Below are 57,671 nucleotides of genomic sequence, written 5' to 3' on the forward strand. Positions count from 1 at the left end.
GTTGCTGCGAAAGGATTAACAAATCCTCACCTACAAACACTCGCACCGCGATTTATTCGTAAGAAAGCCTTGTTTGAACCCGTCTGGCAAACTTTAGATACGCCTGATGGTGACTTTCTTGATATTGCTTGGAGTGAAAACGTCGATCAGCAGTCAAACACTAACAAGCCTATTTTTGTTCTTTTTCACGGCTTGGAAGGCTGTTTTTACAGCCCGTATGCGAATGGTCTAATGGATGCCTTCGCGAAACAAGGTTGGCTCTCTGTGATGATGCATTTTCGTGGCTGTAGTGGAAAACCCAACAGACTCGCCCGTGCCTATCACTCCGGCGAAGTGGAAGACGCACGCTTTTTCTTAGAGCACCTCAACCAACGTTTCCCAACACAGACCAAGGTGGCGGTTGGCATTTCTTTGGGTGGAAATATGCTGGCCAACTATCTCGCTACCTACAACAGCCAGCCTTTACTCGATGCCGCAACCATTGTTTCTGCGCCACTCGACCTATCTGCCTGCTCAGAACGTATCGAGCAAGGCTTTTCCAAGTTGTACAAAAACTATTTGCTGTCATCGCTAAAGAAAAGCGCGTTACAAAAACACCATCTGTTAAAAGGCGAGTTGGGACTAAGCTATCAGAATATCAAGCGTGTCACCAAATTGTACGAGTTCGATGATCTTATCACCGCACCTTTACATGGTTTCAAAGATGCAGCCGATTATTATCACCAGTGCTCAGGGATACATCGACTCAAAGAAATCACGCTGCCGACACAGATCATCCATGCCAAGGATGACCCGTTCATGACCGAAGATGTCATCCCCAAATACGTGCTGCCCGATAACATCGACTATCGACTGTTTGAACAAGGTGGCCATGTGGGATTTGTTACAGGTAGCGCACTCAAGCCAAGATTTTGGTTAGAAGAAGCTCTGCCGGCCTACTATGAAAGTCTTGCCGCTTCGGCATAATAGCGCGCACAATTCACCGAACATAAAATTAAGAGGTCTTTATGATCGTCCCATGGCAACAAATTGCACCGGAGACACTGGAGAATCTGATACGCGAGTTTATTCTTCGCGAAGGAACAGACTACGGTGATGTCGAAGTTTCACTGCAAGACAAAGTTGACCAAATCCACTCTCAACTAGAATCAGGGGAAGCGGTTGTGGTTTATTCGGAACTGCATGAAAGTGTCGATATCCAACTAAAGAACCGTTTTTGATTTAGAGAACTGCGTACAGTCAATGTCTGCTAAAGCATGTTATAGTGGGCATTGATTCATGGAATGTAACTTACAGACAAGGTTTGTCATGTCCGCTAAACACCCTATTATTGCCGTGACTGGTTCATCTGGCGCTGGCACTACGACTACCTCGGAAGCCTTCCGCAAAATGTTCAATATGATGAACGTTAAAGCCGCGTGGGTCGAAGGGGATAGCTTTCACCGCTTTACTCGCCCTGAAATGGATGTCGAAATCCGTAAGGCTCGCGAGCAAGGTCGTCACATCAGTTACTTTGGCCCACAAGCGAACGACTTTGGTGGCCTAGCCGAGTTTTTCCGTAAATACGGACACGAAGGTAATGGTCAGGTACGTCGCTACCTCCATACGTTTGACGAGGCAGTACCTTATAATCAAATGCCCGGTACTTTTACACCTTGGCAAGACCTACCAGAAAACTCCAATGTGCTCTTTTATGAAGGGCTACACGGTGGGGTGGTAGATGGTGACGTTAACGTCGCACAACATGTCGACTTTCTGATAGGCATGGTGCCGATCGTCAACCTAGAATGGATTCAAAAGTTTGTCCGTGATACTCGCGATCGCGGTCATTCTCGTGAAGCCGTCATGGACTCAATCGTACGTTCAATGGACGACTATCTAAACTACATTACTCCACAGTTTTCCCGAACTCATATCAACTTTCAGCGTGTTCCGACCGTTGATACATCAAACCCTTTAAATGCGAAAGGGATACCGAGTTTGGATGAAAGTTTCGTCGTCATTCGACTTCGTGGTATCAAGAATGTCGATTTCCCATACCTGCTGGCTATGATTGATGGTTCGTTTATGTCACGCCACAACACCATCGTTGTACCAGGCGGAAAAATGAGTTTTGCGATGGAATTAATTGTTCGCCCTATCCTGCAACAATTGATAGAAACGGGCAAAATCGGTTAAGGCTCACAACTAGAACACGATTACTTTTCATACCGTGATCATGTGCACAGTTTTGCGTACCAAAAAGCCTGTTGTACCCGATTAAAATCAAGAAATCATGCTAGAAAAAGGATACTATTTGTAACCGACACATAAGTTGGCTTGCAGCATTTATAAAGTGCTCTTATCCTAGTAGGTCTTAATTAAGGCTTAGCTAAAACATGGAAAGCGGCAAGCGTACCCTGCAGAGGAAGTGAGATATTATGGTTCTAGGTAAACCTCAAACCGACCCAACATTAGAGTGGTTCCTTTCACATTGTCATATTCATAAGTACCCTTCAAAAAGCACGCTAATTCACGCGGGCGAGAAAGCGGAAACTTTGTACTACATTGTTAAAGGTTCTGTTGCGGTTCTTATCAAAGACGAAGAAGGTAAGGAGATGATCCTTTCTTACCTAAACCAAGGTGACTTCATCGGTGAACTTGGTCTATTCGAAGAAGACCAAGAGCGTACCGCATGGGTTCGAGCAAAATCTCCTTGTGAAGTTGCGGAAATCTCATTCAAGAAGTTCCGTCAGCTTATCCAAGTGAACCCAGATATCTTAATGCGCCTTTCAGCGCAGATGGCAAGTCGTCTACAAGTGACTAGCCAAAAAGTGGGCGACCTAGCATTCCTAGACGTAACGGGTCGTATTGCTCAAACGCTACTAAACCTAGCGAAGCAACCTGATGCAATGACTCACCCAGATGGCATGCAAATCAAGATCACTCGCCAAGAGATTGGTCAAATCGTTGGCTGTTCTCGCGAAACAGTTGGCCGTATCTTGAAGATGCTTGAAGAGCAGAACCTAATTTCTGCACACGGTAAAACAATCGTTGTTTACGGTACTCGTTAATTTCGATTGATCGCTAAATTATAAAAGCCACCAATGGAAACATTGGTGGCTTTTTGTTTTTTGAGAATCGAGAAAATTTTGGCTTGTTAAGGACTAGTTCTGTCAACACCTTTAACACTAAAGGTTTTATCAACTTACTGCCCGCTCTCGCTGCGGCTCTTTACCCGTTAGTGCTTTCGAAGATCTTGTCAGCAGACGCTGCAACAAATCCTGGGTAAAGCTCGCCATTAGACATTGGGTAACGTTTAGCGAACTCGTAGAAGCCTCCAGGGATGATTTCACTGCCTTCAGTAAACTGAACCGGCACTTTATCAGCCATCGTTGAAGATTGCTCAAGCAACACTTCTGGCGTGCCTTTTACTTCGCCACCAAACTCATTGATAGTAAAGCCGGCAGAGCGCAGATGATCATTCACACCTTTCACTTCATCAAAAGCATTTAGCTGGTTCACACTTACGGTAAAGTGGTTTGCTCCGTAGCCATGTGCCGCTAACCAAGCCGCGTACTCGCTTTCTTTAGCCAGCGTTTGGTAATCCGCATGACTAATATCCCATAGTCGGCCACCGTACAAGAACTCATGACCTGTTAGCTTATCCGCGTCTACTTGCTCGACTAGCTTGGCAACAATCGCTTGAAGTTCACTAGAACACTCATCAACTTTTAGTTCACTGATAAATACTTTTGGCTGTTTTGGATCGGGATGTTCAAAATGTTTCGCCGCGAGCTTTTTGCTTTCAAAAACGTAATCGCCACACGGCTTGTAGCCAGCATCTAGAAAAGGTTGTGCAAGAGTCGCGATACCTAACGGCTCAACATTGAAAGTACGTAGTGCAATATGGTCATTGATCAATGCTTCGTCTTCTTGCAGAAGTTGGTGTACTTTTTCAGCAGAGGGACACAAGCGTTGAATATAGTCATTCCATAACTGCTGGAATAAAACATCTGGCGTCATAACGCCTCCTTGTATAGGGGTTGTTTACGTTTTAAGGGTACTCATTATTGTTATAAAAGAGGCCACCTGACCAAAAGTGTCCAGAAAATCTGATCAGACAGCCGTCAAGCTTGACGTTCAAAAATGCCTCCCGGCTCAGGGAGGCAAAAAGGGAAATATCTAATCGAACTTCACGCTCTACAGTTCAACACCTGGGCTTAATGTTTCAGGAAGAAGTGTTTCGCCACCTTCCATCGAAGCCATTGGGTACGCACAGTAATCCGCTGCATAGTAAGCACTTGGTCTTAGGTTGCCAGAAGCACCTGGGCCACCGAACGGTGCATCACCACTTGCTCCAGTTAGCTGACGGTTACGGTTAACGATGCCTGCACGAATATGGTCAACAAAGTAGTTCCACTCGCTATCGTCTGTCGAGACTAGGCCAGCAGATAACCCAAAGCGTGTATCGTTGGCAAGTTCAACCGCTTTTTCCAGACCTTGGTAGCGTACGACCTGTAGCAGAGGACCGAAGTACTCTTCATCAGGTAGCTGTGCAATCGCAGTAACGTCAATAATGCCCGGAGTAACAAAGGCGGCTTCACCCGCTTTCGCTTCAACCAAACTGACACCACCCAGTGTTTGCAAGTTTGCCTGTGCAGCAAGGATAAAGTCTGCCGCTGCTTTAGAAATCTGCGGTCCCATGAATGGTGCAGGCTCTGCGAATGGCTGATCCACACGAATCTTATTGGTCGCTTGTACAAGCTTATTGACCAATAAATCACCCTTCTCACCAACAGGAACATATAGGCGACGAGCACATGTACAACGCTGGCCGGCACTAATGAATGCAGATTGAATAATGGTATAAACCGTTGCGTCCAGATCACCGTAATTTTCAGAGATCACCATAGGGTTGTTACCCCCCATTTCTAGAGCCAGCATTTTGCCCGGCTGACCTGCGAACTGACGGTGAAGGATGTGACCAGTATTGGCACTGCCCGTAAAGAGAACGCCATCTAGACCTTTAGAATTGGCTAGAGCGATACCTGTCTCTTTCGCGCCTTGGACAAGGTTGATAACACCTTTTGGCAAGCCAACCTGATCCCACAGCTTCATGGCAAATTCACCAGTAAATGGCGTCTGCTCAGAAGGTTTGAATACAACGGTATTACCTGCAAGCAATGCAGGTACGATGTGACCATTTGGTAGATGGCCTGGGAAGTTGTATGGTCCAAACACAGCCATCACGCCTAGTGGACGGTGACGCAAAACAATTTGGTTACCCGCAGCTTCACGCTGTGCTTCGCCAGTACGCTCATGATAAGCACGGATCGAGATTGCGATCTTGCCAGCCATTGCTGCTGCTTCAGTGCGAGTTTCCCAAATTGGCTTACCTGTTTCTTTCGCGATAATCTGTGCGATTTCTTCGCTGTTCTCTTTTACCTTTTCGGCAAAAGCAAGTACGAAGGCTTCACGCTCAGCAAAGCTTAGGTTTTTCCAGCCAACAAATGCATTGCGTGCGGCAGAAACCGCCTGTTCAACTTGCTCTGGCGTTGCACTCTCGCCCTGCCAGATTACTTCATTGTTGTATGGACTGGTTGAGTTCATTGACTCACCCTGACCTGCTACCCACTCTCCGGCAATCCAATGTGTCATAATGTGTTCCTTCAGATTCTGCGTAATATCTGGCTCTATTACTGAGCCAACATGCGAACGAATTCGCCTTCACCAACTCTCAGCGCCTGCGCCACTTCTGGAGAGAGAATAACTGTCTCTGAAGCTTGGTCATAAGCGGCTTTCGTTGCCGTCGCGCGGAAATCTTCAAACGAAGTGTTTGAGATTAAGTAGTCTTGAGAACTTGAATGTTCCGCGATCGTCACTTTGGCTCGGAAAGAGTGGCGCACCGATTCAATATTGCGCACATCACACTCTACCGTCGGGCCTCCATCGAAGATGTCGACGTAGTTACGGCAAGTAAAGCCCTCTTTCTCTAATAAGCGTAAAGCGGGTTTGGTATTTTCGTGTACTTGACCAATCACTGCCTGTGCTTCTTTGCTTAGCAAGTTGATGTAGATTGGTAGCTTAGGCATAAGGTCAGCGATAAAGCCTTTCTTACCTATACCTGTAAGGTAGTCCGCCATTGTGAAGTCAATGGAGAAGAAATGTTCTTGTAGCCATTGCCAGAATGGTGAGTTGCCTTCTGCATCTGATACGCCGCGCATTTCAGCAAATACCGTTTTCGAGAAACGGTGTGGATGCTCAGCCATCATTAAGAAACGACATTTAGACATTAAACGACCGTTGAAACCAAGACGGAAGTCAGGGCGTAAGAACAGAGTACAGATCTCACTACAACCTGTGTAGTTATTACCAAATGTCAGCAGCTTCACGACGTTGTTTACGCCTAGCTTGGCTGATGCGTGAACGATGGTGCTGATATGGTATGAGTAAAAAGGAACATCCCAACCGATTGACGCTTCAATACCGGTACAACCAGCAACTTCGCCAGTCTCACTATCAAAGCCAACCATTAGATAACCTTCGTCACCCGGTGAGGTTACGTCAGGCTTGGTAAAGCTGTACTCTGAATGAGTAATTCGGTTTTTTAACAGTTCTTCGTTAATTGGTAGAGATGTGAATCCGTGACCAGATTCCACTGCGCACGTGTGCAGCGCATCGTAGTCCGACATTGCGATAGGGCGAACAACCAGCATCGATACTCCCTCCTGATGCATGATACCTCTGCAACTAACTTGTATCGGGGCTATTTAATCCTTGATCAGTAGCAGAGGTATGGGAAGGTCAATTCAATCCTTAACCTTCCTTGATGTAATAATTATTTTGTTAGTGTAGATAGAGCTTTATCCAGTCTTGCTAGACCTTCTGCAATTTCTTCCTTGCTGATAACCAGTGAAGGTGTGAAACGCACCACGTTAGTACCAGCAACAAGAACCATTAGTCCTTCTTTGCCCGCCGCAACAAGAACATCACGAGCGCGACCTTGCCATTCATCATTCAATGCAGCACCAAGCAGCAGACCTTTGCCACGAACTTCAGAGAACATGTTGTACTTGTCGTTCAGTTTCGCTAGTCCTTCACGGAACAAAGCTTCACGCTCTGCAACACCCGCTAATGTTTCTGGTGCGCTCACCACATTCACTACGGCTTCAGCAACGGCACACGCTAATGGGTTACCGCCATATGTTGAACCATGAGTACCCACTTTGAGATGTTGAGCTAGCTCTGTCGTCGTTAGCATTGCACCGATAGGGAAACCGCCACCAAGCGACTTCGCTGTGCTCAGGATATCTGGCGTTACGCCTAGACCTTGGTATGCGTAGAAATGACCGGTACGGCCATTGCCTGTTTGTACTTCATCGAAAATAAGTAGAGCGTTGTGCTTATCACACAATTCACGAACCGTTTGAACAAATTCATCGGTTGGAGAAATGATGCCGCCTTCGCCTTGCAGTGGCTCCATCATGATTGCACACGTACGGTCTGAGATATGCTCACGTAGAGCTTCTACATCATTGTATGGTAGGTGTGTAACATCGCCTGGTTTAGGACCAAAACCGTCCGAGTATGCCGCTTGACCACCCACCGTTACCGTAAAGAATGTACGACCGTGGAAGCCTTGTTTGAAAGCGATGATTTCTGATTTTTCTGGACCAAACTTATCTGCTGCGTAACGACGAGCAAGCTTCAGAGCCGCTTCGTTGGCTTCTGCACCAGAGTTCGCGAAGAATACTTTTTCCGCAAAGCTCACCTCTGTTAGCTTTTTCGCTAAACGCAGAGCTGGCTCATTAGTCATAACATTACTTAAGTGCCAAATCTTCTGAGCTTGATCAGTCAGTGCATTGACCATCGCTGGATGACAATGACCTAAGCAGCTCACGGCAATACCACCCGCAAAGTCGATGTATTCTGTGCCTTGCTGATCCCAAACTCGAGCACCCTCGCCTTTTACTGGAATCATTTCCATTGGGTTATAACAAGGTACCATTACCTCATCAAACAAACCGCGTTCTACTTTATTTTGTTCAGTCATTGCACATTCCCTCTAGATACCGCATGCATAGCGAATATGGTGTCCTTACTTCCAATCAATGAAATAAGATTTTGTTTTGCCATTAAGCAATCACGGCATTGTATTTACATTTAATTAACCATTTCAATAGTGATTTATTCTTTTTAGCACCCGATACGGAGCCCAATACTCATCACCTCTGAGTATTTATGCATCACGCTTCGACTTTTATGAAGCAATATATTCTTATAGGTGCGATAAGCTATGGTTAATCATAGTTCGGATAAGGGGTCTAGCGTAGGCGAGGTAAAGATCTCGCATACTTTTTCACATAATATTCGCGACGGGGAATATGAAAGAAATGTTAAGAAAAGTGATCTAAGTCCGGCTTTGTTTGGACGAGATAAGGAGAAACAGAGCGTTTAAATCGGTTTTCGAGCGAGAAAGTTAGCCAAGATCTGGTGTCCCTGCTCCGTTTTAATCGACTCAGGGTGAAACTGAACTGCGTCAATCGGTAAAGACTTGTGCTGGTAACCCATGATCTCATCCATTGAGCCGTCTTCGAACTCGGTCCAAGCGGTCAACTCAAAACAGTCAGGTAACGTTCCGTTTTTCACCACCAATGAATGGTATCGAGTGACCGTCAGCGGATTGTTCAAGCCAGCAAAGACACTGCGATCGTTATGGCGAATCGGCGAGGTTTTACCATGCATCACTTGACGCGCTCGCACAACTTCACCACCAAACACTTGCGCAATCGCCTGATGCCCCAAGCAAACACCTAGAATCGGTAGTTTGGTTGAAAAGTGTTTGATCGCATCTAGAGAGATACCCGCCTCATTGGGAGTACAAGGCCCTGGAGAGATAACCAAATGAGTCGGAGCTAAGGCTTCAATTTCATCAAGGGTGATTTCATCATTGCGCACAACTTTAACCTCTGCACCCAGTTCACAGAAGTACTGGTAAAGGTTGTAAGTAAAAGAGTCGTAATTATCGATAATCAGCAGCATGACTTCAGGACTAGCGTTGACAAATTTAGTGGTTAAGGGCGGGTATTGTGCAATATGAGGAAAGAAAGGCAAGCGTTATCATAAAGGTAATTTTCTACTCAGCTAGCAATGAAGTGCAATAGACCCTACAAGTCGATACGATTTTTATGATGAGAAACGTTGCTTGATAGAAAGCAAGTAGCAACAAATGAAAAGGTTCTTCGCGGTTTCCATCCCTCTAACTTGCATTGCGATTTATCACGACACTCAAAGGCTTAGATGAGTCAATCCATGTAAAACTACAAGGTGTTTGGGAATGCTTGGTCGATTCAGTAACCCTAGTGATCAGAACTTCAGAGTAAAGCTTATAGAATGAAACTGATTCATAAAATAGAAGACCGCCACATCATAGTGCGGCGGTCTTCTTTTTAACTAAAGCTAAGGCCTATTACTTGCGACGACGCCATAGAGCTAGACCAAACAGAGACATCATAGCACCAAAGCCAAATGAACCTGCCATGTTAAGTTCCAGTACCGCAGGATCGTGGTCTGAAGAACGGAAGTGGTCTTTGTACTTAGGTAGATCACCTTTGAACTCATCGTTGTAGTCAAACAATGTCGACTCACCACCATTGATGTGCCAATCAGTCGCATCAACAAAATGCTTCTCTAGACTTGAACTGATCAATAGGTGATCCAGTGCACCAACCTCATCATTGAACGAGTAACTCCAGCTGTTTGGATGCGCTTTGGCTACCGCGTTAATGTAACCGTAGTTGTGTGAAATCAACGCACCTTCATCACCGTATTGCACTTCGCCGTTAATGTAAGTGTTACGTGCAGCTTTGATGGTCTTACCGTATTTCTCTTCACTGTAGTCAGTCAGAACCAGCATTGGATCTTCCATACCGTAAGAGTTCATATCGCCAAGAATAACTTTGTGACCATCAATTTTGCTCAGCGCATCACCAAGAGCAACAGCCGCAGCAACACGGAAGTTCTCACATGAGCCTTGCTTATCTAGGTCTTGGCCGCCCTGACCGCCTTGTTCTACTGGCGCAGCATCTTCCCAACACTTAGAACCTTTTGACTTAAGGTGGTTAATGGCAACAGTGATCTGCTCTTTGGTACCTTTGACTTTAAAGGTAGGAGCCAATGAATCACGCTGGTAGTTCTTACCATCTTCAATCACTTTACCTTTATCATCCACGACTTCTGGAGCTTGTTGGCTTGGCATGGCAATAACTCGAGATTCTTGCAGCTTGACCACTTTTGGACGGTAAATAACCCCTGTAGTAATGACATCTGTACCAATGTAATCATTTTCATCCGTCACCTTGTCGCCATTTGAATCGATAGCAACAATAGCGTAGCGATCTTTCTTCTTCTCGATACGAGCATTCAATTGATCAACCAACTGACGGATCGCACCGCTGTCGCCAAAACCGTTGTTCTCAATTTCCATTAAGCCAACAATATCAGCATCAAGACGCAAGATAGCATTCACAATTTTCGCTTGTTGAACTTCAAATTCTTCGTAGTTGTTCGCACCACGGCTATCACCATGCGGGTTGGTATTACCACCGAATGGTGAGTTGAAGTAGTTCAATACGTTGAAAGTCGCGATGCGTAGGTCGCCCTCCTTCATCTCAATGTCTTGAGTTCGAGGGTCATTACGTACAAAACTTTCACTCGTTAGAGTATTGGTTGGAATCAGACGGTAATCGCCGTAACTGTAGGTAATCACACCTTCTAGGCCGACAATCGTATCATCGATACGGATGTAATCTTCCGTCGAACCATCTTGGTCAACATCAGTACGACCGAAATCTGGGTAATATGGGATTGAGCCATTTGGCGCTTTTGCATCAGACTCAACAAATAGACGACGCTCCGCGTTCTCGATGCTTTGCTGTTTCGCTTCTTCTGAACCCGCTGCAAAGTTCTGGTTAGGCTGCATGCTAATGCGACCTTGAGCGAGAACCATGTTGTTGCGACGCGCTGCATAGTCATAACCGAAAGTACGAGTGACTCGCATATCCAACGCTTCCGTTGTTCTAACTAGCATGCCCTCGTAGCGTTCAAGAGTGCGATCAAAGTTAGCGTCAGTTGCAAGGATTTCGATATCCGTTGCACTCGGAGCTGCTTGCTCACCCTGCTTAACCCAGTTGTTGTTTTCCACTTTTAGCTGCGTATGGTTGTAGTACTCTTGTACTTTGCCTTTTACACACACGATATCGCCAGCCTGAAGTTCCGAGCTTGACTGGTTAGTATGCACAAATAGGCCTTCTGACGTTTCAGGGTTGTAGTCATCGGTCAGAGCTTGAAGGTAGAAACCTTTAGTTAGCCCAGTCGTCACTGCACTCACAACACCTTTAACAAAGAACTCTTGGTCCGTGATGTATGGATAGCCACTAATGAATGGAGAGGTATCACCTTCGCCTTGAATCTCTTGGATAGAAGTAAAGGTTGGCTGAGCACCGTCTTGAGTACATGCAAATGGCTCTGGAGCCGTACCGCCATCAAGAACCCCTAAACCTTGAATACTGTCTTTCGGTAGTGATGACCATTGAGAAGCGTCATAAGTAGAAGATGGTGTCATCGCATCCGAATTACGTACTAAAGTGATGTCTGTAGCGAAAGAACTGCCTCCCATCACTCCAAGTACATCATGTGCCACACCATCTTTGAGTAGCGCAACAGGATCGTTACCATTGAAGCTCATAACTGAGCCATTTAGGATATCGGCAACGGCTTTGATCTCATCACTCGCGTTGGTGTTCGCGACAACCAAAACACTTTGCGCCTCTAATACACGACCACTTAAGGACAACTTACTGCCCCAATCACCGACACCATTATTGATTTTTGCCAGTTCATAGCCATCCAGAGAAACCGAACTATCACCCGTATTGGCAATTTCGATCGCTTTGTTGTTGCTGCCACCTTCGACATACTGAGAAATAATTACGTCAGCCATTGCTGGAGACGAGAGAGCACCTGCTACCACTGCTGCAAGTAGCGTTGGAGTAAATTTTTGTTTCATGTTATCCACCATGCATCGCTTCCAATGTCGAACAACAACGAGAAAGCGTGTTCCAAATCACTATTTGTGTGACTACTTATTAATAAACCTTGTCCAGTGTTGACCTTTTTTATGAAACAAAAAATTACATTCAATGACAGTGAGACATCGATCTCATAGATGTGGTGAATAATTGAAGCACAGTCAAATTTTCAACAAAACGGGATAACAGAAGTTTCATTTTTGATACTAGAACACTGAATTAATTAAGCTTTCGCTAATTAATAGAATAAAAGCTCTAGCTAAAGGTCTCTTTTATGCGTATTAAAAAAGGCGCTATACAGCGCCTTTTTGGGGGAGGTATTAAAGTTATTTCAGCCTGTTATGTTCGTCATCATCCTTACGTTCATACTCGCCCTCAAATGTCGAACCTTGGTTTTGATCATGACGATAGGAGGTATCGTGATTGAAAGGGTTCTGTCCGAACTGATCACCATGAAAACTGCCATGGAATCCGCCACCTACAGATTTAACCACCATTTTACTCATCAGATATTTAGCAATTGCAGCCCTAGGCGCTGGTAATAGCACAAGCATCCCCAATGCATCAGTCATAAAGCCAGGTGTTAACAGCAACACACCCGCAACCGCTAACATCACCCCTTCAAAGATCTGCTGTGCAGGGAGTTCACCCTGCTGAAGGCGATGCTGTACCGACATTAAAGTCTGAATACCCTGACTGCGAACCAAAGATGCACCGACAAATGCAGTGATCAGCACCAAGGCAATGGTTGGCCACAAACCTAGGTAGCCACCCACTTGAATAAATAGGCCTATTTCAATAATAGGTACGAAGATAAACAGCAATAATAAGATAGGAAACACACGCCCTCCTTTGTTCGCTTCAGTGTACGTGTTCAACAGGGTGAGCTCAAATTAAAGCAGTAAAAAAACGTGACAAGCATGTGATAAAACACTCAATAAGCCACTACCACTAAAGGGCTATTAATACCCTGTTCATATCTTGCAAAACTTTAACTAAACAAAAGCAAAAAAGGTGATCAAGTTACTATTTTTAAATGCTAGGTACAGTATTATGTGCCACATAAGTCAGGACGGATTATACAGCCAAAAACTCTGCCGAACGGATTCCTTAACTACAGAATGGCTAGAATTGAACTTAATTATCAGAATAAATCTCTAAGGATCCTGTATGGCTACCCTAACTGATGCCCCACAAAAGGCGAATCAAGCAACTCGTATTGAAGAAGACCTACTAGGTGAACGTCACGTTCCTGCTGACGCTTACTACGGTATCCACACTCTTCGCGCTATCGAAAACTTCAACATTTCGAGTACCACGATCTCAGATGTACCTGAGTTTGTTCGCGGTATGGTAATGACGAAAAAAGCGGCTGCACTTGCGAACAAAGAGCTGGGTGCTATTCCTAAAGACGTTGCAAACTACATTCTTGAAGCGTGTGATTTGATCCTTGAAACAGGTAAGTGCATGGATCAGTTCCCATCAGACGTATTCCAGGGTGGCGCTGGTACTTCAGTGAACATGAACACCAACGAAGTCATCGCGAACGTTGCTCTAGAACTTATGGGCAAGGAAAAAGGCCAATATGAGTTCATCAACCCGAATGATCACGTAAACAAGAGCCAATCAACTAACTGTGCATACCCTACCGGTTTCCGCATTGCGGTTTACAACAGCGTACACCAGTTGATGGAAGCGATTGAGTACCTAAAAGGTGCATTCGAACTTAAAGCACAAGAATTCAAAAACATACTGAAGATGGGTCGTACTCAGCTTCAAGATGCGGTTCCTATGACAGTAGGCCAAGAATTCCATGCGTGGGCAGTAACGCTAAACGAAGAAATTCGTGCCCTAGATTACACATCTAAGCTGCTGCTAGAAATCAACCTTGGTGCGACAGCAATCGGTACTGGTCTAAATGCTCCGACAGGTTACCAAGCTCTAGCGGTAAAACACCTAGCCGAAGTAACTGGTCTTGAAGTCGTTCCTGCTGAAGACTTAATTGAAGCGACTTCTGACTGTGGTGCCTACGTAATGACACACGGTGCACTTAAGCGTCTAGCGGTGAAACTATCGAAGATCTGTAACGACCTTCGTCTGCTTTCTTCTGGTCCACGTGCAGGTCTAAACGAACTGAACCTTCCTGAAATGCAAGCTGGTTCTTCAATCATGCCAGCTAAAGTAAACCCAGTTATCCCTGAAGTAGTAAACCAAGTTTGCTTTAAAGTTCTAGGTAACGACAACACGGTTTCTTTTGCAGCAGAAGGTGGTCAGCTACAGCTAAACGTTATGGAACCAGTGATTGCACAAAGTGTATTTGAGTCTATCTCTCTACTACACAATGCCTGTGTAAACCTACGTGATAAGTGTATCGATGGTATTACTGTGAACAAAGAAGTTTGCGAAAACTACGTTTACAACTCAATTGGTATCGTGACTTACCTAAACCCATACATTGGCCACCATGAAGGCGATATCGTCGGTAAGATCTGTGCAGAAACAGGTAAGAGTGTTCGTGAAGTTGTCCTTGAACGAGGTCTACTCACTGCGGAAGAACTGGACGATATTCTTTCTGTTGAAAACTTTATGCACCCAACGTATAAAGCCAAACGCTACGAATAATCACCGCAAGAAAGGGCTCCCAAGGAGCCCTTTTTTGGACTTTCATACGTTAACCACACAATACGCAAGGTTTTCCATTCCTATTATCTAACCACTTAGACACTGAGTCGTTAGGTAATTCGAATTATCATTTACATTTAAGAGGTATCAATATGGTGGCAGTCGAACTGTTTGTCGTTCTGCTCTTTATCTATTTAGGAGCAAGAATTGGCGGTATCGGAATTGGTTTAGCGGGTGGTGCAGGTGTTATTGCGCTATCTCTAGTGCTCGGCGTACCAACCAGCCAAGCGTTTATTCCGGTCGATGTTATTCTCATCATCATGTCTGTAATCACAGCAATTGCCGCAATGCAAGTTGCCGGTGGTATGGACTGGCTAGTGCAAGTGGCAGAAAACTTTTTGCGTAAACACCCAGAGCGCATCACCTTTTATGCGCCAATTGTAACTTTCGTCATGACGCTAATGGCAGGTACGGGACATACCGCGTTCTCAACACTGCCTGTTATTGCTGAAGTCGCCAAAGGTCAAGGCGTACGCCCTTCTCGCCCTCTATCTATCGCGGTTGTTGCTTCTCAGATTGCTATCACTGCTTCACCAATCTCTGCGGCGGTTGTGGCATTCGCGGCTATGCTTGCGCCTATGGGTGTTGATTACCTGACACTACTGGCTGTATGTATTCCAACAACATTCCTTGCTTGTATGATTGGTGCATTTGTCGCGAACTTCATGGGTAGTGAACTTAAAGATGACCCAATTTATCAAGAACGTCTTGAAAAAGGTCTGATCAAGCTATCAACTGAAACCCAACGTGAAATCTTACCAACGGCAAAAACAGCCACTTACATCTTCCTTGCTGCAATTGGCTTTGTGGTTTGTTATGCCGCTGCAATCTCTGGTTCAATTGGTCTGATCAAAGACCCTGCTCTGGGCCGTAACGAAGCGATCATGACAGTGATGTTGGCAGCAGCAGCAGCAATCGTACTTATTACCAAAATTGACGCATCTAAGATCCCATCAGCGGCAACATTCCGTTCAGGTATGACTGCATGTGTCTGTGTTTTAGGTGTTGCATGGCTTGGTTCAACGTTTGTCAACGCGCACGTTGCAGGCATTAAAGAGGTGGCGGGTGAGTTGCTAGCTGATTACCCATGGATGCTAGCAATGGTACTGTTCTTTGCTTCAATGCTGCTGTACTCACAAGGTGCAACGACCGTAGCTCTAATGCCTGCGGCACTTGCTATTGGTGTTGCTCCACTAACGGCAGTGGCTTCGTTCGCTGCAGTGAGTGCACTGTTCGTTCTGCCTACTTACCCTACTCTGCTTGCAGCGGTAGAGATGGACGATACGGGTTCAACACGCATTGGCAAATACGTATTTAACCACCCATTCTTTATCCCAGGTGTGGTGACTATTGCGTCAGCGGTTGCTCTTGGCTTTACATTCGGTGGTTTATTCATCTAATAAACACGACGATTAAAAAGGGAGCTTCGGCTCTCTTTTTTATTTTGTTTCTCGTAAAAAATTAAGATCACATTTTATTTTTGACTTTAATCAATAAAGTGTTCAAAAACCTTTTATGCATTTTAATCCCACTGTTTGAATAAAATTCCCGTCAATTCTAATCTACCCCTTCAGCGCTTGCTCAACACTAGTTTCTCCATATCGATAGAGAATATTAATCCGCCTATTTCAAACAAATAACCCAAGAGAAAAACACATTCTGACTCATGCACTTTTCATCTGTATGTTTTTGTGAAGATCACCAAGGTTAATCTCATCTTAATACTTATAAAATGACATCAAAGAACGGAAATATAACGTTCTAAATATTTAAACGAATACCAATAACTTACCCTACCAATAAGTTATTTAATTATTAATAACAATGAGTCGCTGATTCACTTTTATTTATTGGTATATAAATAAAAGTAAGGAGATAGCCATGACAACCCAAACTGTACCGACTGAAGCAAAAAAAGGCGGCTTCTTTGCCAACTTTAAATTCCCTTCTGCATACACCATTCTTTTTGTCTTAATCGCTCTGGTTGCAATGCTGACCTGGATTGTTCCAGCAGGCCAATACGACCGTGCAATGAACGAAGATCTGGGCCGTGAAGTCCCAGTCACCGGAACCTATAAAGCGGTTGAAGGAAACCCGCAAGGTGTTATCGATGTACTTCTAGCGCCTATTGATGGTTTCTATGACCACAATAGCTATGAAGCAGCGGCTATCGACGTTTCTTTATTTATCCTTGTTATCGGTGGCTTCCTTGGTCTTGTGACCAAAACAGGTGCCATTGATGCGGGTATCGAACGCGTTACGCATCGTTTGCAAGGCCGTGAGGAGATGATGATACCTATCCTGATGGCACTATTCGCTGCAGGTGGTACTGTCTACGGTATGGCTGAAGAGTCATTACCATTCTACACCCTTCTTGTCCCTGTCATGATGGCTGCACGCTTCGACCCACTTGTTGCAGCGGCAACGGTACTACTCGGCGCAGGTATCGGTGTATTAGGTTCAACCATCAACCCATTTGCTACTGTTATCGCAGCAAACGCATCTGGTATTCCATTTACCGACGGCATCATGTTACGTGCGATTATGTTGGTTGTGGGCTACGGCATCTGTGTAGCATACGTTATGCGATACGCTCGTATGGTGCGTGAAGACCAATCTAAATCAATTGTTTACGACAAATACGAAGAGAATAAGGCTCACTTCTTAGGCAACCAATCTGACGAAGGTCTTGAGTTCACTACCACTCGCAAAGTCATCCTGACTATCTTTGGCGGCTCATTTGGTGTGATGATCTACGGCGTATCCGTTGCTGGATGGTGGATGGCAGAAATCTCTGCGATGTTCCTAGCAGCAACAATTCTTGTCGGCTTAGTTGCTCGCATGAGCGAAGAAGAGTTCACTAATAGCTTTATTGATGGTGCACGTGACCTACTAGGTGTAGCACTGATTATCGGTATCGCGCGCGGTATTGTTGTGGTCATGGACCGAGGTATGATTACCGACACTATTCTGTTCTCTGCTGAACAAATGGTTACAGGTCTTTCCTCTGTTGTGTTCATTAACGTGATGTTCTTCCTTGAGATCTTACTATCATTCCTAGTGCCTTCTACTTCAGGTCTAGCGGTACTCACAATGCCAATCATGGCACCGCTAGCAGACTTCGCGGGCGTAGGTAGAGATCTTGTTATCACTGCATACCAATCTGCATCTGGCTTGGTAAACTTGATTACACCAACATCAGCAGTGGTTATGGGTGGTCTTGCTATTGCTCGCGTACCCTACGTGCGTTGGGTGAAATGGGTCGCACCACTACTTGCCATCCTGACTCTATTCTGTATTGCTGTGCTAAGTATTGGCGCTCTAATCTAGGTTTCTTTTCCTAACCCTGGCTCACAAGGTAGTGAGCCCACTCAAAACCGCCTTCGGGCGGTTTTTTTTGTTTTGTTGCGGGTAAAGGATTTTCTCTTTTCCGAAACAGATTCGGTCAATACCTTTACCTCCTACCTTCTCACGCCCTTGCAAACCGCTGTGGCCTCTTTTTGCCCAGAAGTCAGGTCCAAATTCCCTCTATGGCGTGCCTATTATCCGTACCAAGCGTTCATCAGTATGCCGATGCTTATCCGTTAATTAGAAAAAGTATCAAATATAATTAATTAAATTAATCCACTCACCAATATCGAATAATTGAATTCAAAATCCTTAATGTGATCGAGATTACATTTACCACCAAATATTTTGTTATAAAACGATTAAATACACTTACAAAAACACTTAACTAGGGAGATTTACTGCATATTTCAATCTTATTCAGACATTAATCAATATAATCACAATGCATATTCTTCCTCATATCCAATATTTACTTAGCCTGTTGAATAACTGAATGCATAAACTTCCACGACAAGCGGCTTTTTAGGGGTGTTACAGCTCAATAACAACTGCATAGATATTGTTAAAAGCCTTATAGAACAAGGGCTGGAGCATAAAAAACGTTCTGTGATTGACCTCTAAGAAACCTACACCAACAGGCGTAATATGAATTCCAGAAACAAAATAAGTGAATAAATAAATTCACGCCTCAATTCCCTACAAATTAATTATTAGTTTTTAAATAAAGACTAATTATAAAATAAGAGAGATACGATCATGAGTAAGTTTTACGTAGGTTCTGAAATCGGTCAATTACGTCGCGTTCTTGTTCATCGTCCAAGACGAGCTCTAACTCACCTGACACCTTCTAACTGTCACGACCTGCTATTTGATGACGTATTAGCGGTAGAGCGTGCAGGTAAAGAGCACGACGTATTCACTCAAACTTTGCGCGATCAAGGTGTTGAAGTTCTTCTTCTTACTGATTTGCTTGCTGATACGCTAGCAGTAGCTGAAGCAAAAGATTGGCTTCTAAGCCGTCAGGTATCTGATTACCGTTTGGGCAAAACATTCGCTAACGACGTTCGCTGCTACCTAGGTGATTTGCCAAACCTTGAGCTTGCTAAGATCCTTACTGGTGGTCTTTCATACGCAGAAATGCCAATGAAATCATCTTCAATGATGCAAGGTCTACATGCTCCAACTGACTTCATCATCGAACCACTTCCAAACCATCTATTCACTCGCGACACGTCTTGCTGGGTTTACGGTGGTGTATCTATCAACCCAATGGCGAAACCGGCTCGTCAACGTGAAACAAACCACGTACGTGCTATCTACCGCTGGCACCCAACCTTCGCTGGCCAAGACTTCATTAAGTACTTCGGCGACGATGAAAACATCAACTACGACAACTCTACTATTGAAGGCGGTGATGTACTCGTTATCGGTCGTGGCTCAGTGCTTATCGGTATGTCTGAACGTACAACCGCTCAAGGCGTTGAACATCTAGCGTCTGGCCTGTTCAAAAACGGTCAAGCGAAACAAATCATTGCAATGGAGCTACCTAAACACCGCTCTTGCATGCACCTAGATACCGTAATGACGCACATGAATGAAGATACTTTCTCTGTCTACCCAGAAGTTATTCGTAAAGACGTTAAGTGCTGGAGCCTAACTGGCGATGAATCAGGCAAAGTGAATGTGAAAGAAGAAGGCTACTTCGTTACTGCTATCGAGAAAGCACTAGGCGTAGACAAGCTAAATCTTATCACTACTGGTGGTGACAACTTCCACGCAGAACGTGAGCAATGGAACGACGCTAACAACGTTCTTACGGTGAAACCAGGCGTGGTCATTGGCTACGAAGGCAACACTTACACCAACGAGAAATACGACAAAGCAGGTATCACGGTTCTACCTATTCCAGGTGACGAGCTAGGTCGTGGTCGTGGCGGTGCGCGCTGCATGAGCTGCCCAATCGAGCGTGATGGTATCTAACTAAGTGATTTGTGGCAGGAGCCCTATTGCTCCTGCCCCTGCAGAGAGATTAAAGCAATGACTAAACAAACAGTAGTAGTAGCACTTGGCGGTAACGCCCTACTTCGTCGCGGTGAACCACTAGAAGCAGAAGTTCAACGCCATAACATTGAAATCGCAGTAAAAACGATTTCTGAAATTGCCAAAGAGTACAACGTGGTACTGGTACACGGTAATGGTCCACAAGTAGGCTTACTCGCTCTTCAAGGATTGGAATACAAGAAAGTATCTCCATACCCACTTGACGTACTAGGTAGCGAAACACAAGGCATGATCGGCTACATGCTGATGCAAGAGTTCAAAAACCAAATGCCTGACATCAACGCGACTTGTATGTTGACTCAAATGACGGTTGATCCAAACGATCCTGCGTTTGCTGACCCAACTAAGCCTATCGGTCCAATCTACGAAGAAGCTGAAGCGCGTGAAATGGCTGAGAAGTACCAATGGACTATCAAACCAGATGGCAAACACTTCCGCCGTGTCGTACCAAGCCCACAACCAACTGGCATCATCGAGCACGAAGCGATTACTAAGCTCATCGATGAAGGTCACCTAGTTATCTGTACTGGCGGCGGTGGTATTCCAGTTAAACGTGAAAACGGCAAACTGGTTGGCGTCGAAGCCGTTATCGACAAAGACATGTCAGCAGCATTCCTGGCAAAACAGCTGGATGCGGATGCGCTACTTATCCTGACTGACGCCGATGCGGTTTACCTAGACTGGGGCAAACCAACTCAACATGCACTGCGCAGCACCACTCCTAGTGAACTGGCTAAATACCAATTTGATGCTGGCTCAATGGGACCAAAAATCGAAGCGTCATGTGAGTTCGTTAAACAAGGCGGCAAAGTGGTCGGTATCGGCTCACTAGAAGATGGTCTTCGCATCCTACAAGGCACTGCGGGCACCAATATCACTAAAGGTTAATACTGCTGGCAGTTTGAATCGGGTCAGAAGCCTTGAGTCTCGTTGAATTAGCGAGGCTTCTGAACCCCAACTGTCATCAGAGGCAAAAATACTCAATTTATTACTGCGCTTTCTACCTCTTTCCCTGCAACCAGAAAGCGTTAAACGATAAGAAGGAAAACATCATGGCTTTCAACCTACGCAACCGTAACTTCCTAAAACTACTAGACTTTACTCCACGTGAAATCCAACACTTATTGGATCTTTCTGCGGAACTTAAAAAAGCAAAATACAACGGCTATGAGCAACCTCGTCTAAAAGGCAAAAACATTGCGCTAATCTTCGAGAAAACCTCAACTCGTACTCGCTGTGCCTTTGAAGTTGCGGCATTTGACCAAGGCGCTCAAGTTTCTTACTTAGGCCCATCTGGCTCTCAAATCGGTCACAAAGAATCAATGAAAGATACTGCTCGTGTTCTTGGTCGCATGTATGACGGCATCGAATACCGTGGCTTTGGTCAAGAGATCGTTGAAGAGCTAGGCGCTTACGCTGGTGTACCAGTATGGAATGGTCTAACAGATGAATTCCACCCAACTCAAATCCTAGCTGACTTCCTAACTATGATGGAACACGGCCGTGGTAAACAACTGCATGAAATCAAGTTTGCTTACCTAGGTGATGCTCGTAACAACATGGGTAACTCACTAATGGTTGGTGCAGCTAAGATGGGTATGGATATTCGCCTTGTAGCGCCAAAAGCATTCTGGCCAGAAGAGCAGCTTGTTGCTCAATGTCGTGCAATCGCTGAAGAAACTGGTGCGAAGATCACCATGACAGAAGACGTTCAAGAAGGCGTTCAAGGCTGTGATTACCTATACACTGACGTTTGGGTATCTATGGGTGAAGCGAAAGAAGCTTGGGCTGAGCGTATCAACCTAATGATGCCTTACCAAGTCAATATGGACATGATCAAAGCGACGGGTAACCCAGATGTGAAATTCATGCACTGTCTACCAGCGTTCCACGGTGAAGATACAACGGTTGGTAAACAACTAGCTGCGGATTACCCACAACTAAAAGACGGTGTTGAAGTAACGGATGAAGTTGTTGAATCTAAACACTCTATCGTGTTCGATGAAGCAGAAAACCGCATGCACACTATCAAGGCTGTAATGGTAGCGACACTAGGTGACTAATCACTGGTAATCGCTGCTAATACTCAAAAATAGTTGGAACTGTAATCAGCCGACAACGCAATTTGCACTGTTACAGTTTCAAATATCAAGAGTATTCTGCAGGGGAATGCGGGTGGCATTTGGGAAGGAGAGTAAAATCCCCCTGAATAAAGCCCGCATTTTTTTCACACAGTTTGAAACAAATTCGTCACCAAAACGTCTTAAAGCAAGTTCTCACAACGGCTGGGAAAATAGAGCGAAAACATGCGAAATTCGCATAAAAATCCATTTTCTGGATAGTTTTCGAAAACGCTTGCAAGGCGTTTTTTTGTACGTATAATCCTCCGCAATTTGTCTAAGGAGAACAAAAATGACACACACATCCACCATCGAACGCTGTTGCAAAACGCGCCCAGAGTCGGGGATGTTATCTGTTTCATTTTCTCCATTTATTCTATTTTGAAGCCTCCTATTTTTAGGGGGCTTTTTTTTGTCTGTCATCCTGATTCGAGACGAGGAAAACTGCTATGGCGCATTCGTTATTTAACAAGCACATTATCTCCATCCCAGAGCTCAGCCGTAAAGAGTTAGAGCTGGTTGTCGACACGGCGGCAAGGCTAAAAGCTGAACCGAATCCTGAGTTACTTAAGAACAAAGTGGTTGCAAGCTGCTTCTTCGAACCTTCAACGCGTACACGTCTTTCTTTCGAAACCGCGGTACAGCGTTTAGGTGGTACTGTGATTGGCTTTGATAACGGTGGTAACACTTCACTGGCAAAAAAAGGCGAAACGCTGGCAGATTCTGTGCAGGTAATTTCATCGTATGTTGATGCCTTTGTAATGCGTCACCCACAAGAAGGTGCAGCGCGTCTCGCTGCTGAATTTTCTAATGGTGTGCCTGTCATCAATGGCGGTGACGGAGCGAACCAACATCCAACTCAGACTCTACTGGATCTTTTCTCTATCTACGAAACTCAAGGCACTTTAGATAACCTAAATGTGGCTTTCGTCGGTGACCTAAAATATGGCCGTACTGTCCACTCTCTAACTCAAGCACTAGCAAAATTCGATAACGTACGATTTTTCTTTATCGCACCAGAGGCATTAGCGATGCCTGATTACATTTGTGAAGAACTTGAGGAAGCAGGAATTCAATTTAGCAACCATACCAATATCGAAGATGTCGTATCTGAATTAGATGTGCTGTACATGACCCGTGTTCAAAAAGAGCGCTTTGACGAGTCAGAATACGCACACATCAAGTCCGCATTTATCCTCACAGCAGAGACGCTTAAAGAGGCTCGCGACAATCTAAAAGTTCTACACCCACTGCCGCGTGTTGATGAAATCACCATTGATGTAGATAAAACCAAGCACGCTTACTACTTCGAGCAAGCAGAAAACGGCGTATACGCCCGCGAAGCTTTATTAGCACTAGTACTTAACGAAAACATTTAATAAGCAGGAGAGACATCATGGTGAAAGAAACTCAACTTCAGGTAGAAGCGATTCGCAACGGCTCTGTGATTGACCATATCCCTGCGCATATCGGTATCAAAATTCTTAAGCTATTTAAGATGCACAAAGCAAACCAACGCATCACGATTGGTCTTAACTTACCTTCATCGGCACTTGGTTCAAAAGACCTGATCAAGATCGAAAACATCTATCTGACGAAAGAGCAAGCGAGCCAGTTAGCTCTGTATGCTCCAAAAGCTACCGTCAATCAGATTGAAGAGTACAAGGTGATTAGTAAGCTGAATTTGACCTTGCCAGAAAGCATTGAAAGTGTTTTCGAATGTCCTAACAGCAACTGTATTTCACACGGAGAACCCGTTGAAAGTCGATTTAAAGTGCAACAGAAACAAGAGAATGTGCAGTTAAAATGCCACTACTGTGAAAAAGTATTCTCTCGTGAAATCATGACTGAAGCGCGCTAATTCAACTGCCATCTATACCTACTATTAAACCCTTCTAAACGTGCTGGATATTTATTCCCAATAAAGAATAAATATCCACACTCAACAGAATTTAAACTCAAAAAACACCATAATAACTAGTTGTTTGTTTGGCGATCTCTTTCACAATGCCACACAAAATTTGGTGTTAATCTATTTACCAAACGACAAATCAAATCACCAAAGAAGTGATTGCTCACAATTAAACAGCACTTATATGGAGTTATGTGCTGATACCAGCATGGATGATCGTATTCCTACGTCATGTTTTTTTGAGGAGTTCCCATGAGCGAAACTCTAACCTCGGTCACCGTTGATTACAGCGAAGATAAAACTCTTACTGCCGCTTGTAAGCGCCTTCTTCAGCAGCAGAGCTTTAGCACGCAAAACGAGCTGCGCGAAGCATTAGTTCGTATTGGTTTCGAAGGCATAAGCCAATCAACCGTATCTCGACTACTTTCACAATTAGGGGTAGTTAAAGTACAGAATGCTTGCGGTAAAAAGGTTTACTGCATAACAGTAGAAACTGCACCAGTTCGTGTGGAGTCCTCTATCTCATCGCAAATTGAATTTATTACTCATAACCAATCAATGGTTGTGGTTAAGACGCACCCAGGCAGTGCGCAATTGGTCGCTCGCCTCGTCGATATCGATCCACATACTGAAATTCTTGGTACTGTTGGCGGTAACGATACGGTGCTGGTTATTCCAAAAGATACCGATAATATCCAAGCCTGTGAAAGAGTTGTTCGCGCTCGCCTAGGCGTTTCTTAGCTCTCTAAGTGTTTTACACCCCTCAAGAACTGCGAGGGGTGTAGCAAGCACTTGACGAATATCTGTAATAATTCCATCAAGTTGAAACTTATTCGCGCTTTCTCCTGTCTGATTGAGTTAAAATGAATCAAATTTAACTCTGTGGCTCTTCTATGCGCGTCGTATTATCCTTTTTCGTCTTGCTGTTTTCCGTGATTTCAATGCCTGCAATGGCGCTTTTTGGCAGCTCAAACTCTGCGCCAACTTTCGGTCAGAACAGCAATTCCTTCGTGCCAGTCGATCAAGCCTTCCCATTCAATTCTTATCAGCAAGGGAATCGGGTATTTTTAGATTGGCAAGTTAAAGAGGGCTATTACCTCTACCAACATAGAATTTCAGTTAGCGGAGAAAACATCACCCTTGGTGATGTTGAAATGCGTGATGGCGAACCTTATAAAGATGAGTTCTTTGGTGAGGTAAATATCTACACTTCTCCACTGTTTGTCGAAGTTCCGTTAGCAGACTTTCAAGACGGTGCCCGTTTAATTGTTCAATACCAAGGCTGTGCCAAAGCAGGTTTCTGCTACCCGCCAGAAACTCGAGTTCTCGATCTGACCAGTTTTGACTTTCAAGAAAGTAGCGCAGTAATCCAAAACAAAGCAGCCAACGCTGTTAATGAGACATCACCTAAAACAGAATCTAACAATCCTCCAGTGTCTAACGAGTCTAAATTAGCCTCAAAGCTGAGCGATAACTGGTGGACTCCCCTACTATTTTTAGCCCTTGGTGTAGGTTTGGCTTTCACACCTTGCGTGTTGCCTATGTACCCGATTTTGACCAGTATCGTATTAGGCAGCGGTAAGCTCAGCCATAGTCGAGCTCTTGGACTGGCCTTTATCTATGTTCAAGGGATGGCAGTTACTTACACCCTACTTGGCTTAGTCGTGGCTTCAGCGGGTATGCAGTTCCAAGCGGCAATGCAACATCCTTATGTACTGATCGGACTCAGCGCACTATTCGTTGCGCTAGCGCTATCTATGTTTGGCCTCTACAGTTTGCAGCTTCCTAGTTCGGTTCAGACTTGGCTCAACAACCTCAGCAATAAACAGAAAGGTGGCAGCTCATTAGGCGTGTTTGCTATGGGAGCAATTTCCGGCCTAGTCTGTTCACCCTGCACTACCGCGCCATTGTCAGGAGCGCTTCTGTACGTTGCTCAAAGTGGTGACTTAGTCACCGGTGGTGTTGCACTCTACGCCTTAGCTCTTGGGATGGGTATTCCATTGATGCTCGTTGCGGTATTTGGCAATAAACTTCTGCCTAAAGCAGGCAATTGGATGGATCGAGTGAAAACACTGTTTGGTTTCGTGTTACTCGCCGCTCCTATCTTCCTACTTGAACGTATTTTGCCTGAAGCTTGGGCGACAGGTTTATGGTCCGCCCTTGGTCTAGCGGCATTCGGTTGGCTTTATCACGTTAAAAACTCACTCCCGTTTGGAGGGTGGAAACAAAGTGTCGTTGGGATAGTTGCGGTGCTCGGTTTATTCGCTTCAGCACAGCCAGCACTGGACTACTACTTTGGCAACACAGCAAGTGTTCAGAAACAGAGTCAAATCGAGTTCATTCGGATTGAAAATGCTGCCCAACTCGAACAGCAACTCGACTCAGCGAAAAAGCTCGGAAAACCAGTGATGTTAGACTTTTATGCCGACTGGTGTGTTGCATGTAAAGAGTTTGAGAAATATACCTTCCACCAGCAAGATGTTGAGTTGCGACTAAAGGATTTTGTTTTGCTGCAAGCCGATGTTACTCGCAACCAACCTCAGGATATCGAGTTACTGAAAAAAATGAACGTACTTGGCTTACCTACTATTGAGTTTTGGGATGCCAACGGAGAGTCAATTTCCAACGCTCGTATCACTGGATTTATGGACGCAAAAACCTTCCTTAATCATCTGAATAATCACCAGCTTTAAGCCATCTCTCGGCGTCCTTCAGTCATCGGAGGACGCTGATTAATCTGCTCTTTTCCATCACCCTCGCGCATCTATATGCAATATCACTAATAAAACCCGATACACTTCAGACTTTTAGCGCATAAATATTGTCCACACATGCAAAGATGTTAATAATTCTATTAACCAAACAGTCATAAGTAGTTAACGTCATGGATTCGACATACACCATAATCATCGCTGATGATCACCCGCTGTTTCGCAATGCCCTGTTTCAATCAGTGCATATGGCGGTCAGTGGTGCGAATCTGCTCGAAGCAGATTCTTTAGATGCACTTCTTTCGTTACTCGCGAAAGAGGATGAGCCAGACTTGCTACTCCTCGATCTGAAGATGCCTGGCGCCAACGGGATGTCCGGTCTGATGCAACTTCGTGCCGAATACCCTGACCTACCGATTGTTGTTGTCTCCGCGAGTGAAGAGCCTGCCGTAGTCACTCAAGTTAAAAGCCATGGTGCATTTGGTTTTATTCCTAAATCGAGTGATATGAGAGAGTTGGTTAGCGCATTAAACCAAGTGCTAAACGGTGATCCCTTCTTCCCAGAAGGTTCCATTACCAATAATGCGGCCTGTAACGATTTAGCAGAAAAAATTACCACTTTAACGCCACAACAGTACAAAGTTTTAGGAATGCTATCTGATGGCCTACTAAATAAGCAGATTGCTTATGAGTTAAATGTATCAGAAGCCACCATCAAAGCTCATATGACGGCGATTTTCAGAAAGTTAGGTGTAAAAAATCGAACTCAAGCAGTAATTTTACTTCAACAGCTTGAATCTGAAACTTAATTCACGAGAAATTCACACTGATGGCGCTGTTTTTTGCTAAAATGCTTGTATCAGGCATCAATCTGATTTACCCCTCTGTTCACTAACTCTGGGAGTACTTCTCTTGCTAAGCATTTTAATTACCCAATTCGTCGTCTTATGGGCGGTGATTGACCCTATTGGTTCAGTGCCAGTTTACCTATCTCAAACACAACACCTCACCGCCAAACAGCGCCGTCTGGTTGCACTAAAAGCGGTCGCTATTGCGACTGGGGTTTTGCTGTTTTTCCTCGTCGCTGGTCAATTGTTACTAGAGGCAATGCAGATTCCTCTGCCCGCCTTCCAAGCTGCGGGAGGACTGGTACTGCTATTATTTGCATTGACGATGATTTTTGGTGAGTCTAAGCCAGAACAAGAGACAAAACTGTCTCAAGAAATGAGCCATTCCGACTTAGCCGATCTTGCCGTCTACCCACTCGCCATTCCGTCAATCGCTTCGCCTGGCGCAATGATGGCAATCGTGATGCTGACAGACAATCATCGCTACGCCATGGTTGATCAAAGTATTACCGCAGCGGTTATGGTTCTGGTCCTGCTCATCACACTGCTACTGCTGCTAGGAGCAACTCATATCCAAAAATGGATTGGCAATGTCGGTGCCGCCATTATTAGTCGTGTTATGGGGTTAATTTTGGCTGCCGTTGCAGTCAATAACCTACTGATGGGGATCAAAGATTTCTATCTTTAGTAAAATAATTTCTGAGTTTGAACGGGAAACGTTAGACTTTAGGCTAATTTAACACAACATTAACATCACAAAAACAGCCACCACTTATCTTAAGCGCCTAATTTTTAGGCGCTTTTTGTTTTTCATGCCACGACTAAAGTTGAAAAGAGATCTTGTCTAACCCTTGCTAATGTAGACATTGAAACATTTTCTTAACAACAAAACCAATCGTAAGGAGGCGGCAATGGCGTTTGAAAGTCAAGATAAAGCCAAAGCCTATTGGGATAAGAACGTAAAACTGATGATCAGCCTAATGGTGGTTTGGTTTGTCGTTTCTTTTGGCTGCGGCATCTTATTTGTCGATGTACTCAATCAATTTCAACTAGGTGGTTACAAACTGGGCTTCTGGTTCGCACAGCAAGGTTCCATCTATACCTTCCTAGGTATTATTTTCTACTACGCGTGGAAGATGCGCCAAATTGACCGTGAATTCGGCGTAGATGAGTAAGGAGTAACTCAGATGGATTTGAAAACTATCACTTACCTCGTTGTTGGTGCGACCTTTATCCTTTACATCGGTATTGCGATTTGGGCACGTGCTGGATCAACTAAAGAGTTCTATGTTGCTGGCGGTGGTGTAAACCCAATCGCCAATGGTATGGCAACAGCAGCAGACTGGATGTCAGCAGCATCATTTATCTCTATGGCTGGTCTTATCGCATTTATGGGATACGGCGGTTCTGTATTCCTAATGGGTTGGACAGGCGGTTACGTACTTCTAGCACTTCTACTTGCACCTTACCTACGTAAGTTCGGCAAGTTTACTGTTCCAGAGTTCGTAGGTGAGCGTTTCTACTCAAACGCAGCGCGTATCGTAGCGGTTGTATGTCTTATCATTGCATCTGTAACTTACGTTATCGGTCAGATGAAAGGCGTTGGCGTTGCGTTTGGTCGTTTCCTAGAAGTTGACTATTCAACAGGTCTTCTGATTGGTATGTGTATCGTATTCATGTACGCCGTAATGGGTGGTATGAAAGGGATTACGTACACGCAGATTGCTCAGTATTGCGTACTCATTTTAGCTTACACCATTCCAGCAATCTTTATCTCTCTGCAACTAACAGGCCACGCTCTACCTCAGATTGGTCTAGGTAGTACGCTTCAAGGTACCGATGTTTATCTACTCGATAGGCTCGATCAGGTCGTGACCGAACTTGGCTTTAGTGAATACACTACCCAAGTCCGTGGTGATACGCTAAACATGTTTGTGTACACCATGTCACTTATGATCGGTACTGCTGGTTTACCACACGTAATCATCCGTTTCTTCACAGTACCTAAGGTACGTGACGCACGTACTTCAGCAGGTTGGGCACTCGTATTCATCGCGATTCTATACACTACTGCGCCAGCAGTATCTGCAATGGCTCGTTTGAACCTAATGGATACAGTAAACCCAGCACCTGGACAACACCTTGCTTACGATGAGCGTCCTGACTGGTTTAAGAACTGGGAGAAGACAGGTCTACTGAGCTTTGATGATAAGAACGGCGACGGCGCTATCCAGTACACATCTAATGCAGCAACCAACGAACTCAAAGTTGATAATGACATTATGGTACTGGCGAACCCAGAGATCGCTAAACTACCAAACTGGGTAATTGCATTGGTCGCAGCGGGTGGTCTTGCAGCCGCACTATCAACGGCAGCGGGTCTATTGTTGGCTATCTCGTCCGCGATATCCCATGACTTAATCAAGGGTGTAATCAATCCAAATATATCTGAGAAGAAAGAGCTTCTCGCCAGCCGAATTTCTATGGCGGTCGCCATTGCGGTGGCAGGCTATCTAGGCCTCAATCCACCAGGATTTGCAGCGGGTACGGTAGCTCTGGCATTCGGTCTAGCGGCGTCCTCTATCTTCCCTGCACTAATGATGGGTATCTTCAGCAAGAACATCAATAAAGAAGGTGCAATCGCAGGTATGATTGCGGGTATCAGTATCACGCTGTTCTACGTATTCCAGCACAAAGGTATTCTATTCATCCCTGATTGGAAATATCTAGAGAGCTGGGGCAGCAACTGGTTCCTAGGCATCGAACCAAATGCATTTGGTGCAATTGGCGCTCTATTCAACTTCATCGTGGCATTCGCTGTATCGAAAGTAACAGCAGAAACTCCACAAGAAGTGAAAGATCTGGTTGAACACGTACGTGTACCAGCTGGTGCTGGCGGCGCTGTTGACCACTAAAATCTAATCCAAACCACAAAAGCCCCATCTGGGGCTTTTTTCTTCTCAAATTTCAGTTACCGTATTCGCTGTCTGTTGTAGCAAGGAAGCCAAGATGTTCAAAAATAAGCACTTAGTCATCGCCTTACTGATCGCCCCGATTCTTTCCATCATTGCCTATTTCGGCGCAGATATCGCGTTGAGTGAGAAACCTCATGCCGCTGTTGAAGGGGAAACGTATAAGCTGGCGGCTAAGTCTAACTGTCGTTATACCAGTGGTTTATGCGACATGACCAACGGCGATTTTAAAGTGCAATTTCGCTCCGAAAAACTCACAGCACAAGGGCTAGAACTGTCGCTAAAATCCGCCTTTCCTTTAGAAGGGGTAAAACTGTCGCTGGTTAACGGCCAAGAGCAGAGCGGACAGCCCGTTGATATGCAATCCGCAGATAGTAGTGGACAACAATGGATGGTTTCCCTGCCGAAACCTGAATCTGAAGAGAGCTGGTTACGTGTGGCAATTCAGTCCAATGGCACACTTTACTATGGCGAGACACAGACTGCGTTTGTGAAGTATGAGACGTTGTTTACAGAATAGTAGCGAAGTGAATGTTGAAGGGCTGGCACACAGTGCCAGCCCTTTTATTTTAAGTACAAAAAGTGAAAGTCTTAACGGATAGCTCTCACTAGGCGCAGCCCGAACTCTCTTCTCGGAATGAAACCTTCTAGCTTCACTCCAGACGAAGTCCGTTCCAACGACCTAAACCCGATTCAACACCGCTCTCAATTTTAACGGCTTGACTGGCTTAGGAATAAAACTAAAACCGTTCGATTTAATGCCATACAACATATCTTCGGTGCGATCGGCGCTGATGATGACCCCAACAAAACTATCACCTAAACGTAAACGACATTGCTGTAGAACTTCTAGACCCGTGCGCCCATTATCAAGACGGTAATCTGACAATATCACGTCCGGCACCCAGTGCTCGTCTATTGACTGCAAGCAGCCCACCAAATCGATAGCCGTGCGAACATCACAGCCCCAACGTCCTAATAAGTTATCCATTCCGACCAAGATATCTTGTTCATTATCGACACAAAGAACTTTCAGATGACTAAGGTCAGAGACTGTGGTTGCAACACTCTCTTTAACCGGAGGCAGGACTTTTTCACTGCGTGCTAGCGTAATAGAGAAAACACTTCCCTGGCCCGGCCATGAGCGCATGGTGATTTGATGACCCAGCACATGCGCGATACCTTTTGATATGGCTAAACCAAGACCAAGCCCTTGATCTGAACGCACCTGACTACCACGGTTGAACTCCTCGAAGATCTCTTGTTGTTTGTCTTCGTCGATCCCCATGCCATTGTCCCAAACATCAATTCTCGCTTGCCCCCCAACACGCTTGACGCCAAGCACAACCTTTCCTTTAGGACTGTAACGAAATGCGTTGGTCAAAAAGTTTTGCACGACTCGGCGCAGTAGCTTAGGGTCTGATTGAACCAGCATCCGACTCGGTATCATTGAAAACTCGATGCCCTGTTGCTTGGCTAAGGCACTGAACTCGGCATTGAGATTGGACAATACGTCATTGATGGCAAAACCGTGAACATGAGTATCAAGTTTGCCCGATTCAAGACGAGAAATATCCAACAGGTCACCAATCAGATCTTCGGCAGCCCCCAATGCACTCTCTATATGACCAGACAACTGCTTGGTTTCCGGCTCGCTCGCAACCTCTGATAACGAAGACGCGAACAGACGAGCCGCATTGAGCGGTTGCATCAGATCATGGCTCACTGCTGCCAAGAAGCGAGATTTAGATTGAGATTCATGTTCCGATCGCTGAGTTGCCACAACCAGCTTTTTGTTCAATTGTTCTAGCTCTTGAGTTCGCTCTCTAACTCGCACTTCTAAGCGTTCATTGGCATCTTTTAGTGCCTGTTCAGCGTCTCGGAACACCGTAATATCAGTAAAGCTCATAACAAAACCGCCACCCGGCATTGGATTGCCCTGAACTTCAATGACTCGACCATCAGGGCGAACTCGCGACGAGGTATGCCGCGTACCTTGCTCTAAATGGAACACACGCCGACGAACATGTTCTTCAGGGTCGCCTGGGCCACATAGACCTTGTTGAGCGTTGTGGCGAATCACATCGGCGATCGGTCTACCAACCTGAATCAGTCCGGCTGGAAAAGTAAACAATTCGAGATAGCGCTGATTCCACGCCACCAGCCGCAACTGCTTATCGACCACCGCAATCCCCTGACCTATGTGTTCAATCGCACCTTGCAATAGACCTCGGCTGAAGTCATAGAGCTCTGACGCTTCATCCACGATGGTAGCTACTTCTTCTAACTGCATGTTACGTCCTTGCAGAGCCGAAGTTAGTACTAACTTTGCTGAAGAAGCACCAAACACACCAGCGAGTACACGCTCAGTATGGCGAATTAGGGTTGATGGAGCTTGCTGATTTGGCAGCATGGTTTCTCGCTGCTGGTGCCAATATTGTCGAAAGGCGTTACGCACTCTCTGACGACCAACGAAGCGAGAAGCAAGCATTTCTAATTCGCCGACTGTCACGCGACTTTGATAAAGGCTCATGTTCTCGCTTTCTGGTAATGGAGTACCAACGAATGAGGCGGATTGTAGTCGTTCACTCAAACTCGCGCGGGTAAACAGCGAAACAACAACATAGCAAAGAGCATTGAGAGAGATACTCAGCAATATGCCCCAATCAGAGTTAGTCACATCCCAATGCTGCAGCAAATCAGGGGGTGTAATCAGCCATAACAACAGATTACTCTCAGCGCTGCCCGCCAACATATCGGTTTGACTCATCAAAGTGATCAACCAGATGGTAAAGCCAACCGCTAAGCCAACATAAACCCCCTTTCGATTGCCCTGTCGCCAGTACATCCCACCTAGCAAGGCTGGGGCGAATTGAGTGATCGCTGCAAAAGAAAGAAAACCTATCGCTGATAAGGAGTGGATGCTACCCAACGCCTGATAAAAAGCCCATGCGCCAAGCAACAGCAACAGGATTAGCCCACGGCGAATAACCAACAGTAAACCGGAGAAATGTCGGTGATTACGCTGAGACAAGCGCATTCTGCGCAGCAACAGCGGCATGACTAAATCATTCGAGACCATGATTGCCAGCGCGATGGTCGAGACAATCACCATACCACTCGCCGCAGATGTTCCCCCCAAGAATGCCAGCAAGGCGACATCTTGCGCCCCAACAGCCATCGGTAGACTGATTACATAGGTATCAGGACTCGCATCGGTCAACAGTGATTGCCCGACCCAAGCAATTGGTAGGACAAAGATGCCCATCAAAATCAGGTAGATCGGAAATAACCAGCGCGCTGTGTGCAAGTCTTGCGCTCGTTCATTTTCTACGACCATGGTATGGAACTGACGCGGCAGACAGACAATTGCCAACATGGTGAGCAGGGTATGGATCAGTAAGGTTGGGATATTGGGCGACTGATAGGTTTGTCGAGCGATGTCAACCAACTCCACATCACTTCGGTTTAGTGCCAGAAATAGGATAAACAGACCAACCGCAAGGAAGGCCACCAGCTTGATAATCGATTCGAACGCAATCGCCATCATCATGCCACGGTGGTGCTCGGTATTATCGATATGACGTGTACCAAACAGCATGGTAAAGATAGCCAACGCAACAACAACAAACCAAGACACATCGAACCCTGACCCTTCGAACTGTGCGGGCAAATCTGGGGCGATGATCTCCAATCCCATGGTAATACCACGCAACTGGAGCGCTATGTAAGGGAGGATGCCTGCTACCGCGATTAAAGTAACCACAACAGCCAAACCTTGGGATTTGCCGTAACGTGCCGCAATAAAGTCAGCTATCGACGTAATATGTTCCCGTTTAGCCGTAATGATAAGGCGAGCAAGAATACGCCAGCCTAGAGTAAACACCAGTATTGGGGCTAGATAAATGGGAAGAAATGACCATGGGTTGCTGCTGGCCTGCCCAACGGTGCCATAAAAGGTCCAAGAGGTACAATACACGGCAATTGATAAGCTGTAGACCCAAGGTCGCCACTTCGCTAACCAAGAGTGTTGTTTATCACCGTACCAGGCAATGAGAAACAGCAAACCGAGATACAACAGTGATACGGTGATCACGAGCCAACCTTGCATCAGATATCCTTATCTTATTCATCCATGGTATTTGTTCTGGTCCGAAACAAAAAAACCTCTTCATATTGAAGAGGTTTCATTAAACTCATTAAAGCACACGAACTCAATCAAATAGGCTTAATTCTGTGCTTTGGGCTCCGCTTTCATTATCTGAACGGCACTGTGTCCTTGCGGCTCAACCTTAATAAATAGAGCCACCACTCCCATCACGGCCATCGCCCAGAAAATATTCGCACCCCAGTGTTCATATCCCCAGCCACTTAGGGTCGTCATTAGCGCGATAAAAGCACCCAGCGGAATCGCATTATATAAGGCTTGCAGTGCCACCATCTTGCGCTGCTCTGAATGCTGAATATATTGAATGGCGGCAATATGTGCCATAGCGAAAGTCACGCCGTGTAATAGCTGGATTGCAACTAAAGCTAACAAGGCCGTCGTCGACGCGGTTAGACCCCAACGAACGATCACCCCGAGTGCTGCGACGACAAATAAAGCGCGTAAACTCCAGCCAGAGAATAGACGTTTACTTAGAGCAAATACGGCCACCTCAGCCGCCACCCCTAAGCTCCACAAGTAACCGATAATGTCTTCAGAGTAACCCGCACCTTTCCAGTAAATGGAGCTAAAACTGTAATACGCCGCATGACTTCCCTGAATCATTGCAACCAGTAGTAAAAACTTAATCACCGGCAGTTCACGCAGCAACTCTGTCAGTTTAGGACGCTCAGCGTCATCTTCTGAGGTGGTCACGGGCATTGGATTAATGTTACGCGCCGAAAAGATGAGCGCGACAATGACACCTGACAACGCGGTATAGATAATCATATCTGAACCGTACTGAGCCACAAGATAGCCGACCACAGTTGAACCCGCGATAAAAGCAAGGGAACCCCATAGACGGGTACGTCCGTAGTCGAGCATCTTCAGCCGTGCATAGTAGTTTGCCATAGCATCAGAAAGTGGAACAACAGGGCCACAACAAAGGTTGAATAGTACCGTGGCCAACGCCATCAACCAGAAGCTTCCCCCAGTTAAGAAGTGAAATGCGACAAAAATAATCGAGGCCACCGTCAACCAGCGGAGTGCCGGGATTAAATGTTCGACTTTATGAATTCGAGGCGTCAGTACCATATTCGCGACGCAACGGGTCGCAAAACCAATGCCGACAAGTAGACCAATGTCAGTTGCGGATATCCCCTGCTCTTCAAACCATAATGCCCAAAACGGCAGATAGACGCCGTAGGCAAAAAAGAAGCCAACAAAATACTGGGATATCCAGCCATAAGGAGAAGGGGTTAACATCAAAACCTCGAAATACATCAAATAAGGGGCAAGGTATTATCGTTTGCTCAAGGCGGAATAAAAAGGGAAGAATTATCACAACTTAGTTTCCCTATTGTCATCTTAGAAAGTGTTCATGCCACGGGTTCGACCAAAGTCGTCTAGCACAATTGTCAAAATCCTGCACACTAAACGGATGTAGAGATCGCATGAGTCAGTCGCTATGCCAGATAAGTTCAATATGCAATCCCCACCCTTTGACCGTTTAGACCCTGAGCAGCAAAACAAACTGCGTAGCTCACTCGATGTGGCTTACTTTCGCGCCAAAGAGACCTTACTCCAGCCTGGTGTTGCCAGTCAGCATTTGCATATACTCATCAAGGGTGCCGTAGAGGAACGTTCCGAAGACGACAAAGAGATCTTTGCCCACTACGCCAATGATGACTTGTTTGATGTTCGCGCGCTTTTCGAAGAGACCGTCAAACACAGATATGTGGCACTCGAAGACACACTTTCTTATCTGCTACCAAAAGCAGTTTTTCTAGAGCTTTACAACGCCAATGGTCAATTTGCCGCTTACTTCGATAACAACCTAGCTCGCAGACAAGAGTTGATTGAAGCCGCCCAACAGCAGCAAAATCTCGCTGAATTTATTCTGACCAAAGTGGATAGCGACATTTATCATCCACCGATGCTACTGTCACCAGAACAACCACTCAATGAAGTGACACTCACTTTAAAGCAGAATGGGATTGATTCTGCACTCGTCAGGCTCAATGACGATGATGAACGCGTGGTGAGTGATCCGCATTCTCTGCCTTATGGCATTATCACTCGAACCAACATGCTTCACGCAGTCATGCTTGATGGTCATCCACTCGACACCCCAGTCGGTCAAATTGCAACGTTTCCGGTCATTCATGTCGAGAATGGAGATTTTCTGTTTAACGCCATGATTAAAATGACGCGCAATCGAATGAAACGCGTCATGGTCTCCGATGGTAAAGAAGCAGTTGGCATGCTCGACATGACGCAGATTTTGAGTGCTTTCTCCACTCACTCTCATGTACTGACCTTGAGTATTGCTCGCAGCTCAAGCATTGAAGAACTCGCACTGGCCTCTAATCGTCAGCGTCACCTAGTAGAAAGTCTGCTAAATAACGGTATTCGCACCCGCTTTATCATGGAGCTGATCTCTGCGGTTAATGAACAAATCATCGAAAAAGCTTTTGAACTGATTGTTCCTCCCGCCTTTCACGACCAGTGTTGTCTGGTTGTTTTAGGCTCAGAAGGGCGAGGAGAACAAATCCTCAAAACAGACCAAGACAACGCCTTAATTATTAAAGACGATGTGCACTGGCATCAGTGTGAAGCCGTCATGGAACAGCTAACACACACATTGCAGCAATTGGGTTACCCTCTCTGCCCAGGAAAAGTGATGGTCAACAATCCAAAGTGGGTCAAAACACAAACCGCATGGAAGAACACCATAGGCGTGTGGTCAAAACCCAACTCAGCCGAGCAAGTCATGGATCTTGCCATCTTCACAGACGCTCACGCGGTTGCAGGCAACAAATCGTTGCTGGAACCCGTCATGGCACATTTGAAAAAGATCATGTTCAACAACATGTTGGCGTTGCAAGACTTCTCTCGTCCCGCTTTACAGTTTTCTCTTCCGTTAACTCTGTTTGGCAACGTAAAGAAAGACAAACAAGGGGTGGATGTCAAAAGTGGCGGTATCTTCCCAATAGTGCATGGTATTCGCACCTTGTCACTCGAGTACGGTATTGAAGAGAAAAACACCTTTGAGCGTATCGAAGCCCTGCGCAAAAAGCGGATTCTAGAACCAGACACCGCTGACAACCTTAGCGAAGCCCTGAAGCTACTGTTTAAACTGCGCTTGAATCAGCAGTTAAGTAATCAACATAGCCACAACCGCATCGATCTCAGTCAGATAGACCGAACCGAGCGTGACTTGCTGCGACATAGCTTACATGTAGTGAAAAAGTTTAAGCAGTTCTTAGGCTATCATTATCAAATCAGGGATTAAGGCTTTACGATGAACTGGATAGTCCGCCGTTACTGGTATTACAAACTTAAAGGCTCGCCTTATCAGCCTCTATTTGCCTCTGTTAAAAAAGGCGAATATGTTTCGCTCGATTGTGAAACAACCAGTTTGGATCCTAATCGTGCAGAACTAGTAACGATTGCCGCGACCAAAATCATCGATAACCGAATCATCACCAGCAAACCATTTGAGGTGCGGCTGCGTGCTCCTCAGTCCCTAGATTCTGGCTCAGTCAAAATCCACAAGATACGCCACCAAGATCTCGCTGATGGTATCGATGAAAAACAAGCCCTCATTCAACTGCTAGATTTTATTGGCAATCGACCTCTGGTTGGCTATCACATTCGTTACGATAAGAAAATTCTCGATTTAGCCTGTCTTAAACAGCTAGGATTTCCATTGCCAAATCCGTTGATCGAAGTCAGCCAGATTTATCACGACAAGTTAGAAAAACATTTACCCAACGCGTATTTTGATCTCAGTCTCGATGCGATCTGCCGCCATTTAGATCTACCAATCCAAGATAAGCACGACGCACTTCAAGATGCCATTTCTGCTGCCTTGGTCTTCGTTCGCCTGACAAAAGGTGATCTGCCTAGTCTTAGCCTCCCCTACAGAAGCTAGTAAAAAGGCCAATTTAAATCCCAATTTCAAACATAGATCGCTAATTTTTAAGCAGAATTCTTCCTATCATCCTAAAGTCTAATTGTCGAATCTACTCCTGTGATTGAAAGTTATAGGCATAAGGATTTTACAACGTCGAGGTCAGGTGACCTTCTCGTTTTAAACGGACAATTGCTCGATTCACACTGAATTAAGCAACAAGGAGACAAGCAATGAGTGAAGCCCATATTTATCCGGTAAAAGAGAACATCAAGAAAAACACACACGCGGATAACGATACTTACCAAGCCATGTACCAGCAATCTGTCACAGACCCTGTTGGCTTCTGGAGTGAGCACGGCAAAATCGTCGACTGGATCAAGCCATTCACTCAGGTTAAAAATACCTCTTTCGACACAGGCCACGTCGACATTCGTTGGTTCGAAGATGGCACGCTTAACGTATCCGCTAACTGTATTGACCGTCACCTAGCTGAGCGTGGCGATGATGTCGCCATCATCTGGGAAGGCGACGATCCAAACGATGACAAAACACTTACGTTCAAAGAACTACACAAAGAAGTCTGTGAGTTCGCAAATGCACTTAAAGAACAAGGCGTACGCAAAGGCGATGTTGTCTGTCTTTACATGCCAATGGTCACTGAAGCGGCCGTTGCCATGCTTGCTTGTACTCGTATCGGTGCCGTACACACTGTCGTATTTGGTGGTTTCTCTCCTGAAGCACTTTCAGGTCGTATTATCGACTCTGATGCTAAAGTCGTCATCACCGCTGACGAAGGCGTACGTGGTGGTCGCGCAGTACCACTGAAGAAAAATGTCGATGAAGCACTCACCAACCCAGAAGTGAAAACCATCGAAAAAGTCATCGTGATGAAGCGTACTGGCGGTGATATTGACTGGCACGAGCATCGCGATGTTTGGTGGCATGAAGCAACAGCAAGCGTCTCGTCTGATTGCCCGCCTGAAGAGATGAAAGCAGAAGATCCACTATTTATCCTCTACACGTCAGGCTCAACAGGTAAGCCAAAAGGTGTTCTACATACAACGGGTGGCTACCTAGTGTATGCCGCAATGACGTTCAAATACGTATTTGATTACCAACCAGGCGAAACTTTCTGGTGTACAGCGGATGTGGGCTGGATCACTGGTCACACTTACCTCATCTACGGCCCGCTAGCAAACGGGGCAAAAACCATTCTGTTTGAAGGTGTGCCAAACTATCCTAACACCAACCGAATGAGCCAAGTAGTTGATAAACATCAAGTAAACATTCTGTACACAGCGCCAACGGCCATTCGTGCATTAATGGCGAAAGGCAACGAAGCTGTTGAAGGTACGTCTCGTAGCAGCCTTCGTATCATGGGTTCTGTGGGAGAACCTATTAACCCTGAAGCTTGGGAGTGGTACTACAAAACCATCGGTAATGAGAACTCACCAATCGTTGATACTTGGTGGCAAACAGAAACTGGCGGTATCTTGATCGCTCCACTTCCAGGGGCAACAGACCTAAAACCTGGCTCAGCGACACGTCCGTTCTTTGGTGTACAGCCTGCCCTAGTCGATAACATGGGTAACATCATCGAAGGCGCGACTGACGGTAACCTAGTCATTCTTGATTCATGGCCAGGTCAAATGCGTACCGTTTACGGCGACCACGAACGCTTTGAACAAACTTACTTCTCTACCTTTAAAGGTATGTACTTCACTAGTGACGGTGCTCGTCGTGATGAGGACGGTTACTACTGGATCACAGGTCGTGTTGATGACGTACTAAACGTGTCAGGTCACCGTATGGGTACTGCTGAAATTGAATCAGCGCTTGTTGCTCACCACAAGATTGCGGAAGCAGCAATTGTTGGTATCCCACACGATATCAAAGGTCAGGCAATTTACGCTTACATCACCCTAAATGACGGTGAATTCCCAAGTGCAGAACTGCATGCAGAAGTAAAAAACTGGGTACGTAAAGAGATTGGCCCAATCGCGACTCCAGATGTGCTGCACTGGACAGACTCTCTGCCGAAGACTCGCTCAGGTAAGATCATGCGCCGAATTCTGCGTAAGATTGCAACCGGTGATACCAGCAACCTAGGTGATACATCAACATTGGCCGATCCTAGTGTGGTTGAGAAGCTCATTGCAGAAAAAGCAGAGCTAGCGTAATTCCCCCTCCCCCTATACAACAAAACCGTCCATCGTGGCGGTTTTGTTGTTTCTAAGCCTGTCAAAACGAGAGTTTCACTGACTCAGCCGAATTAAAAATGTTACCTCGGTTACAAAAAACGACGTCCAAGGAGGGAGATTAGACCAGTAAATTGCTGCGATTTGCGCTGAATTGGCTATAATCTGGGTCTATTTCAAAGATCCAGTGTTGTTTTTAACAAAATAAGCATGCTGAATCAGCGATAATATGGGAATATTCCAGTTCATATCATGAAGTAGGAAGATGGCAGCATAATGACAGCAAAATCACGCATTCTTGTCTTAAATGGTCCAAATCTAAACCTGTTAGGTCTACGCGAGCCCGCTCATTACGGTTCTCAAAGCCTACCACAGATTGTCGATACGTTAACCAAACAAGCTCACGAAGCCGGCGTTGAACTTCAACACCTCCAGTCAAACCGTGAATATGAGCTAATTGAAGCCATTCATGCTGCATACAACAACGTCGACTTTATTATCATCAACCCAGCCGCTTTCACTCACACTAGTGTGGCGCTGCGTGATGCACTACTCGGCGTGGCTATCCCATTTATCGAAGTGCATTTATCAAATGTACATGCACGTGAGCCATTCCGTCACCACTCTTATCTTTCTGATAAGGCAGAAGGTGTCATTTGCGGCTTAGGTGCACAAGGTTACGAATTCGCTCTGTCTGCTGCTATTAATAAATTGCAGGCAAAGTAACTCAGTTACTATCAAAGTAAATAAACACTCTGCAGCTCAATATGAGCTGTCTTATTCACAAGATAAAAGAGAAAGAAAAGATGGATATCCGTAAAATCAAGAAGCTTATCGAGTTAGTAGAAGAGTCTGGCATTGCTGAGCTAGAAATCTCTGAAGGTGAAGAGTCGGTACGCATCAGCCGTAACGGCACTGCAATGCCTGCGCCTGTTCACTATGCAGCAGCTCCTGCTCCTGTAGCGGCAGTCGCACCTGCAGCGGCGGCTCCTGCGCCAGCAGCAACTGAAGCAGCAGCACCTGCGGTACCAGCGGGTCACCAAGTTCTTTCTCCAATGGTAGGTACGTTCTACCGTTCTCCAAGTCCAGATGCGAAGTCATTTGTAGAAGTTGGTCAAACTGTAAAAGCTGGCGACACTCTTTGTATCGTTGAAGCGATGAAGATGATGAACCAAATCGAAGCTGACAAGTCTGGTGTTGTTACCGCTATCCTAGTTGAAGACGGCCAACCAGTTGAATTCGACCAACCACTTGTTGTTATCGAATAATAGAGGCTCTCTCTTATGCTAGATAAATTAGTCATCGCGAACCGAGGAGAAATTGCTCTTCGAATCCTTCGTGCATGTAAAGAACTAGGTATTAAAACGGTTGCGGTACACTCAACCGCTGACCGCGACCTAAAGCACGTACTGCTTGCAGATGAATCGATTTGTATCGGTCCTGCTCGCGGTATCGACAGCTACCTAAACATCCCTCGCATCATCTCTGCGGCTGAAGTCACTGGCGCGGTGGCTATCCACCCAGGTTACGGCTTCTTGTCAGAAAATGCGGATTTTGCTGAGCAAGTTGAGCGTAGCGGCTTTATCTTCGTTGGCCCTAAGGCTGATACCATTCGTATCATGGGTGATAAAGTTTCTGCAATCACTGCAATGAAGAAAGCTGGTGTACCTTGTGTACCAGGTTCTGACGGTCCACTAGACGACGATCAAACCAAAAACAAAGCGCACGCTAAACGAATTGGTTACCCAGTGATCATCAAAGCTTCTGGTGGCGGCGGTGGTCGTGGTATGCGTGTTGTACGCTCAGAAGGTGAGTTGGTTGAAGCTATCGCTATGACTCGCGCAGAAGCAAAAGCAGCTTTTAACAATGACATGGTTTACATGGAGAAATTCCTAGAGAACCCTCGTCACGTTGAAGTTCAGGTTATTGCTGATGGTCAAGGCGGTGCGATCCACCTAGGTGAACGTGACTGTTCGATGCAGCGTCGTCACCAGAAGGTTGTTGAAGAAGCACCAGCACCAGGTATCACTGAAGAGATGCGTAAATACATCGGTGAACGTTGTACACGTGCATGTATAGAAATCGGTTACCGCGGCGCGGGTACGTTTGAGTTCCTATACGAAAACGGCGAATTCTACTTCATCGAAATGAACACTCGTATTCAGGTAGAGCACCCAGTAACAGAAATGGTTACTGGCGTTGACCTAATCAAAGAGCAGCTTCGTGTTGCTGCTGGCCAGCCTCTGTCGTTCACTCAGGATGATATCAAGATCCGTGGCCACGCGATTGAGTGCCGTATCAACGCAGAAGACCCAGTACGTTTCCTACCTTCACCAGGTAAGATCGAACGCTTCCATGCACCTGGCGGCATGGGTGTTCGTTGGGAATCACATATCTACACTGGCTACACAGTACCACCTCATTACGATTCAATGATCGGTAAACTGATCACATTCGGTGAGAACCGCGACGTAGCCATCGCTCGCATGAAGAACGCGTTAGGCGAGATGATCGTTGAAGGCATCAAAACTAACATCACGCTTCAAGAAAGCATTATGAATGATGAAAACTTCCAACATGGTGGTGCCAACATTCATTACCTAGAGAAGAAACTAGGTCTGCAATAATCTCGAGTAGCTAGTGACGAGTTCCTCTAGGAACTAAGATCTAAAAACGAGAAACTCTTCCAAAATGCTCACTTCGGTGAGCATTTTTTGTTTACGTCTATAATCTCAGCAGATATCTGCTAAACTCTGCGCAAATTTTACTTTTAAGAGCACATACCCATGCCTTGGATTCAAATTAAACTCAACGCGACCAATGAAAACGCCGAACAAATCGGTGACATGCTAATGGAAGAGACTGGAGCCCTGTCTGTCACGTTTCTAGACGCTCACGATACGCCTGTATTTGAGCCTCTTCCGGGTGAAACGCGCCTTTGGGGTGATACTGATATCCTCGCACTGTATGACGCAGAAGCAGACAGCAACTTTATTATTGAGCAAATAAAGCTAAGCAATTTACTTGCTGAAGGCTTTGCCTACAAAGTAGAACAGCTCGAAGATAAAGACTGGGAACGCGAATGGATGGATAACTTCCACCCGATGAAGTTTGGCGAGCGCTTATGGATCTGTCCAAGCTGGCGTGATATCCCAGAGCCGGACGCAGTCAATGTACTGCTCGATCCTGGCCTAGCATTTGGTACTGGTACTCACCCAACGACGGCTCTTTGCCTTGAGTGGCTTGAAGGGCTAGATTTAAGCGGTAAAACGGTCATCGATTTCGGTTGTGGCTCTGGCATCCTTGCGATCGCTGCGATCAAGCTTGGTGCAGAAAAAGTTATCGGGATCGACATTGATCCTCAAGCTCTACAAGCATCAAAAGATAACGCGCAGCGAAATGGTGTTGCCGAGCAACTAGAAGTCTTCCTGCCTCAAGATCAGCCTGAAGGTCTGATCGCGGATGTCGTTGTTGCGAATATTCTGGCCGCTCCTCTACGTGAACTGTCGCCAATTATTAAGTCATTAGTGAAACCAAATGGTCATCTTGCGATGTCTGGTGTGCTTGATACGCAAGCCGAAGATGTTGCGAACTATTACCGTGATGAGCTTCACATTGATCCTATCAAAGAGCAAAGTGAATGGTGTCGCATCTCTGGTCGAAAGCAAGGCTAGATAAGACTTTGCAAGCTAATTGACTGATTTTTGGGCGTTTTACTAAAACAAATTGTAAATGCTCAAATATTAGTCTTTTCACGGCGCCAAAAAATGCGTAAAATGCGCGCCCTTGCTATGGGTCTGTTGACCACTAAACTGTGAAGACGTTTTGAAAATCGGAAACTACCAACTTAAGAACAATCTCATCGTTGCCCCAATGGCTGGCGTAACAGATAGACCATTCCGTGAGTTGTGTCTCCGCTATGGTGCGGGAATGGCCGTCAGTGAAATGATGTCCTCAAATCCTAAACTTTGGAAAACGTCTAAGTCCAAGCAACGCATGGTACACGAAGGCGAATCGGGCATTCGCTCTGTACAAATTGCCGGAGCCGACCCACAGCTTATGGCCGACGCTGCTCAGTTTAGTGTTGAGAACGGTGCACAGATCATCGATATCAACATGGGCTGCCCAGCAAAAAAAGTGAATAAAAAGCTCGCTGGCTCTGCATTACTCCAGTACCCAGATATCATCGAAGATATTCTGAAAGCTGTTGTTAATTCAGTAGATGTCCCTGTGACATTGAAAACCCGCACGGGCTGGGACACAGACAACAAAAACTGTGTCCAAATCGCTAAATTAGCCGAAGACTGCGGCATACAAGCTTTAGCCCTTCACGGGCGCACCAAAGCATGCATGTACAAAGGTGAGGCCGAATATGACAGCATTAAAGCGGTAAAACAGGCGATCTCTATTCCGGTTATTGCTAACGGTGATATCGATAGCCCAGAGAAAGCTAAGTATGTACTGGAGTACACCGGTGCAGACGCTTTAATGATTGGACGCCCTGCCCAAGGTCGTCCGTGGATTTTTCAGGAAATCCAACACTTTTTGGAAAACGGCACCACGATGCCTGATCTCCCGATTTCGGAAGTGAAAGACATCCTGCTTGGTCATGTGAATGCTCTACATAGTTTCTATGGTGAGTATTTAGGTCCACGTATCGCGCGTAAGCACGTTGGCTGGTATCTAAAAGAGCATGAACAGGCAAGTGAGTTTCGCCGTACCTTCAATGCTATCGATGTAGCAGAGCTACAGCTTGAAGCATTAGAAGAGTATTTTGATAAAGCCTAAATAATTGAAGCTAAGGCTTCAGTTATAACGGGTTAACGTTGCATCATAATTAAGAGAAGAGCTAGACCGAATATGTTCGAACAAAATCTGACTTCAGAAGCATTAACAGTAACTACAGTAACGTCACAAGACCAGATCACTCAGAAGCCTTTACGTGACTCTGTTAAAGCGTCTCTTAAAAACTACTTGGCTCAATTAAACGGTCAAGAAGTAACAGAACTATACGAATTAGTTCTAGCTGAAGTTGAACAGCCACTACTAGATACCATCATGCAGTACACTCGCGGTAACCAAACTCGCGCAGCAACTATGATGGGTATCAACCGCGGTACTCTTCGCAAGAAACTGAAGAAATACGGCATGAACTAATCGTTCATTACCTTTCTTGATTTAAAAGCCGGGCTCACATTGTGAGCCCGGCTTTTTCATTGGTCGTAACAATATGAACTGATTAAACATTCGTCATTCTGTGATCTAATACGATTGCTTAGTGTAACACTCCGGATATAATGCAAAATTACGTTTTTGTTCGGACTAAGCTACATGGCTGATATGCAAAGGGAAGAATGGCTAAGCCTGATGCTACGAGAGCTACCAGATCGACTGCTGATCCTTGATGAGCATGGTCGTATCTTGGAGAGTTTTGGTGGTGCGGTTCAAACTCCCCCTTACAGCACGGATAATCTAGACCTAACATTCAGCGAGATGGTACCTCCACACATTGCTGAAAACGTGAAACAGAGCTTAACGCAAACGTTTAAATCCAACCAAACGACTCACCTTCGCTACTCGGTTACTCCATGTCAGTTGCTTATGTCTTCTATTGAAGAGTTGGATACATGGAGTGGTGTCGAAGAACGATGGTTCGAAGCCTCGCTCAAGCCTATCACTCTGACAAACGGCTCCAAATACATTATGTGGCAAGAACGAGAAATCACTCTCGCTCGTCAACAAGAACTGGAGTTAAAGAAACTCGCTGAAACCGATGAACTCACAGGAATCTTAAATCGCCGTGCTTTTATGCTGCATTTAGAGCGAGAGTTCCATTACCCTTCAGACCAAGGCCTCTCTTGTTTAATGATTGATATTGACCACTTCAAAGAAATCAATGATCAAGTTGGTCACCTTTCTGGCGATGAAGTGATTACTCAGGTAGCACACATCTGCCGTGAGATGATTCGCGGTAGCGATTATATTGGTCGTCTAGGTGGCGAGGAATTTGGGGTGGTTTTAGCCCACACGAATGCGATTCAAGCTTATGATATCGCCGAGCGAATTCGCGAATCCATAGAATCGACACCTTGCCATGTTGATGGTCATATTATCTTGCCTACCGTGAGTATTGGGATTGCTGAACTCAACGCTCAAGTCTCATCCGTTCGCGAATTGATGGTTCAAGCAGACAAGGCGATGTATTACTCAAAACAGACGGGTCGCAATCAGGTTACTCTCTACTACGACAACCTGCCTCAAATTAAAAGCACAACTGAGCTAAAAGCGAATATCCGTCGCGCGTCTTAACACCACCTTGTATCGCCGTGTGGGATCACTTTTCTTCACTGGCTAGCGCACCGAGAATCGAACAATGACTGGCATCATCGTCAACATGACCACAACAGGCGTCATTGATTTTTTTCAACGCACTGCGTATCCGTTGTAACTCACCAATTTTTTCATCAATCAAATTCAGCTTTGCACTCGTAATCGCTTTCACTTCGGCACAACTATGTTCTGTTGCTTCTAGCTTTATCTCTAACAATTCACGAATCTCATCAAGACTCAAACCCAGATCTTTCGCCTTTAGGATAAAGCTGACCTGATTCTGGTTTTGTTGATTGTATAAGCGGTAGCCGGACTCACTTCGCCCAGCAGGCTTAATCAGTTGGTTTTTCTCATAAAATCGAAGAGTATCTGCGGTGACATTACACCGTTTTGCCAGTTCACCAATCTGAAACATAACTTTTCCTATTAACTGTTTCATTACTTTTTAAGTCAAAAGACGAGCTTTTTGCAATTAATTTTGCGATGCCAAACGATTGCGCGAGCTTTTTTGTAATAAATTAGTTAGAATGTGCGCCATCAAACTCAGAGACTAGTCTATCACCAGCCAATGCTGGAAAGGTCTTTACCAAAACTGGCCAATATTTTACTGCTATTTACCTAGTAAAGCGTAAGAACAAGTTCATTTTTGGCAAATATCTTTATTTATATATTAACTCTGTGACTTTGAGGAAATGGAAGCATGACTAACGCTCGTCCTATTCGCCGCGCTCTAATCAGCGTATCAGACAAAACTGGTATTGTTGAGTTTGCCCAAGCTCTTGCTAACCGTGGCGTTGATATTCTATCCACTGGTGGTACAGCTCGCCTACTAGCAGAGAAAGGGATCTCTGTTACAGAAGTATCAGACTACACTGGTTTCCCAGAAATGATGGACGGTCGTGTTAAGACTCTACACCCTAAAGTTCACGGTGGTGTGCTTGGCCGTCGTGGTCAAGATGATGATGTGATGGAAAAGCACGGCATCAACCCTATCGACATCGTAGTCGTTAACCTCTACCCGTTCGCAGAAACCGTTGCTAAAGAAGGTTGTACCTTAGCTGACGCCGTTGAAAACATCGACATCGGTGGCCCAACTATGGTTCGTTCTGCTGCTAAAAACCACAAAGACGTGACGATCGTGGTTAATGCTCACGATTACGAGCGTGTTATCGCAGAAATGGATGCTAACGATAACTCTCTAACCTTAGAAACTCGCTTCGATCTAGCGATTGCCGCATTCGAGCACACGGCTGCTTACGACGGCATGATCGCTAACTACTTCGGCACTATGGTTCCATCTTACGGTGAGAACAAGGAAGGTGATGAAGAGAGCAAATTCCCTCGCACTTTCAACCAGCAGTTCATCAAGAAGCAAGATATGCGCTACGGTGAGAACAGCCACCAGGATGCTGCTTTCTATGTAGAAGCGAACCCAGAAGAAGCGTCCGTTTCGACTGCACGCCAAATCCAAGGCAAGGCTCTTTCTTACAACAATATCGCCGATACTGATGCTGCACTAGAGTGTGTTAAAGAGTTCGACGAGCCAGCTTGTGTCATCGTTAAGCACGCTAACCCATGTGGTGTCGCACTAGGTAGCAACATCCTCGAAGCTTACGACCGTGCATACAAAACTGACCCAACGTCTGCATTCGGCGGCATTATCGCATTCAACAAAGAGCTCGATGCTGAAACAGCAACAGCCATCGTTGAGCATCAGTTCGTTGAAGTGATTATCGCACCGTCTGTATCTGCTGAAGCGATTGAAGTGGTTGCAGCGAAGAAAAACGTTCGTCTACTTGAGTGTGGTGAATGGTCAACCAAGACAACTGGTTTTGATGTTAAACGTGTTAACGGTGGCCTTCTGGTTCAAGACCGCGATCAAGGTATGGTAAGCCTAGATGACCTTAAAGTCGTGTCTAAGCGCCAACCGACAGATGAAGAACTAAAAGACGCTCTATTCTGCTGGAAAGTTGCGAAGTACGTAAAATCAAACGCGATTGTTTATTCAAAAGGCGACATGACTATCGGTGTTGGCGCAGGTCAAATGAGCCGCGTTTACTCTGCTAAGATCGCTGGTATTAAAGCGGCTGACGAAGGTCTGCAAGTAGAAGGTTGTGTCATGGCTTCTGATGCATTCTTCCCATTCCGTGATGGTATCGATGCAGCAGCAGAAGCGGGCATTAAGTGCGTGATTCAACCAGGCGGTTCTATGCGCGATGACGAAGTTATCGCAGCCGCAGACGAGCACGGTATGGCGATGATCTTCACTGGTATGCGTCATTTCCGCCACTAGAAAGATACGAGAACGCTTCGCACAGAGTAGAGAGCTGCGAGTAAGAAGCTCTCTACTCGATACTCGAAGCTAAGCAATTTGATTGAAGGAATTAAAATGAAGGTATTGATTATAGGTTCTGGCGGCCGTGAACATGCTCTTGGCTGGAAAGCGGCGCAAAACCCAAATGTAGAAACTGTTTTTATTGCACCAGGCAACGCTGGTACAGCACTTGAGCCTAAGCTTGAGAACGTCAACATCGGTGTTGAGAGCATTTCTGAACTGGTCGCTTTTGCGAAAGAAAAACAGATTGAGCTGACTATTGTCGGCCCTGAAGCGCCATTAGTCATCGGTGTGGTTGACGCTTTCCGTGAAGCGGGTCTGCCTATCTTTGGTCCTACGCAAGCCGCTGCTCAGCTTGAAGGTTCTAAAGCTTTCACCAAAGACTTCTTAGCACGCCACAATATTCCAACGGCTGCTTACGCAAACTTCACTGAAATTGAACCAGCACTTGCTTATGTCCGCGAGCAAGGCGCGCCTATCGTCGTGAAAGCTGACGGCCTAGCCGCTGGTAAAGGCGTTATTGTTGCAATGACGCTAGAAGAAGCAGAAGAAGCAATTAAAGACATGTTGGCGGGTAACGCTTTTGGTGAAGCTGGTAGCCGTGTTGTCATTGAAGAGTTTCTCGACGGTGAAGAAGCTAGCTTTATCGTTATGGTCGATGGCAAAAGCGTACTGCCTATGGCCACCAGCCAAGACCATAAGCGTGTCGGTGACAAAGACACAGGCCCGAACACCGGTGGTATGGGTGCATACTCTCCTGCGCCAGTGGTCACTCCTGAAATTCATGAGCGAATCTTGGAAGAGGTTATCTACCCAACCGTTCGTGGGATGGATGCAGAAGGTGCACCGTACACAGGTTTCCTTTACGCGGGTCTAATGATCGACAAAGAAGGCACACCAAAAGTTATCGAATACAACTGTCGATTCGGTGATCCAGAAACGCAACCAATCATGATGCGTATGGAGTCCGATCTTGTTGAGCTTTGCTTGATGGCAATCGACGAAAAGCTAGATGAAGCAGAATCTAAGTGGGATCCTCGCGCTTCTATCGGTGTGGTACTGGCAGCCGGTGGCTACCCAGGTGATTATGCGAAAGGTGACGTAATTTCTCTCCCAGAGAATGAGCAGGAAGGAGAGAAAATCTTCCATGCAGGCACAACCAACAATGCTGATGGAGATGTGGTCACTAACGGTGGACGTGTTCTATGTGCGACGGCGCTTGGAAATAGTGTCTCAGAGGCTCAGGAACGCGCGTACGCACTTGCTAAACAAGTTAGCTGGAACGGAATGTTCCATCGTAATGACATCGGCTACAGAGCGATTGAACGCGAGCAAGGGAAATAGTTTCTAGCTTCTAGCTTCGAGCTTCGAGCTTCGAGCTTCGAGCTTCGAGCTTCTAAAACATAAAAGGCTTGGTCATCAATACCAAGCCTTTTGTTTATTCTGGCAATCACCAGCGGCTAGTGCCGCTGACTAAGAGTTACTCTTCAATTAAACTCGGCCGTTCTATGCAGTCATGACTATCATCTGCAAGCATCAGCAATTCACTAACAACGATTCGATTGCCACGAGTAGTGCCAAGGAATGCCGCGTAGCTGTCAATCGTGGATAGGCGGTTGACGACAAAACTCGGCAAAGTTTCGTTAAACTCAACTTCTGAATAACTCTTTCCTGAGCAAGTATCAAACGTCGAGCCATCCCAATAGCCTTGAATAAGAGCTAAACCGTCTCGACTCTGCCCTTTAGTGACATTGGAAATGTTCAGCGCTTCTTGTTTCAACCAAGCTAATTTCTCAGATTTGAGTGGCAGTACACGTCCATCAAGTCGATATTGTTGATAAACCGCCTCACCATCTTTATTAAAACGGACATGGATGCGATATGGCACTAGCGCTTTGTTGTCTTTTAATTGCTCTCCCTCACGAATCAACTCTCGTAACTTTCCCTCATCCCAACGATAGTCAGTTTTGTACCAACCATAATCGCCAGCACTGACATGATCAGCGGCGGTGTATGGAAAGCTGAGTCTCTCGGTGTACCAATACAAACTCGTGGCATCACCGATTGTCTGGCCGCCAGTATAATCAGAATATTGGTCAAGGTTTGGCGTCGGTACGCTAGAAGAGCAACCGATAAGCAAAGAAGCGATTAGTGAAGGGGCTAGTAATTTTTTCATCTTCATAAAACAAATATACGCCAAGATAGGGACTACCTTGACGTATTATATACAATCTAGAGCGATTGACTCTGAAATCGGTACTTAATTATTTCACTGAATCTTTCAGTGCTTTACCTGCTACGAATGCTGGAACGTTTGCAGCAGCGATCTGGATCTCAGCACCTGTTTTAGGGTTGCGGCCAGTACGTGCAGCACGGTGGTTAACTTTGAATGTACCAAAACCAATTAGTTGAACTTGGTCACCCTCTTTCAGTGCACCAGTCACACCTTCAAGAGTTGCTTCAAGAGCAGCTTTAGCTTGTGCTTTAGATAGATCTGCTTTCTCTGCGATAAAGTCGATTAATTGGGTCTTGTTCATTAGGTTTCCCTTCTCATATGTTATCGAATTCCATTCACTCTAAATCATAAATGCCCTATCTGGCAAAGGTTTGTAAGCGATCTTTAGCTCTCATGACGTACTTTTAACCATAATCTGAGCATTAACTCACAATTTGTTACTGTGACAGAGAAAGTTAATACTTGTTTTTAACCATCTTTAGCCTTATTTATAGGCATGCAATAGCCCGTAAAGCCTGATATTTCGGGACTTAAAGCGAATAGAAAGTGCTCACATCGATAATGCGCAGGCATGAAAAATTACCCTTTTCATGCAAAATTTGATGGGTGTATAAAACCACATAGGACATTTATGTTTCTGCTAACAATATACGTCTCTGTTGCGATTGGCGTATCGTTTATCTGCTCCGTTTTAGAAGCGGTTCTTCTGAGTATCTCACCAAGTTATATCGCCCAATTGCGTCAGCAAGGTCACCCTGCTGCCAACTCATTGGCTAAGTTAAAAACAGATATCGACCGACCACTAGCGTCGATCCTGACACTCAATACGATTGCGCACACCATCGGCGCAGCAACCGCAGGTGCTCAAGCAGCGGTCGTCTTTGGTAATCAATGGCTAGGTGTTTTCTCTGGTGTTCTTACGCTCGGCATACTTGTTTTTTCTGAGATCGTCCCGAAAACCATTGGTGCGACGTACTGGCGTCAATTGGCACCGGCCGCAGCAACGACACTGCGCTGGATGGTATGGTCGCTCACACCGTTTGTGTGGTTCTCAGAGCAGATAACCAAACGCCTATCTCGAGGACATCAAGCACCAAAAATGCGTGACGAGTTGTCAGCGATGGCTATTCTTGCGCGAGAGAGCGGTGAGTTTGCGGAAGGCGAGTCAAAGATGCTCAACAACCTTCTGGGTATTCAAGATGTACCAGTCACACAGGTCATGACCCCTCGCCCAGTGGTTTTTCGCGTTGATGCAGAAATGACAATCAATGAGTTTCTTGATCGTCATAAAGATTCACCGTTTTCTCGTCCTCTGGTCTACAGCCAGTCTACGGACAATATTATTGGTTTTGTTCACCGCCTCGAGCTGTTCAAGCTGCAACACGCTGGTAGTGGAGAAAAACAACTCGGTGCGGTAATGCGCCCAGTACATGTTTTGCTCAACACCATTAAGCTACCAAAAGCCTTTGAGCAAATGATGGCAAAACGCCTACAACTGGCCATGGTGGTCGATGAATACGGTACGATTCAAGGTATCTTAACCCTTGAAGACGTTTTCGAGCACTTAGTTGGTGAAGAGATTGTTGACGAAGCTGACCGTGCAACGGATATGCAGGAGCTGGCCTTTGAACGCTGGGAGAAGTGGAAGGTGACCCACGGCGTTATCGAAAGCCGTGATGATGACGAAGATGAAGCACTAGCAGAATCAAAAGCAAAAAAAGAAGATAGTTAGCGAGTTGCGAGTTGCGAAAAATAAAGAGGGTTGACGTTTTTATGTCACCCCTCTTTTTCTATTTCCTAGTAGCTAGCAGATCGAGACTCGGAGCTTTCTAGAGTTGAATGCCAATATTACTGACACCTTCATCACGCAGTTCAAAGCGTAAGTCTTTAATCAACTCAATATCACGCTCTTCCGCTTCACGAAGTGGACGGAAGATTGCCCATTGCACGTCCCATTCACCGCAAACCGCTTCATTCTCTTTTTGGTTTTCGTTAGTAATCTCTTCACCCGTTTGCGCTTCTTCTAGTTGAGCAACCGTCATTACAGATTGTTGGCTAACCTTATGCATGTTTTCATACAGGTAGTCTCTATCTAGCAAGCCGTGAAGAAGATCGGACAGAGCCACACACGCGTCAATGGCTGGATAAACACCATAGAAGTCGAAATCCTCTGAACTAGGAATAATTTCTTCTAACTTTTCTAGCTGGCGCTCAAAGTTCACTTTGGCGGTTTTAACGGTTAATTGTTCCCAAATACTATCCAAAATATCACGATAAATTCGCGCTTCGGCAAACTTGGTGCTTTCACAAAACATTGCGAAGTTTGGATACATACGTTCACACAAGCTCACCATAAAGGTAATCTGTTTCCATGGTTCTAACTTCTCAAGGCGAAGCTGAAGAGGATTCTGTAGCATAGAGACTCTTTTGGTCTGTTGACCTAGTTGCTGAATTAGACAGCGGAAAGTGTACTTGATAACCAACAGGGAAAAAAGCAAGGCGATGAACAATTTCACTCATAAAGTTTACCTTCTCACTGAAGATGACACTTATTACCTCAAGTTGCTTGAATCAGCGCAGCTAGATGACTTAGAGGTTACTCAAAAACGCCACGAAGCAACGATCCTACTTGCCTCTCCACCAATGGCGGCAAAATGCCTTGATGAGTTCCCCAAACTGGAGTGGATCCAATCTATCTATGCTGGTGTTGATGCGTTGCTTCCACATTTGAACGGATATACAGGCCCATTAACCAATGTAAAAGGAATATTTGGTCAGCAGATCTCTGAGTATGTACTTGGTTATAGCATCGCTTATCAGCGCCATTTTTATCACTATCATACCGAGCAACAGGGCTCTAACTGGAAACCAATGCCATACCAATCTCTGAGTGGCAAAAAAATGGTTGTTCTCGGCACGGGTTCCATCGGTTCTCATCTTGCAGAGGTTGCCAAAAGTTTTGCTATTGTCCCTATAGGAGTGAATCGCAGCGGTATACCGACAAAACACTCCCCTTTTGCTGCAACCTACCATATTCAAGAACTGGCCACTGCCCTGCAAGAAGCCGATATTGTCGTTAATACACTACCAAATACGCCTGAAACTCGGCATATCCTAAACCAAGATAGCTTATCGCACTGCCAAGGTGCTCTGCTATTTAATGTCGGCCGAGGCACTGCAGTAGAAGAAAATGGGCTGTTAAGTGCATTGGACAATGGACATATCCGCCACGCGTTTCTCGACGTGTTTGCGCAAGAACCACTGCCTGAAAGCCACCTTTTCTGGAAGCATGAAAATATCACGGTCACGCCACATATCGCAGCTTTAAGCTTTCCGGAACAAGTGGTCGATATCTTTGTAGAGAATTATCAAAGCTGGCGTGATGGCTTTAGCCTAAATAACCTTGTCGATATCGATAAAGGTTACTAGTTCGAGTCAAAACACATGTTAGAAGAACTATTGCAACAAGTCAGAGCCTGCCAGCTGTGTGAACCCACGCTACCGCTCGGTGCTAACCCTATTATTCAGGCTTCAAAATCGGCGAAGTTGTTGATCATTGGTCAAGCACCGGGAACACGCGTGCATGAAACGTCGATACCGTGGAATGATCCTAGTGGAAATAGGCTCAGAGAGTGGTTGGAACTGGATAAAGAGACATTCTACGATGCGAGTAAAGTCGCCATTATGCCTATGGGGTTATGCTATCCGGGTAAAGGGAAAAGTGGTGATTTACCACCAAGGAAGGAATGTGCCCCGCAGTGGCATAAATCTATTTTGGACCAGCTGCCTAATGTGGGTATGACGTTACTGATCGGTCAGTACGCGCAGAACTACTATCTCAGCGACAAGCCTAAGACACTGACAGAGACCGTACAGCAATGGCAGCGCTGGGCACCAAAGTATCTGCCTTTACCTCACCCTTCACCACGCAACACATTATGGTTAAAGAAAAATCCTTGGTTTGAAGCCGAGGTGGTGCCGTTTATTCGGGAGTATGTACATCAGCACCTGAATAACTAGCGGACAAAAAAAACGGAGACCGCAGTCTCCGTTTATGTAGTAGCTAAGCAGCTCGGGGATGATTACATCATACCGCCCATGCCACCCATACCACCCATGCCGCCCATATCAGGCATAGATGAAGCATCTTTCTGTGGTAGGTCTGTAACCATTGCTTCAGTTGTGATCATTAGACCTGCAACAGATGCAGCAAATTGTAGTGCGCTACGAGTTACCTTAGTTGGATCTAGGATACCCATTTCGATCATGTCACCGTATTCGCCAGTTGCAGCGTTGTAACCGTAGTTACCTTCACCTGCACGAACGTTGTTCGCAACAACAGACTCTTCATCACCAGCGTTCTTAGTGATTTGACGGATTGGCGCTTCCATTGCACGTAGAGCTACGCGGATACCCACGTTTTGTTCTTCGTTATCACCTTCAAGGTTCGCAACTTTTGATGCTGCGCGAATAAGAGCAACACCGCCACCAGCAACAACACCCTCTTCAACCGCTGCGCGAGTTGCGTGAAGTGCATCTTCAACGCGGTCTTTCTTCTCTTTCATTTCAACTTCAGTTGCTGCACCGACTTTGATTACTGCAACACCGCCAGCTAGCTTAGCTACGCGCTCTTGTAGTTTCTCTTTGTCGTAATCCGAAGTTGCTTCTTCGATTTGCTGACGGATTTGAGCAACACGACCTTGGATCATCGCTTCTTCACCCGCACCATCGATGATCGTTGAGTTTTCTTTAGTGATGCTTACACGCTTAGCTTGACCTAGGTCTTCAAGCGTTACTTTCTCAAGCTCTAGACCGATCTCTTCAGAAATCACTGTACCGCCTGTTAGGATAGCGATGTCTTGTAGCATTGCTTTACGACGGTCACCAAAACCTGGCGCTTTAACAGCCGCTACTTTTACGATGCCACGCATGTTGTTCACAACAAGTGTTGCTAGTGCTTCGCCTTCAACATCTTCAGCGATGATAAGTAGAGGACGAGATGCTTTCGCTACCGCTTCTAGCGTTGGAAGAAGTTCACGAATGTTCGATACTTTCTTGTCTACTAGAAGGATAAATGGGCTTTCTAGATCTACGCTACCCGCTTCTTGGTTGTTGATGAAGTAAGGAGATAGGTAACCACGATCGAACTGCATGCCTTCTACCACATCAAGTTCGTCTTGCAGTGCTTGGCCTTCTTCAACAGTGATAACACCGTCACGACCTACTTTTTCCATCGCTTCAGCAATGATGTTACCTACTGTTGCGTCAGAGTTCGCAGAGATAGTCCCTACCTGAGCAATTGCTTTTGTATCTTTACACTCAACAGACAGTGCTTTTAGCTCTTCTACAGCGGCAACAACTGCTTTGTCGATACCACGCTTAAGATCCATTGGGTTCATACCCGCCGCAACCGCTTTTAGGCCTTCGTTTACGATAGCTTGCGCAAGAACAGTTGCTGTTGTTGTACCGTCACCCGCTGCGTCGTTAGCTTGAGACGCTACTTCTTTAACCATTTGCGCGCCCATGTTTTGGAACTTGTCTTCAAGCTCGATTTCACGCGCAACAGATACACCATCTTTAGTGATTGTTGGTGCACCGAAAGATTTGTCTAGTACAACGTTACGGCCTTTAGGGCCAAGAGTTACTTTTACTGCATCAGCTAGAATGTTCACACCCTCTAGCATCTTAATACGTGCGTCATTACCAAATTTAACGTCTTTAGCAGCCATCTTTAGTTTCCTTGTCTAAATTCTGTTTAATGATTTCAAATTGAACTTG

48 protein-coding genes (1 of these 48 cut by a window edge) are annotated in these 57,671 nt (G+C 45.6%); 34 read left to right on the top strand and 14 right to left on the bottom strand.

Annotated elements, in window-relative coordinates; all coding sequences use genetic code 11:
• From ACQEXP_RS13175 to crp, 4 genes are all read left to right on the top strand, one after another.
• A protein-coding gene (locus tag ACQEXP_RS13175; protein WP_138972765.1) for a hydrolase crosses the window boundary here: on the top strand, nucleotides 1–966 show its 3' portion. It extends 12 nt beyond the left edge of the window; only the last 966 of its 978 coding nucleotides appear in the window; its start codon lies off the left edge, out of view; it ends in the stop codon at nucleotides 964–966.
• Between the two features lie 41 nt (nucleotides 967–1,007).
• Complete coding sequence (locus ACQEXP_RS13180) at nucleotides 1,008–1,220, top strand: YheU family protein (RefSeq protein ID WP_138972764.1); 213 nt, start codon at nucleotides 1,008–1,010, stop codon at nucleotides 1,218–1,220.
• Between the two features lie 88 nt (nucleotides 1,221–1,308).
• On the top strand, nucleotides 1,309–2,178 hold the full coding sequence (locus tag ACQEXP_RS13185) for a phosphoribulokinase (protein ID WP_138972814.1): 870 nt from the start codon (nucleotides 1,309–1,311) through the stop codon (nucleotides 2,176–2,178).
• Nucleotides 2,179–2,420: 242 nt separating this feature from the next.
• Nucleotides 2,421–3,053, top strand: coding sequence for a cAMP-activated global transcriptional regulator CRP (gene crp / locus ACQEXP_RS13190; RefSeq protein WP_004410522.1), 633 nt, complete (start codon nucleotides 2,421–2,423; stop codon nucleotides 3,051–3,053).
• Nucleotides 3,054–3,213: 160 nt separating this feature from the next.
• Here crp and ACQEXP_RS13195 read toward each other — a convergent pair whose 3' ends face one another.
• From ACQEXP_RS13195 to ACQEXP_RS13225, 7 genes are all read right to left on the bottom strand, one after another.
• Nucleotides 3,214–4,005, bottom strand: a complete 792-nt coding sequence (locus ACQEXP_RS13195) for a DUF1338 domain-containing protein (protein WP_269377092.1) — start codon at nucleotides 4,003–4,005, stop codon at nucleotides 3,214–3,216.
• Between the two features lie 177 nt (nucleotides 4,006–4,182).
• Nucleotides 4,183–5,640 carry a succinylglutamate-semialdehyde dehydrogenase gene (astD, locus tag ACQEXP_RS13200; RefSeq protein ID WP_426952973.1) on the bottom strand — a complete coding sequence of 486 codons (1,458 nt, stop codon included), beginning with the start codon at nucleotides 5,638–5,640 and terminating at the stop codon, nucleotides 4,183–4,185.
• A 38-nt stretch (nucleotides 5,641–5,678) separates the two neighbouring features.
• Nucleotides 5,679–6,698 carry an arginine N-succinyltransferase gene (gene astA, locus ACQEXP_RS13205; protein ID WP_426970413.1) on the bottom strand — a complete coding sequence of 340 codons (1,020 nt, stop codon included), beginning with the start codon at nucleotides 6,696–6,698 and terminating at the stop codon, nucleotides 5,679–5,681.
• A gap of 122 nt (nucleotides 6,699–6,820) precedes the next feature.
• Entirely contained in the window at nucleotides 6,821–8,035 is a 1,215-nt protein-coding gene (locus ACQEXP_RS13210) for an aspartate aminotransferase family protein (protein WP_269377089.1), read from the bottom strand.
• Between the two features lie 401 nt (nucleotides 8,036–8,436).
• Complete coding sequence (locus tag ACQEXP_RS13215; RefSeq protein WP_138972813.1) at nucleotides 8,437–9,024, bottom strand: aminodeoxychorismate/anthranilate synthase component II; 588 nt, start codon at nucleotides 9,022–9,024, stop codon at nucleotides 8,437–8,439.
• Nucleotides 9,025–9,451: 427 nt separating this feature from the next.
• Complete coding sequence (locus ACQEXP_RS13220; protein WP_426970369.1) at nucleotides 9,452–12,049, bottom strand: ExeM/NucH family extracellular endonuclease; 2,598 nt, start codon at nucleotides 12,047–12,049, stop codon at nucleotides 9,452–9,454.
• Between the two features lie 348 nt (nucleotides 12,050–12,397).
• Nucleotides 12,398–12,913, bottom strand: a complete 516-nt coding sequence (locus ACQEXP_RS13225; protein ID WP_269377087.1) for an FxsA family protein — start codon at nucleotides 12,911–12,913, stop codon at nucleotides 12,398–12,400.
• A 328-nt stretch (nucleotides 12,914–13,241) separates the two neighbouring features.
• On the opposite strand from ACQEXP_RS13225, the gene aspA reads away from it, so the two are divergent.
• The 15 genes from aspA to ACQEXP_RS13300 all read left to right on the top strand — a co-directional run bounded on the left by aspA (nucleotide 13,242) and on the right by ACQEXP_RS13300 (nucleotide 31,248).
• Nucleotides 13,242–14,693, top strand: a complete 1,452-nt coding sequence (gene aspA / locus ACQEXP_RS13230) for an aspartate ammonia-lyase (protein ID WP_331417619.1) — start codon at nucleotides 13,242–13,244, stop codon at nucleotides 14,691–14,693.
• 152 nt (nucleotides 14,694–14,845) lie between these two features.
• Nucleotides 14,846–16,153 (top strand): anaerobic C4-dicarboxylate transporter, encoded by a 1,308-nt coding sequence (locus tag ACQEXP_RS13235; RefSeq protein WP_138972747.1) that lies wholly within the window; start codon nucleotides 14,846–14,848, stop codon nucleotides 16,151–16,153.
• Between the two features lie 481 nt (nucleotides 16,154–16,634).
• Nucleotides 16,635–18,083, top strand: coding sequence for a YfcC family protein (locus tag ACQEXP_RS13240; RefSeq protein ID WP_331417617.1), 1,449 nt, complete (start codon nucleotides 16,635–16,637; stop codon nucleotides 18,081–18,083).
• Between the two features lie 777 nt (nucleotides 18,084–18,860).
• Nucleotides 18,861–20,084, top strand: a complete 1,224-nt coding sequence (gene arcA, locus ACQEXP_RS13245) for an arginine deiminase (RefSeq protein WP_269377084.1) — start codon at nucleotides 18,861–18,863, stop codon at nucleotides 20,082–20,084.
• A 57-nt stretch (nucleotides 20,085–20,141) separates the two neighbouring features.
• Nucleotides 20,142–21,053, top strand: coding sequence for a carbamate kinase (arcC, locus tag ACQEXP_RS13250; protein ID WP_138972744.1), 912 nt, complete (start codon nucleotides 20,142–20,144; stop codon nucleotides 21,051–21,053).
• Between the two features lie 164 nt (nucleotides 21,054–21,217).
• A complete protein-coding gene (locus ACQEXP_RS13255) occupies nucleotides 21,218–22,228 on the top strand; it encodes an ornithine carbamoyltransferase (RefSeq protein WP_269377083.1) in 1,011 nt (336 codons plus the stop codon).
• A 506-nt stretch (nucleotides 22,229–22,734) separates the two neighbouring features.
• Nucleotides 22,735–23,664: an aspartate carbamoyltransferase gene (gene pyrB / locus ACQEXP_RS13260; RefSeq protein WP_269377082.1), complete on the top strand. Its 930-nt coding sequence runs from the start codon at nucleotides 22,735–22,737 to the stop codon at nucleotides 23,662–23,664.
• 17 nt (nucleotides 23,665–23,681) lie between these two features.
• The gene (gene pyrI, locus ACQEXP_RS13265; protein WP_269377081.1) at nucleotides 23,682–24,146 is read left to right on the top strand and encodes an aspartate carbamoyltransferase regulatory subunit; all 465 of its coding nucleotides are present in this window, start codon (nucleotides 23,682–23,684) and stop codon (nucleotides 24,144–24,146) included.
• A 303-nt stretch (nucleotides 24,147–24,449) separates the two neighbouring features.
• Entirely contained in the window at nucleotides 24,450–24,938 is a 489-nt protein-coding gene (locus tag ACQEXP_RS13270; protein ID WP_269377080.1) for an arginine repressor, read from the top strand.
• A 152-nt stretch (nucleotides 24,939–25,090) separates the two neighbouring features.
• A complete protein-coding gene (locus ACQEXP_RS13275; protein ID WP_426970372.1) occupies nucleotides 25,091–26,890 on the top strand; it encodes a protein-disulfide reductase DsbD in 1,800 nt (599 codons plus the stop codon).
• 191 nt (nucleotides 26,891–27,081) lie between these two features.
• Nucleotides 27,082–27,717, top strand: a complete 636-nt coding sequence (locus ACQEXP_RS13280) for a response regulator transcription factor (RefSeq protein WP_138973021.1) — start codon at nucleotides 27,082–27,084, stop codon at nucleotides 27,715–27,717.
• A gap of 103 nt (nucleotides 27,718–27,820) precedes the next feature.
• Nucleotides 27,821–28,444 (top strand): MarC family protein, encoded by a 624-nt coding sequence (locus ACQEXP_RS13285; protein ID WP_269377076.1) that lies wholly within the window; start codon nucleotides 27,821–27,823, stop codon nucleotides 28,442–28,444.
• Nucleotides 28,445–28,667: 223 nt separating this feature from the next.
• Nucleotides 28,668–28,931 carry a DUF4212 domain-containing protein gene (locus tag ACQEXP_RS13290; RefSeq protein WP_426970375.1) on the top strand — a complete coding sequence of 88 codons (264 nt, stop codon included), beginning with the start codon at nucleotides 28,668–28,670 and terminating at the stop codon, nucleotides 28,929–28,931.
• 12 nt (nucleotides 28,932–28,943) lie between these two features.
• Nucleotides 28,944–30,671: a sodium:solute symporter family protein gene (locus tag ACQEXP_RS13295; RefSeq protein WP_269377075.1), complete on the top strand. Its 1,728-nt coding sequence runs from the start codon at nucleotides 28,944–28,946 to the stop codon at nucleotides 30,669–30,671.
• Nucleotides 30,672–30,765: 94 nt separating this feature from the next.
• Nucleotides 30,766–31,248, top strand: coding sequence for a hypothetical protein (locus ACQEXP_RS13300; protein WP_426970377.1), 483 nt, complete (start codon nucleotides 30,766–30,768; stop codon nucleotides 31,246–31,248).
• 162 nt (nucleotides 31,249–31,410) lie between these two features.
• Here ACQEXP_RS13300 and ACQEXP_RS13305 read toward each other — a convergent pair whose 3' ends face one another.
• Complete coding sequence (locus ACQEXP_RS13305) at nucleotides 31,411–34,839, bottom strand: hybrid sensor histidine kinase/response regulator (protein ID WP_269377074.1); 3,429 nt, start codon at nucleotides 34,837–34,839, stop codon at nucleotides 31,411–31,413.
• A 117-nt stretch (nucleotides 34,840–34,956) separates the two neighbouring features.
• Nucleotides 34,957–36,141, bottom strand: a complete 1,185-nt coding sequence (locus ACQEXP_RS13310) for a 3-phenylpropionate MFS transporter (RefSeq protein WP_426970379.1) — start codon at nucleotides 36,139–36,141, stop codon at nucleotides 34,957–34,959.
• Nucleotides 36,142–36,343: 202 nt separating this feature from the next.
• On the opposite strand from ACQEXP_RS13310, the gene ACQEXP_RS13315 reads away from it, so the two are divergent.
• The 10 genes from ACQEXP_RS13315 to ACQEXP_RS13360 all read left to right on the top strand — a co-directional run bounded on the left by ACQEXP_RS13315 (nucleotide 36,344) and on the right by ACQEXP_RS13360 (nucleotide 47,301).
• On the top strand, nucleotides 36,344–38,170 hold the full coding sequence (locus ACQEXP_RS13315; RefSeq protein ID WP_426970380.1) for a DUF294 nucleotidyltransferase-like domain-containing protein: 1,827 nt from the start codon (nucleotides 36,344–36,346) through the stop codon (nucleotides 38,168–38,170).
• A gap of 9 nt (nucleotides 38,171–38,179) precedes the next feature.
• Entirely contained in the window at nucleotides 38,180–38,812 is a 633-nt protein-coding gene (locus ACQEXP_RS13320) for a 3'-5' exonuclease (RefSeq protein ID WP_269377071.1), read from the top strand.
• A gap of 212 nt (nucleotides 38,813–39,024) precedes the next feature.
• Nucleotides 39,025–40,974 (top strand): acetate--CoA ligase, encoded by a 1,950-nt coding sequence (acs, locus tag ACQEXP_RS13325; protein ID WP_269377070.1) that lies wholly within the window; start codon nucleotides 39,025–39,027, stop codon nucleotides 40,972–40,974.
• A 294-nt stretch (nucleotides 40,975–41,268) separates the two neighbouring features.
• Nucleotides 41,269–41,718: a type II 3-dehydroquinate dehydratase gene (aroQ, locus tag ACQEXP_RS13330; protein ID WP_269377069.1), complete on the top strand. Its 450-nt coding sequence runs from the start codon at nucleotides 41,269–41,271 to the stop codon at nucleotides 41,716–41,718.
• An 80-nt stretch (nucleotides 41,719–41,798) separates the two neighbouring features.
• Nucleotides 41,799–42,260 (top strand): acetyl-CoA carboxylase biotin carboxyl carrier protein, encoded by a 462-nt coding sequence (gene accB / locus ACQEXP_RS13335; protein WP_269377068.1) that lies wholly within the window; start codon nucleotides 41,799–41,801, stop codon nucleotides 42,258–42,260.
• 15 nt (nucleotides 42,261–42,275) lie between these two features.
• Complete coding sequence (gene accC / locus ACQEXP_RS13340; RefSeq protein ID WP_426970382.1) at nucleotides 42,276–43,619, top strand: acetyl-CoA carboxylase biotin carboxylase subunit; 1,344 nt, start codon at nucleotides 42,276–42,278, stop codon at nucleotides 43,617–43,619.
• Between the two features lie 159 nt (nucleotides 43,620–43,778).
• Nucleotides 43,779–44,666: a 50S ribosomal protein L11 methyltransferase gene (gene prmA, locus ACQEXP_RS13345; RefSeq protein ID WP_269377066.1), complete on the top strand. Its 888-nt coding sequence runs from the start codon at nucleotides 43,779–43,781 to the stop codon at nucleotides 44,664–44,666.
• Between the two features lie 151 nt (nucleotides 44,667–44,817).
• On the top strand, nucleotides 44,818–45,780 hold the full coding sequence (gene dusB, locus ACQEXP_RS13350) for a tRNA dihydrouridine synthase DusB (RefSeq protein WP_269377065.1): 963 nt from the start codon (nucleotides 44,818–44,820) through the stop codon (nucleotides 45,778–45,780).
• Nucleotides 45,781–45,852: 72 nt separating this feature from the next.
• Nucleotides 45,853–46,149, top strand: a complete 297-nt coding sequence (gene fis / locus ACQEXP_RS13355) for a DNA-binding transcriptional regulator Fis (protein WP_000462885.1) — start codon at nucleotides 45,853–45,855, stop codon at nucleotides 46,147–46,149.
• A gap of 174 nt (nucleotides 46,150–46,323) precedes the next feature.
• Nucleotides 46,324–47,301, top strand: coding sequence for a sensor domain-containing diguanylate cyclase (locus tag ACQEXP_RS13360; RefSeq protein ID WP_269377064.1), 978 nt, complete (start codon nucleotides 46,324–46,326; stop codon nucleotides 47,299–47,301).
• Between the two features lie 25 nt (nucleotides 47,302–47,326).
• Here the strand turns inward: ACQEXP_RS13360 and zntR are convergent, their stop codons facing one another.
• Nucleotides 47,327–47,737, bottom strand: coding sequence for a Zn(2+)-responsive transcriptional regulator (gene zntR / locus ACQEXP_RS13365; RefSeq protein ID WP_138972999.1), 411 nt, complete (start codon nucleotides 47,735–47,737; stop codon nucleotides 47,327–47,329).
• A 285-nt stretch (nucleotides 47,738–48,022) separates the two neighbouring features.
• Between zntR and purH the strand changes: the two genes are divergently transcribed.
• Together purH and purD are read left to right on the top strand one after the other, a co-directional pair.
• Nucleotides 48,023–49,615, top strand: a complete 1,593-nt coding sequence (gene purH, locus ACQEXP_RS13370; RefSeq protein ID WP_426970385.1) for a bifunctional phosphoribosylaminoimidazolecarboxamide formyltransferase/IMP cyclohydrolase — start codon at nucleotides 48,023–48,025, stop codon at nucleotides 49,613–49,615.
• Nucleotides 49,616–49,711: 96 nt separating this feature from the next.
• On the top strand, nucleotides 49,712–51,001 hold the full coding sequence (gene purD, locus ACQEXP_RS13375; protein WP_426970387.1) for a phosphoribosylamine--glycine ligase: 1,290 nt from the start codon (nucleotides 49,712–49,714) through the stop codon (nucleotides 50,999–51,001).
• Between the two features lie 136 nt (nucleotides 51,002–51,137).
• Here the strand turns inward: purD and ACQEXP_RS13380 are convergent, their stop codons facing one another.
• Nucleotides 51,138–51,833 carry a DUF1481 domain-containing protein gene (locus ACQEXP_RS13380; RefSeq protein ID WP_269377060.1) on the bottom strand — a complete coding sequence of 232 codons (696 nt, stop codon included), beginning with the start codon at nucleotides 51,831–51,833 and terminating at the stop codon, nucleotides 51,138–51,140.
• 88 nt (nucleotides 51,834–51,921) lie between these two features.
• Nucleotides 51,922–52,194 (bottom strand): nucleoid-associated protein HU-alpha, encoded by a 273-nt coding sequence (hupA, locus tag ACQEXP_RS13385; protein WP_269377059.1) that lies wholly within the window; start codon nucleotides 52,192–52,194, stop codon nucleotides 51,922–51,924.
• A gap of 330 nt (nucleotides 52,195–52,524) precedes the next feature.
• Between hupA and ACQEXP_RS13390 the strand changes: the two genes are divergently transcribed.
• Entirely contained in the window at nucleotides 52,525–53,625 is a 1,101-nt protein-coding gene (locus tag ACQEXP_RS13390; protein ID WP_269377058.1) for a CNNM domain-containing protein, read from the top strand.
• Between the two features lie 97 nt (nucleotides 53,626–53,722).
• Here ACQEXP_RS13390 and ACQEXP_RS13395 read toward each other — a convergent pair whose 3' ends face one another.
• Nucleotides 53,723–54,310 (bottom strand): YjaG family protein, encoded by a 588-nt coding sequence (locus ACQEXP_RS13395; RefSeq protein WP_269377057.1) that lies wholly within the window; start codon nucleotides 54,308–54,310, stop codon nucleotides 53,723–53,725.
• An 85-nt stretch (nucleotides 54,311–54,395) separates the two neighbouring features.
• Between ACQEXP_RS13395 and ACQEXP_RS13400 the strand changes: the two genes are divergently transcribed.
• Nucleotides 54,396–55,322: a D-2-hydroxyacid dehydrogenase gene (locus ACQEXP_RS13400; RefSeq protein WP_426970390.1), complete on the top strand. Its 927-nt coding sequence runs from the start codon at nucleotides 54,396–54,398 to the stop codon at nucleotides 55,320–55,322.
• A 15-nt stretch (nucleotides 55,323–55,337) separates the two neighbouring features.
• Nucleotides 55,338–55,913, top strand: a complete 576-nt coding sequence (locus ACQEXP_RS13405; RefSeq protein ID WP_426970392.1) for a uracil-DNA glycosylase family protein — start codon at nucleotides 55,338–55,340, stop codon at nucleotides 55,911–55,913.
• 62 nt (nucleotides 55,914–55,975) lie between these two features.
• Here ACQEXP_RS13405 and groL read toward each other — a convergent pair whose 3' ends face one another.
• Nucleotides 55,976–57,622: a chaperonin GroEL gene (gene groL, locus ACQEXP_RS13410; RefSeq protein ID WP_269377054.1), complete on the bottom strand. Its 1,647-nt coding sequence runs from the start codon at nucleotides 57,620–57,622 to the stop codon at nucleotides 55,976–55,978.
• Nucleotides 57,623–57,671 lie beyond the last annotated feature (49 nt).

Origin of the sequence: Vibrio sp. TRT 1302, assembly GCF_050113875.1 — a bacterium.
In the GTDB taxonomy this organism is placed as follows: domain Bacteria; phylum Pseudomonadota; class Gammaproteobacteria; order Enterobacterales; family Vibrionaceae; genus Vibrio.

Excerpts from the sequence above, each read along its gene's own strand:
- aroQ (WP_269377069.1), top strand. The coding sequence starts at position 41,269 with ATGACAGCAAAATCACGCATTCTTGTCTTAAATGGTCCAAATCTAAAC.
- ACQEXP_RS13180 (WP_138972764.1), top strand. The coding sequence starts at position 1,008 with ATGATCGTCCCATGGCAACAAATTGCACCGGAGACACTGGAGAATCTG.
- ACQEXP_RS13275 (WP_426970372.1), top strand. The coding sequence starts at position 25,091 with ATGCGCGTCGTATTATCCTTTTTCGTCTTGCTGTTTTCCGTGATTTCA.
- ACQEXP_RS13185 (WP_138972814.1), top strand. The coding sequence starts at position 1,309 with ATGTCCGCTAAACACCCTATTATTGCCGTGACTGGTTCATCTGGCGCT.
- acs (WP_269377070.1), top strand. The coding sequence starts at position 39,025 with ATGAGTGAAGCCCATATTTATCCGGTAAAAGAGAACATCAAGAAAAAC.
- zntR (WP_138972999.1), bottom strand. The coding sequence starts at position 47,737 with ATGTTTCAGATTGGTGAACTGGCAAAACGGTGTAATGTCACCGCAGAT.
- accC (WP_426970382.1), top strand. The coding sequence starts at position 42,276 with ATGCTAGATAAATTAGTCATCGCGAACCGAGGAGAAATTGCTCTTCGA.
- ACQEXP_RS13195 (WP_269377092.1), bottom strand. The coding sequence starts at position 4,005 with ATGACGCCAGATGTTTTATTCCAGCAGTTATGGAATGACTATATTCAA.
- aspA (WP_331417619.1), top strand. The coding sequence starts at position 13,242 with ATGGCTACCCTAACTGATGCCCCACAAAAGGCGAATCAAGCAACTCGT.
- ACQEXP_RS13295 (WP_269377075.1), top strand. The coding sequence starts at position 28,944 with ATGGATTTGAAAACTATCACTTACCTCGTTGTTGGTGCGACCTTTATC.
- astD (WP_426952973.1), bottom strand. The coding sequence starts at position 5,640 with ATGACACATTGGATTGCCGGAGAGTGGGTAGCAGGTCAGGGTGAGTCA.
- ACQEXP_RS13235 (WP_138972747.1), top strand. The coding sequence starts at position 14,846 with ATGGTGGCAGTCGAACTGTTTGTCGTTCTGCTCTTTATCTATTTAGGA.
- crp (WP_004410522.1), top strand. The coding sequence starts at position 2,421 with ATGGTTCTAGGTAAACCTCAAACCGACCCAACATTAGAGTGGTTCCTT.
- arcC (WP_138972744.1), top strand. The coding sequence starts at position 20,142 with ATGACTAAACAAACAGTAGTAGTAGCACTTGGCGGTAACGCCCTACTT.
- arcA (WP_269377084.1), top strand. The coding sequence starts at position 18,861 with ATGAGTAAGTTTTACGTAGGTTCTGAAATCGGTCAATTACGTCGCGTT.
- prmA (WP_269377066.1), top strand. The coding sequence starts at position 43,779 with ATGCCTTGGATTCAAATTAAACTCAACGCGACCAATGAAAACGCCGAA.
- ACQEXP_RS13360 (WP_269377064.1), top strand. The coding sequence starts at position 46,324 with ATGGCTGATATGCAAAGGGAAGAATGGCTAAGCCTGATGCTACGAGAG.
- ACQEXP_RS13215 (WP_138972813.1), bottom strand. The coding sequence starts at position 9,024 with ATGCTGCTGATTATCGATAATTACGACTCTTTTACTTACAACCTTTAC.
- ACQEXP_RS13240 (WP_331417617.1), top strand. The coding sequence starts at position 16,635 with ATGACAACCCAAACTGTACCGACTGAAGCAAAAAAAGGCGGCTTCTTT.
- accB (WP_269377068.1), top strand. The coding sequence starts at position 41,799 with ATGGATATCCGTAAAATCAAGAAGCTTATCGAGTTAGTAGAAGAGTCT.
- ACQEXP_RS13270 (WP_269377080.1), top strand. The coding sequence starts at position 24,450 with ATGAGCGAAACTCTAACCTCGGTCACCGTTGATTACAGCGAAGATAAA.
- ACQEXP_RS13380 (WP_269377060.1), bottom strand. The coding sequence starts at position 51,833 with ATGAAAAAATTACTAGCCCCTTCACTAATCGCTTCTTTGCTTATCGGT.
- ACQEXP_RS13315 (WP_426970380.1), top strand. The coding sequence starts at position 36,344 with ATGCCAGATAAGTTCAATATGCAATCCCCACCCTTTGACCGTTTAGAC.
- pyrB (WP_269377082.1), top strand. The coding sequence starts at position 22,735 with ATGGCGCATTCGTTATTTAACAAGCACATTATCTCCATCCCAGAGCTC.
- ACQEXP_RS13310 (WP_426970379.1), bottom strand. The coding sequence starts at position 36,141 with ATGTTAACCCCTTCTCCTTATGGCTGGATATCCCAGTATTTTGTTGGC.
- ACQEXP_RS13280 (WP_138973021.1), top strand. The coding sequence starts at position 27,082 with ATGGATTCGACATACACCATAATCATCGCTGATGATCACCCGCTGTTT.
- ACQEXP_RS13320 (WP_269377071.1), top strand. The coding sequence starts at position 38,180 with ATGAACTGGATAGTCCGCCGTTACTGGTATTACAAACTTAAAGGCTCG.
- ACQEXP_RS13400 (WP_426970390.1), top strand. The coding sequence starts at position 54,396 with ATGAACAATTTCACTCATAAAGTTTACCTTCTCACTGAAGATGACACT.
- purD (WP_426970387.1), top strand. The coding sequence starts at position 49,712 with ATGAAGGTATTGATTATAGGTTCTGGCGGCCGTGAACATGCTCTTGGC.
- ACQEXP_RS13290 (WP_426970375.1), top strand. The coding sequence starts at position 28,668 with ATGGCGTTTGAAAGTCAAGATAAAGCCAAAGCCTATTGGGATAAGAAC.
- ACQEXP_RS13405 (WP_426970392.1), top strand. The coding sequence starts at position 55,338 with ATGTTAGAAGAACTATTGCAACAAGTCAGAGCCTGCCAGCTGTGTGAA.
- ACQEXP_RS13390 (WP_269377058.1), top strand. The coding sequence starts at position 52,525 with ATGTTTCTGCTAACAATATACGTCTCTGTTGCGATTGGCGTATCGTTT.
- ACQEXP_RS13300 (WP_426970377.1), top strand. The coding sequence starts at position 30,766 with ATGTTCAAAAATAAGCACTTAGTCATCGCCTTACTGATCGCCCCGATT.
- ACQEXP_RS13220 (WP_426970369.1), bottom strand. The coding sequence starts at position 12,049 with ATGAAACAAAAATTTACTCCAACGCTACTTGCAGCAGTGGTAGCAGGT.
- groL (WP_269377054.1), bottom strand. The coding sequence starts at position 57,622 with ATGGCTGCTAAAGACGTTAAATTTGGTAATGACGCACGTATTAAGATG.
- ACQEXP_RS13210 (WP_269377089.1), bottom strand. The coding sequence starts at position 8,035 with ATGACTGAACAAAATAAAGTAGAACGCGGTTTGTTTGATGAGGTAATG.
- purH (WP_426970385.1), top strand. The coding sequence starts at position 48,023 with ATGACTAACGCTCGTCCTATTCGCCGCGCTCTAATCAGCGTATCAGAC.
- ACQEXP_RS13395 (WP_269377057.1), bottom strand. The coding sequence starts at position 54,310 with ATGCTACAGAATCCTCTTCAGCTTCGCCTTGAGAAGTTAGAACCATGG.
- fis (WP_000462885.1), top strand. The coding sequence starts at position 45,853 with ATGTTCGAACAAAATCTGACTTCAGAAGCATTAACAGTAACTACAGTA.
- astA (WP_426970413.1), bottom strand. The coding sequence starts at position 6,698 with ATGCTGGTTGTTCGCCCTATCGCAATGTCGGACTACGATGCGCTGCAC.
- ACQEXP_RS13255 (WP_269377083.1), top strand. The coding sequence starts at position 21,218 with ATGGCTTTCAACCTACGCAACCGTAACTTCCTAAAACTACTAGACTTT.
- ACQEXP_RS13305 (WP_269377074.1), bottom strand. The coding sequence starts at position 34,839 with ATGCAAGGTTGGCTCGTGATCACCGTATCACTGTTGTATCTCGGTTTG.
- pyrI (WP_269377081.1), top strand. The coding sequence starts at position 23,682 with ATGGTGAAAGAAACTCAACTTCAGGTAGAAGCGATTCGCAACGGCTCT.
- hupA (WP_269377059.1), bottom strand. The coding sequence starts at position 52,194 with ATGAACAAGACCCAATTAATCGACTTTATCGCAGAGAAAGCAGATCTA.